This window comes from Prevotella sp. SGI.167 (genome assembly GCF_050313615.1).
Taxonomy (GTDB): Bacteria; Bacteroidota; Bacteroidia; order Bacteroidales; family Bacteroidaceae; genus Prevotella.
Window position 1 is genome coordinate 57,672 of the sequence record NZ_JBNPLT010000002.1, and the last position, 57,671, is coordinate 115,342.

The 57,671-nt window shown below is 45.7% G+C and carries 51 protein-coding genes and 2 tRNA genes (1 of these 53 only partly in view); 18 read left to right on the top strand and 35 right to left on the bottom strand.

Annotated elements, in window-relative coordinates; genetic code table 11:
- The first annotated feature begins 147 nt into the window (after positions 1-147).
- Both ACQRBJ_RS01715 and ACQRBJ_RS01720 read left to right on the top strand, forming a co-directional pair.
- Positions 148-396: a hypothetical protein gene (locus ACQRBJ_RS01715; RefSeq protein ID WP_445302706.1), complete on the top strand. Its 249-nt coding sequence runs from the start codon at positions 148-150 to the stop codon at positions 394-396.
- Between the two features lie 55 nt (positions 397-451).
- Positions 452-1,522: an AAA family ATPase gene (locus ACQRBJ_RS01720; RefSeq protein WP_153092071.1), complete on the top strand. Its 1,071-nt coding sequence runs from the start codon at positions 452-454 to the stop codon at positions 1,520-1,522.
- Between the two features lie 181 nt (positions 1,523-1,703).
- On the opposite strand, the gene ACQRBJ_RS01725 is transcribed toward ACQRBJ_RS01720, so the two are convergent.
- The 17 genes from ACQRBJ_RS01725 to ACQRBJ_RS01805 all read right to left on the bottom strand — a co-directional run bounded on the left by ACQRBJ_RS01725 (position 1,704) and on the right by ACQRBJ_RS01805 (position 21,924).
- Entirely contained in the window at positions 1,704-3,905 is a 2,202-nt protein-coding gene (locus tag ACQRBJ_RS01725) for a peptidase domain-containing ABC transporter (protein ID WP_445302707.1), read from the bottom strand.
- A 2-nt stretch (positions 3,906-3,907) separates the two neighbouring features.
- Entirely contained in the window at positions 3,908-6,544 is a 2,637-nt protein-coding gene (locus tag ACQRBJ_RS01730) for a carboxypeptidase-like regulatory domain-containing protein (RefSeq protein ID WP_445302708.1), read from the bottom strand.
- Positions 6,541-8,130 (bottom strand): thioredoxin domain-containing protein, encoded by a 1,590-nt coding sequence (locus ACQRBJ_RS01735; RefSeq protein WP_445302709.1) that lies wholly within the window; start codon positions 8,128-8,130, stop codon positions 6,541-6,543. The genes ACQRBJ_RS01730 and ACQRBJ_RS01735 overlap by 4 nt, the downstream gene beginning before the upstream one ends.
- Positions 8,131-8,140: 10 nt before the next feature.
- On the bottom strand, positions 8,141-8,983 hold the full coding sequence (locus ACQRBJ_RS01740) for a GLPGLI family protein (RefSeq protein ID WP_296972534.1): 843 nt from the start codon (positions 8,981-8,983) through the stop codon (positions 8,141-8,143).
- A 61-nt stretch (positions 8,984-9,044) separates the two neighbouring features.
- A complete protein-coding gene (locus ACQRBJ_RS01745) occupies positions 9,045-9,200 on the bottom strand; it encodes a hypothetical protein (protein WP_293460205.1) in 156 nt (51 codons plus the stop codon).
- A 41-nt stretch (positions 9,201-9,241) separates the two neighbouring features.
- Positions 9,242-10,108 (bottom strand): GLPGLI family protein, encoded by an 867-nt coding sequence (locus ACQRBJ_RS01750; RefSeq protein ID WP_296972530.1) that lies wholly within the window; start codon positions 10,106-10,108, stop codon positions 9,242-9,244.
- The gene (locus ACQRBJ_RS01755; protein ID WP_296972527.1) at positions 10,083-10,238 is read right to left on the bottom strand and encodes a hypothetical protein; all 156 of its coding nucleotides are present in this window, start codon (positions 10,236-10,238) and stop codon (positions 10,083-10,085) included. Before ACQRBJ_RS01755 ends, ACQRBJ_RS01750 begins: the two co-directional genes overlap by 26 nt.
- Positions 10,239-10,372: 134 nt before the next feature.
- Positions 10,373-10,744 carry a DUF3244 domain-containing protein gene (locus tag ACQRBJ_RS01760; RefSeq protein ID WP_445302710.1) on the bottom strand — a complete coding sequence of 124 codons (372 nt, stop codon included), beginning with the start codon at positions 10,742-10,744 and terminating at the stop codon, positions 10,373-10,375.
- Between the two features lie 182 nt (positions 10,745-10,926).
- Positions 10,927-12,540 (bottom strand): hypothetical protein, encoded by a 1,614-nt coding sequence (locus ACQRBJ_RS01765; protein ID WP_445302711.1) that lies wholly within the window; start codon positions 12,538-12,540, stop codon positions 10,927-10,929.
- Positions 12,541-13,023: 483 nt separating this feature from the next.
- Positions 13,024-13,977, bottom strand: coding sequence for a bifunctional hydroxymethylpyrimidine kinase/phosphomethylpyrimidine kinase (locus ACQRBJ_RS01770; protein ID WP_441932777.1), 954 nt, complete (start codon positions 13,975-13,977; stop codon positions 13,024-13,026).
- 68 nt (positions 13,978-14,045) lie between these two features.
- The gene (locus tag ACQRBJ_RS01775) at positions 14,046-16,907 is read right to left on the bottom strand and encodes a two-component regulator propeller domain-containing protein (protein ID WP_445302712.1); all 2,862 of its coding nucleotides are present in this window, start codon (positions 16,905-16,907) and stop codon (positions 14,046-14,048) included.
- A gap of 171 nt (positions 16,908-17,078) precedes the next feature.
- On the bottom strand, positions 17,079-19,538 hold the full coding sequence (locus tag ACQRBJ_RS01780) for a glycoside hydrolase family 2 TIM barrel-domain containing protein (protein ID WP_445302713.1): 2,460 nt from the start codon (positions 19,536-19,538) through the stop codon (positions 17,079-17,081).
- A 17-nt stretch (positions 19,539-19,555) separates the two neighbouring features.
- Complete coding sequence (locus tag ACQRBJ_RS01785) at positions 19,556-20,656, bottom strand: glycoside hydrolase family 53 protein (RefSeq protein WP_445302714.1); 1,101 nt, start codon at positions 20,654-20,656, stop codon at positions 19,556-19,558.
- Positions 20,657-20,735: 79 nt separating this feature from the next.
- Positions 20,736-20,963 carry a hypothetical protein gene (locus ACQRBJ_RS01790; protein ID WP_445302715.1) on the bottom strand — a complete coding sequence of 76 codons (228 nt, stop codon included), beginning with the start codon at positions 20,961-20,963 and terminating at the stop codon, positions 20,736-20,738.
- Positions 20,964-21,081: 118 nt separating this feature from the next.
- On the bottom strand, positions 21,082-21,339 hold the full coding sequence (locus tag ACQRBJ_RS01795; RefSeq protein ID WP_445302716.1) for a hypothetical protein: 258 nt from the start codon (positions 21,337-21,339) through the stop codon (positions 21,082-21,084).
- A gap of 42 nt (positions 21,340-21,381) precedes the next feature.
- Positions 21,382-21,651, bottom strand: a complete 270-nt coding sequence (locus tag ACQRBJ_RS01800) for a hypothetical protein (protein ID WP_445302717.1) — start codon at positions 21,649-21,651, stop codon at positions 21,382-21,384.
- A 200-nt stretch (positions 21,652-21,851) separates the two neighbouring features.
- Positions 21,852-21,924: transfer RNA gene (locus ACQRBJ_RS01805), tRNA-Phe, on the bottom strand.
- A 181-nt stretch (positions 21,925-22,105) separates the two neighbouring features.
- On the opposite strand from ACQRBJ_RS01805, the gene ACQRBJ_RS01810 reads away from it, so the two are divergent.
- Together ACQRBJ_RS01810 and ACQRBJ_RS01815 are read left to right on the top strand one after the other, a co-directional pair.
- Positions 22,106-22,178, top strand: a tRNA-Pro gene (locus ACQRBJ_RS01810).
- Positions 22,179-22,272: 94 nt separating this feature from the next.
- Entirely contained in the window at positions 22,273-23,148 is an 876-nt protein-coding gene (locus tag ACQRBJ_RS01815; RefSeq protein ID WP_295347500.1) for a helix-hairpin-helix domain-containing protein, read from the top strand.
- A 98-nt stretch (positions 23,149-23,246) separates the two neighbouring features.
- On the opposite strand, the gene ACQRBJ_RS01820 is transcribed toward ACQRBJ_RS01815, so the two are convergent.
- The 6 genes from ACQRBJ_RS01820 to ACQRBJ_RS01845 all read right to left on the bottom strand — a co-directional run bounded on the left by ACQRBJ_RS01820 (position 23,247) and on the right by ACQRBJ_RS01845 (position 29,962).
- Positions 23,247-24,602 (bottom strand): sodium-dependent transporter, encoded by a 1,356-nt coding sequence (locus ACQRBJ_RS01820; protein WP_294967458.1) that lies wholly within the window; start codon positions 24,600-24,602, stop codon positions 23,247-23,249.
- A 77-nt stretch (positions 24,603-24,679) separates the two neighbouring features.
- Entirely contained in the window at positions 24,680-26,044 is a 1,365-nt protein-coding gene (locus ACQRBJ_RS01825) for a sodium-dependent transporter (RefSeq protein WP_294967456.1), read from the bottom strand.
- A 166-nt stretch (positions 26,045-26,210) separates the two neighbouring features.
- Positions 26,211-26,711 carry a CYTH domain-containing protein gene (locus tag ACQRBJ_RS01830; protein WP_445302718.1) on the bottom strand — a complete coding sequence of 167 codons (501 nt, stop codon included), beginning with the start codon at positions 26,709-26,711 and terminating at the stop codon, positions 26,211-26,213.
- Positions 26,712-26,729: 18 nt separating this feature from the next.
- Positions 26,730-26,882 carry a hypothetical protein gene (locus tag ACQRBJ_RS01835; protein WP_287595224.1) on the bottom strand — a complete coding sequence of 51 codons (153 nt, stop codon included), beginning with the start codon at positions 26,880-26,882 and terminating at the stop codon, positions 26,730-26,732.
- Positions 26,883-26,902: 20 nt separating this feature from the next.
- On the bottom strand, positions 26,903-28,027 hold the full coding sequence (gene prfB, locus ACQRBJ_RS01840) for a peptide chain release factor 2 (RefSeq protein WP_264950925.1): 1,125 nt from the start codon (positions 28,025-28,027) through the stop codon (positions 26,903-26,905).
- Positions 28,028-28,153: 126 nt separating this feature from the next.
- On the bottom strand, positions 28,154-29,962 hold the full coding sequence (locus ACQRBJ_RS01845; RefSeq protein WP_294967449.1) for an AMP-dependent synthetase/ligase: 1,809 nt from the start codon (positions 29,960-29,962) through the stop codon (positions 28,154-28,156).
- Between the two features lie 129 nt (positions 29,963-30,091).
- Between ACQRBJ_RS01845 and ACQRBJ_RS01850 the strand changes: the two genes are divergently transcribed.
- The gene (locus tag ACQRBJ_RS01850) at positions 30,092-31,156 is read left to right on the top strand and encodes a M20 family metallo-hydrolase (RefSeq protein ID WP_294967447.1); all 1,065 of its coding nucleotides are present in this window, start codon (positions 30,092-30,094) and stop codon (positions 31,154-31,156) included.
- A 103-nt stretch (positions 31,157-31,259) separates the two neighbouring features.
- Here the strand turns inward: ACQRBJ_RS01850 and ACQRBJ_RS01855 are convergent, their stop codons facing one another.
- Positions 31,260-31,613 carry an RtcB family protein gene (locus tag ACQRBJ_RS01855; RefSeq protein WP_294967445.1) on the bottom strand — a complete coding sequence of 118 codons (354 nt, stop codon included), beginning with the start codon at positions 31,611-31,613 and terminating at the stop codon, positions 31,260-31,262.
- A gap of 17 nt (positions 31,614-31,630) precedes the next feature.
- Between ACQRBJ_RS01855 and ACQRBJ_RS01860 the strand changes: the two genes are divergently transcribed.
- Positions 31,631-32,062 (top strand): hypothetical protein, encoded by a 432-nt coding sequence (locus ACQRBJ_RS01860; protein ID WP_445302719.1) that lies wholly within the window; start codon positions 31,631-31,633, stop codon positions 32,060-32,062.
- On the opposite strand, the gene ACQRBJ_RS01865 is transcribed toward ACQRBJ_RS01860, so the two are convergent.
- Genes ACQRBJ_RS01865 through ACQRBJ_RS01880 form a run of 4 tightly spaced genes read right to left on the bottom strand, consistent with a single transcriptional unit; the run spans position 32,045 to position 33,479 of the window.
- Entirely contained in the window at positions 32,045-32,401 is a 357-nt protein-coding gene (locus ACQRBJ_RS01865) for an HAD family hydrolase (RefSeq protein WP_441932766.1), read from the bottom strand. The genes ACQRBJ_RS01860 and ACQRBJ_RS01865 overlap by 18 nt on opposite strands.
- A gap of 54 nt (positions 32,402-32,455) precedes the next feature.
- On the bottom strand, positions 32,456-32,653 hold the full coding sequence (locus ACQRBJ_RS01870; protein ID WP_294967439.1) for a hypothetical protein: 198 nt from the start codon (positions 32,651-32,653) through the stop codon (positions 32,456-32,458).
- A gap of 14 nt (positions 32,654-32,667) precedes the next feature.
- The gene (locus ACQRBJ_RS01875) at positions 32,668-33,147 is read right to left on the bottom strand and encodes a 4Fe-4S binding protein (protein ID WP_445302720.1); all 480 of its coding nucleotides are present in this window, start codon (positions 33,145-33,147) and stop codon (positions 32,668-32,670) included.
- A gap of 14 nt (positions 33,148-33,161) precedes the next feature.
- Positions 33,162-33,479 carry a hypothetical protein gene (locus tag ACQRBJ_RS01880; RefSeq protein ID WP_295347488.1) on the bottom strand — a complete coding sequence of 106 codons (318 nt, stop codon included), beginning with the start codon at positions 33,477-33,479 and terminating at the stop codon, positions 33,162-33,164.
- Between the two features lie 150 nt (positions 33,480-33,629).
- On the opposite strand from ACQRBJ_RS01880, the gene ACQRBJ_RS01885 reads away from it, so the two are divergent.
- Both ACQRBJ_RS01885 and ACQRBJ_RS01890 read left to right on the top strand, forming a co-directional pair.
- Positions 33,630-34,523, top strand: a complete 894-nt coding sequence (locus tag ACQRBJ_RS01885) for a LysR substrate-binding domain-containing protein (RefSeq protein ID WP_445302721.1) — start codon at positions 33,630-33,632, stop codon at positions 34,521-34,523.
- 84 nt (positions 34,524-34,607) lie between these two features.
- The gene (locus tag ACQRBJ_RS01890) at positions 34,608-35,651 is read left to right on the top strand and encodes a YeiH family protein (protein ID WP_295347484.1); all 1,044 of its coding nucleotides are present in this window, start codon (positions 34,608-34,610) and stop codon (positions 35,649-35,651) included.
- A gap of 143 nt (positions 35,652-35,794) precedes the next feature.
- Here ACQRBJ_RS01890 and ACQRBJ_RS01895 read toward each other — a convergent pair whose 3' ends face one another.
- Positions 35,795-36,361, bottom strand: a complete 567-nt coding sequence (locus ACQRBJ_RS01895) for a hypothetical protein (protein ID WP_441932765.1) — start codon at positions 36,359-36,361, stop codon at positions 35,795-35,797.
- Positions 36,362-36,522: 161 nt separating this feature from the next.
- On the opposite strand from ACQRBJ_RS01895, the gene ftsZ reads away from it, so the two are divergent.
- On the top strand, positions 36,523-37,914 hold the full coding sequence (ftsZ, locus tag ACQRBJ_RS01900) for a cell division protein FtsZ (RefSeq protein ID WP_295347482.1): 1,392 nt from the start codon (positions 36,523-36,525) through the stop codon (positions 37,912-37,914).
- A 671-nt stretch (positions 37,915-38,585) separates the two neighbouring features.
- On the opposite strand, the gene ACQRBJ_RS01905 is transcribed toward ftsZ, so the two are convergent.
- The 4 genes from ACQRBJ_RS01905 to dut are packed head-to-tail and all read right to left on the bottom strand — an operon-like array spanning position 38,586 to position 43,548.
- Positions 38,586-40,331 carry a murein hydrolase activator EnvC family protein gene (locus ACQRBJ_RS01905; protein WP_445302722.1) on the bottom strand — a complete coding sequence of 582 codons (1,746 nt, stop codon included), beginning with the start codon at positions 40,329-40,331 and terminating at the stop codon, positions 38,586-38,588.
- Positions 40,331-41,236 carry a DUF4292 domain-containing protein gene (locus ACQRBJ_RS01910; RefSeq protein ID WP_445302723.1) on the bottom strand — a complete coding sequence of 302 codons (906 nt, stop codon included), beginning with the start codon at positions 41,234-41,236 and terminating at the stop codon, positions 40,331-40,333. Before ACQRBJ_RS01910 ends, ACQRBJ_RS01905 begins: the two co-directional genes overlap by 1 nt.
- On the bottom strand, positions 41,233-43,092 hold the full coding sequence (locus ACQRBJ_RS01915; protein ID WP_445302724.1) for a tetratricopeptide repeat protein: 1,860 nt from the start codon (positions 43,090-43,092) through the stop codon (positions 41,233-41,235). The genes ACQRBJ_RS01910 and ACQRBJ_RS01915 overlap by 4 nt, the downstream gene beginning before the upstream one ends.
- A gap of 18 nt (positions 43,093-43,110) precedes the next feature.
- Positions 43,111-43,548, bottom strand: a complete 438-nt coding sequence (dut, locus tag ACQRBJ_RS01920) for a dUTP diphosphatase (RefSeq protein ID WP_089544075.1) — start codon at positions 43,546-43,548, stop codon at positions 43,111-43,113.
- A gap of 169 nt (positions 43,549-43,717) precedes the next feature.
- Here dut and ACQRBJ_RS01925 point away from each other — a divergent pair, with 169 nt between their 5' ends.
- Positions 43,718-45,055 (top strand): deoxyguanosinetriphosphate triphosphohydrolase, encoded by a 1,338-nt coding sequence (locus ACQRBJ_RS01925; RefSeq protein ID WP_445302725.1) that lies wholly within the window; start codon positions 43,718-43,720, stop codon positions 45,053-45,055.
- Positions 45,056-45,616: 561 nt separating this feature from the next.
- Here ACQRBJ_RS01925 and ACQRBJ_RS01930 read toward each other — a convergent pair.
- A complete protein-coding gene (locus ACQRBJ_RS01930; protein WP_294967418.1) occupies positions 45,617-46,609 on the bottom strand; it encodes a GNAT family N-acetyltransferase in 993 nt (330 codons plus the stop codon).
- Between the two features lie 71 nt (positions 46,610-46,680).
- Positions 46,681-47,508, bottom strand: a complete 828-nt coding sequence (locus ACQRBJ_RS01935) for a glycerol acyltransferase (RefSeq protein WP_295346311.1) — start codon at positions 47,506-47,508, stop codon at positions 46,681-46,683.
- 316 nt (positions 47,509-47,824) lie between these two features.
- Between ACQRBJ_RS01935 and rsmH the strand changes: the two genes are divergently transcribed.
- The 8 genes from rsmH to murG form a co-directional block, all read left to right on the top strand.
- Complete coding sequence (gene rsmH, locus ACQRBJ_RS01940) at positions 47,825-48,739, top strand: 16S rRNA (cytosine(1402)-N(4))-methyltransferase RsmH (protein WP_445302726.1); 915 nt, start codon at positions 47,825-47,827, stop codon at positions 48,737-48,739.
- A complete protein-coding gene (locus ACQRBJ_RS01945) occupies positions 48,736-49,182 on the top strand; it encodes an FtsL-like putative cell division protein (RefSeq protein ID WP_153124167.1) in 447 nt (148 codons plus the stop codon). The genes rsmH and ACQRBJ_RS01945 overlap by 4 nt, the downstream gene beginning before the upstream one ends.
- Positions 49,179-51,335, top strand: a complete 2,157-nt coding sequence (locus tag ACQRBJ_RS01950; protein ID WP_153124165.1) for a penicillin-binding protein — start codon at positions 49,179-49,181, stop codon at positions 51,333-51,335. The genes ACQRBJ_RS01945 and ACQRBJ_RS01950 overlap by 4 nt, the downstream gene beginning before the upstream one ends.
- 84 nt (positions 51,336-51,419) lie before the next feature.
- Positions 51,420-52,880: a UDP-N-acetylmuramoyl-L-alanyl-D-glutamate--2,6-diaminopimelate ligase gene (locus tag ACQRBJ_RS01955; protein ID WP_217760577.1), complete on the top strand. Its 1,461-nt coding sequence runs from the start codon at positions 51,420-51,422 to the stop codon at positions 52,878-52,880.
- A gap of 33 nt (positions 52,881-52,913) precedes the next feature.
- Positions 52,914-54,182, top strand: a complete 1,269-nt coding sequence (gene mraY / locus ACQRBJ_RS01960) for a phospho-N-acetylmuramoyl-pentapeptide-transferase (protein ID WP_294967410.1) — start codon at positions 52,914-52,916, stop codon at positions 54,180-54,182.
- Positions 54,183-54,224: 42 nt separating this feature from the next.
- Positions 54,225-55,562 carry a UDP-N-acetylmuramoyl-L-alanine--D-glutamate ligase gene (gene murD, locus ACQRBJ_RS01965; protein WP_153124160.1) on the top strand — a complete coding sequence of 446 codons (1,338 nt, stop codon included), beginning with the start codon at positions 54,225-54,227 and terminating at the stop codon, positions 55,560-55,562.
- A 41-nt stretch (positions 55,563-55,603) separates the two neighbouring features.
- A complete protein-coding gene (locus tag ACQRBJ_RS01970; RefSeq protein ID WP_295346318.1) occupies positions 55,604-56,881 on the top strand; it encodes an FtsW/RodA/SpoVE family cell cycle protein in 1,278 nt (425 codons plus the stop codon).
- Between the two features lie 101 nt (positions 56,882-56,982).
- Positions 56,983-57,671 carry the 5' portion of an undecaprenyldiphospho-muramoylpentapeptide beta-N-acetylglucosaminyltransferase gene (murG, locus tag ACQRBJ_RS01975; protein WP_441932759.1) on the top strand. 418 nt of this gene lie beyond the right edge of the window, so 689 of the gene's 1,107 nt are visible here — the first part of the coding sequence; its start codon is at positions 56,983-56,985; its stop codon lies beyond the right edge, outside the window.

The following is a 57,671-nucleotide window of genomic DNA, read 5'->3' on the forward strand; positions in this document are numbered from 1 at the left end:
TTAAAGAATCACCTTTGTCATTTACTGAGTCCACTTAAAAAAGTAAGGCTTGTTGAAAGTAGGCTCAGTATATTAAAATATCTAGGTGCAAAATTACGGCAAATTGCTCAAACTACCAAACTTTTTACATCATTTCTCACATAATATTTGCCCCCTAAATTATTATATAAGAAGTCTTTCGACAGCCGTGAGTTCCTGGGATGGGTAAACCGCTATGCCAAGCGCAAAGACTTCAGCAATTCTCGTATGATAAACATGGGTGCCTACACCGTAGATACAGATAGCCATGTGCTCGGCTTCCGTGGCTGCAGCGAGAAGACACTGGGCAATACCGAGTTGCTACACTCAAGCCGAAAGATGTTAAACAATAATAATTTAAAGGAGTTTATCTTCTAAGCATCTTTATTTTTTCGTATCTTTGCGAAAAGTTTCGTTACGAAAAAATTCGATTATGGAAAATCCGTTTAAATTTGGCTCATTGGTTGATGCCCCATACTTTACAGACAGAGTGAAAGAACTGGACTACATCGTACAGTTTCTCAAGAGCGAGAACCACCTTGTTCTTATGTCACCACGACGTTTTGGCAAATCAAGTCTCGTAAAAAAGGCTGTTGTCCAAACCCAACGACCATACCTATGGCTCAATATGCAAGCCGTGCTCAGCAAAGAAGATTTTGCGGCAAAGCTTCTGAAGGAACTGCTCAATCAATTCAAACTGGAAAAGATGAAGCACTATCTTCGTAACTTCCGCATCATTCCTTCTATCAACATGAACCCAATGACAGACGAGCTATCGGTTTCATTCCAACCATCAACCGACAATGGAACAACTGCAATAGAAGATGTTTTAAATACAATTCAGAAGGTTTCTACACCTCAAAACAAACTGATTGTTGTCTTTGACGAGTTTCAAAGCATCCTGGAAATCGATAAAAACATGGATAAGCAGCTCCGTTCCATCATGCAGGAACAGACAGGCATCAATTACATCTTTCTGGGCAGCCAGGAATCGATGATGACAGATATCTTTGAACGTGTGAAGTCTCCGTTCTATCATTTTGGAATGCTGATGAGACTCAACAAGATTCCATACGAAGATTTCAAGTCATATATTGCAGACAGATTGAAAGATGTATCAGAGCAGCCTACTCAAATTGCAGACGAGATACTGGCCTTTACAAGTTGCCATCCATACTACACGCAACAGCTTTCATTCGCAGTTTGGAACAACCTGGTAGCTGGCAAAAACGAGGATGTACTCCAACTCGCCATAGAAGACATCATAACAACTCATGATTTAGACTACGAACGTTTATGGTTGAATTTCAATAAGACAGACAAATATGTAATGGTCAGTATCTGCGAGGGCAACAATCCTGCACAAGACAGGAACCAACCTACCAGCACGATGACCAGTGCCTTATTGCGTTTAAGCAAGAAAGGCTATATCATCCGAAGTGACAGATATGAAATAGAAGACCCATTCTTCAGGAAATGGATACTCAAGAATATGATAGAGTAAGATTATATACTGAGAAATCGCCAGCGAAGCTGTAGAAAGGCTTCGCTGGCGATTTTGCAAGAGAGATTTATCTATGTGTTAACAAAACAAACTCGCTCCAAATTGGACTTTGATTGGATATCAAGAAGTTTCAACTCGATATTATCTTATTCTCTTTCTTCTGTTCCATATCAAACGCATTTTAGTTTCCCAATTCCAACTGATTCTTCACAAGATTATAATATGCCCCTCGCTTGGCGGTCAAAGATTCATGGTTGCCAACCTCAACCACCTTTCCCTGGTCAAGGACCACGATTTGGTCGGCATTCTTCACCGTGCTCAGGCGATGAGCAACAATCACAACCGTCTTGCCTTGGTAGAACTTATCCAGGTTCTCCACGATATTACGCTCATTGTTAGCATCGAGCGAGTTGGTTGCCTCGTCAAGGAAGATATAGTCAGGATTCTTATAAACAGCTCTCGCTATCAGGATGCGCTGCTTCTGTCCCTGGCTCAGTCCTACGCCATCACGCCCAATCTTGGTGTTGAACTTCAGCGGCAAGGCCATCACATAATCCTTGATGCAAGCTATCTCGGCAGCTCTCTTCAAACGGTCTTCATCTATCTCTGCATCATCCACGGCTATGTTGCGCCCGATGCTTTCCGAGAAGATGACGCCCTCCTGCATCACCACGCCACACTGTCGGCGCCACCATTTCCTGTTGAGCTGATTGATGTCGGTATCGCCGATGGTGATTTTTCCTTCCAGCACCGGGTAGTAACCTAGCATCAATCGGATGAGCGTGGTCTTTCCGCTGCCCGATGCTCCCACAATCGCCGTCACCTTGCCTTGAGGAATATGAATATCCACCCCGTCTATTGTCTTTCTGAGGGCATGAGGATCATACTTGAACATGATGTTGCTGATATGGATACCATTCTCAGGATGTTCAAGACCAGTCAGCAAGCCCTCCTTTCCGTTCTCATCATCCATCTGGTGAATCTCATTGATACGTTCCAGACTGATTTTCACATCCTGCACGGAATAGAAAAAGTTCATGAGTTGCTCCACCGGCGAGTTGAGCTGTCCGATGATATATTGCACGGCAAGCATCATACCCAAGGTCATGTGCCCTTGGATTACCGCCGTAGCGGCAACCACCGTCACTACGATATTCTTCACCTCATTGATAAAAATACTTCCTGCCTCCTGGGTCTGCTGTAGTTTTAGAGATTTCTGCTGCACCCTGAAAAGATTCACCTGAGTTTCCTCCCACTCCTTCCGCTTGCGCTGCTCGCAATCCTGCAACTTGATTTCCTGCATAGAAGTAATGAACTCGTATGTCCTGTTGTTATTGATGGCCTGCTGCTCGAAGAGTTCATAATCGAGCACCTTTCTTCGACGCAGGAAGAGTGCCATCCATCCTCCGTACAGGATGCTGCCCAATAAGAAGATAGCAAACACCACCTTATTATATATAAAGAGCACCACCGAAAACACCACGAAGGTAAGCATGGCAAAGGTGATGTTGAGCGTCTGCTGGGTGAGGAAGTTGTTCACACGGCTATGGTCGCTCATCCTTTGCATCAAGTCGCCCATCAGTTTGGTGTCGAAGAAAGACATCGGCAGTTTCAGAAGTTTGATGAAGAAATCGCTTACCAGGGAGATATTGATCCGCATGGAGATACGGAGCAGGAACCATCGGCGGGCAAAGTCTATTGCTGTTCGGCTGATAGTGAGCATCAACTGACCTAAGAGAATGAGCCAGATGAATCCAATGTCTTGGTTCTTGATACCGACATCCACGATGGATTGGGTAAGGAACGGCAATACCAGCTGCAGGGCACTGCCCGCAAGCAGTCCCAAGATAATCCAGGAGAATGCCTTGCGGTATTTCTTGAAATATCTGAAAAGGAACTTGAAGGAACGCTTCTCCTTCTGTCTATCTTCTCCTTCCATCTGATAGGTGAAGAAGGCAGGAGTGGTTTCGAAAAACATGGCGATACCCTTGTCCTCGTCATTAGAGCGAGTGCTTATCCAATGCCGTCTGAATTCTTCAAGATTATAAGTTGTCTTTCCCTTGCCAGGGTCAGCAATATAGAACTTCTTGCCCTTCTTCACCTTATATAATACCACGAAATGGTTCTGGTTCCAATGAAGGATGCAAGGGAGCGGAGTCTCGTTTAGTTCCTCTATTGTGGCCCTAGCCGAAACCGTTTGGAATCCCAATATTTTTGCAGCCTCATTGATGCCCAACATGGAGACACCTTCCGTTGTTGCAAAACAAATCTTCGACAGAGAGTCCAAGGAGTACTCCCTGCCGAAATATCTACATATCATCTGCAAGCAGGTGATACCGCATTGCATGCTGTCATGCTGATGTTCTATCTTTATATGTGCCATTACTAAAAATGAAAGAATATAGTCATTAATATTGTTCTACCTCGCAACTGATACTCTTTGCTCGTACGGGTCAACCCAGAATAAACTGTATAACCATAGGTGCGCTGATTGAAAAGATTGAGCGCAGTCAGGCTCAACTCCATACCATTCCTAAAGCCATAACTGGTGGATGCATCGGCAAGAGTAAGATTCTTGTGCTGATGATCTGCTATCTGATTGCGATAATGCTCTCCATGCAACTTGATGAACCATGACTTCAATGGCTGGAAGTTGAAAGTGAGATTCTGGGCAAGATTGGTAGAGGAAGAATCGAAACCCAAATTCTTCAATACCATCTTATCCTTATCCCAGTTCAGCTCATAGGTGAAATTGAACCAATCCACAGGACGACCACTCCATTTTGCCGACAACATATAGTTATCAGATGAATAGGCTGAAGGAGAATCGTTCTGACGCAGGAAGCCATCAAACCTCAGATAATCAAAACCTACGCTAACGAGTCCATGCATGAATCCCAATCCCTTACTTACCTTTCCACCAGCCATCAGGTTTTCAGAACTGCTGCTGTTGGAGAAATAGGAGTTGATGATATAATCACCCACAAAATCACGAGCCACCGTAAGATGACTGTCAGACCAGCTCTTGCGGATGTAGGCATTGGCAAAGATGGTAGCAAGAGGACGCTTATAGTTGATGTTGAAGGAAACCTGCTTGCTCTTGTCGGCGGTATAATCCACAAAACCCGTATAAAGATTACGGTAATTACGCATCAGCAGACCCTGATAGAAATTCTGTTCATCCACTTCCCGCTGAGCGATTCCACCGGAAAGCGTAGCCTGCAAACGGGCTGTAAGGAAATAGCTCACGCTGAGTTGAGGAGCGACCTGTGTCTTGCTGGCGTTCTCTTTCGCTCCCATCAACTTATCATTATAATAATAAGGTGTAAAGGTGATGGGCATCTGGAAACGGATATGCCAGCCACCCTGATTATACTCAGCCTCCGGCGATGCATAGGCACGGAAGAAGGTCATGCCCAGCTGATTGCGCATATTGCCCAGGGAGTCGGGTACTCCCTCCAGATGACTCTTCATCGTTCTGCTCAATACCTGCAAGCCTACCTTCATCATGACGGTAAAAGGCTTGAGGAAAAAGCCGAGCGAAGTATTGGTATGACTGAAGAATGCTGCCGAACGAACACTTTGATAAGCCGTTTGCTGCGAATTATCAACAGACAGAGAGTGCGGATTCACCATATAAGCATTATACGTGTTGAAGGTATAGGTTCGCTTACCACTCCGATGCAACAGTTCCAGCTTGTCTGATACTTTATATTTCGGCATCTTGACCTGCTGATGATTAGGATAAGAGCCGGCAATATCCATCATGACATCATTCCAAGCCAGGTCGGTGGAAAGCTGATTGGCAACATACGACTTTTCGCCATTCGAAGTCAGCGTAAAGTCGGCAACCAACCTGTTCTGCTTCTGCTTAGCCTGTTCATCCTCTACATCATAAACGGTTGAATCATTCAGGAAATACTGGGTATTACTGAATGAGGAAGAAAGAAGACGGTCATGGGTATAGACTATCTGAGAAGACAAATCCGTATTTTTGCCTAACACCCAGAGATTATTGGTTGTGAAAACATGGGTCTGGTTCTTACGCACACGGCTGTCTGAAATATCCGTCAGCTGGTCGGGCGTAACATTCACGTAATCTTTCAAATGATAAGAATTTCCCATCACTCCAGTTCCACCATCCGAAAAGAGGAGATTGCCTTCACCGGTTACATCCGTACCTATATTATTACTCTTGAAGGTATTGAGCGACTGGGCTTTCTTGGCAAAGCGCATCAACGACATCTCGCCTTCCCAGACATTCAGTTTACCATACTTCTCTCCTTTCTTCTGCTCCATACCACCACCTGCTTTCAGCGTTCCTACCAGACGGCTCTTGGCAGATTCCTTCAGTTTTATATTGATGGCAGGGTCTTGCGAGAACGACATATCTTCCAAAGCCTTGATAGGCTGATGGTTGGTCATCACCTCTACCGAACCGACATCCTTCTGATGGATATTGTTGGTAGCGATGGAATAGCGGCCGCCGAGCATATCATGTCCTTCGATATAAAACTTGTTGATAGCCTTGCCGTTATATTTGATTTCTCCCTTGTCCGACACCTCCATTCCCGGCATCTTCTTCAAGACATCAGCCAGACTCTTGTCGTTGGCATCGGCAAAGCTTGCCACATTGTAGGAGATGGTATCGCCCCGCTGTCGGATACTTGGAGCCTTCACCACAACATCCTTCAGCTTTGTTGCCTGCTCCGTCAGGAGTACATCATACTGGATAGTATCCTTTGATAAGGGGATAACTTTCGTAGCATATCCCATCATCGAGAAATGCAGCACGTTGTTTCCTTCAGGCATAGCGGTAAGATTTATCTTATAACTTCCATCCTCTTGTGTCTTGGAAAATTTCAAAATCCGATTACCTCCCTTTGGTCGGATAGTAACCATCACTCCCTGCAATCCCTTACCAGTATAGGCATCCTCAACTTTACCCGACAAAGTAACTTGCTGGGCATAAGTTAAGGTGTTTGCACAAATCAAACATATTAATACTATCAACTGTCTCATACTTTTTTTTCTTGAGAATAAATCATACATAAGTCGAGTAACACATAAGGCAAATTGGCTAGAGAATAGCAAGAAGGAAAAATTCTGTTGTTTATCCATACTATAGGCACCTGCCTTTCATCTGCCATGGCATCTAGCTGATTGTTAAATCTTTCCAAGATTGCCTCAATATCTTTTGATGACACTTCAATCTTTGTCTGCAAATCTTTTATTGATTTCTTCTTATACCAAGATTTTAGAACCGCAAGTTTTCTATTCGTGTTCTCACCGTTAGCCAAATACTGATATAGATAGAGTTGAGGTAAATTTACTTCATTAATAGAAGTGGCTTTCACCCCATCAAAGTAGATTCGCCAATTAATGTAATCTGGATATTTACGAAGCAACTCTATCATTTCAAAGGCAACCTTTTTACAGATCTTACACCAAGGACTCAGATAAGTCGTAATAGTTAATGGTGCTTCGGAGTCGCCAAGCGTTATTGAGTCTTCATGTGCCAGAAGCGTTGATTTTGCCATAAAGAAATATCCCAAAACACTCTGCATTCGTTTTATTCGCAGTTCATTCATTCTCGTTGAGAAAGCTCGTTGCTTTACACCTGCATATTTTTCACACATATAAAGAAGACCACTACTAGCCAGGACAACTATAAGGAAATACAATCCTATATCTAGAGAGAAAGAAAACGGAATACCTTTGACAGAAAAAGCCAATACACCATTAACAACAAGAATCCCCATTATCCCCAAACATAAGAGACAAAAACGTTTAGCAAATAGTTGATATGATATTGACACGACAGCTAACAGCAATAGTCCCTTCGAGGTTATTGCCAACCAGTCATATATTACTGATGGAATCGGACTAATAACTGCCAGCACAGTAGCCAAGGTACAAGAAAAGAAATAAATAAACCCCATTCGTCCCAAATTGACCTTACTTAATAACACACCCCAGTGACCCAAGTCCAACTTCTGACAGTCAAGCCTAGTATTAGCTATGCAAAAATGTTCAAAAATATTATAGTAAGGAGATGAGGACTGCAATATTACCCCAAAGCAGAGTATGCCTCCCATCACATCCAATAAGCAATTGGCACTTGCCAACGATGACAAATGTAAACTGATTAAAAACAATACCACTATACAAAGTAATAAAGAAGAGTGTATAAATGTTTTAAGTCGTTCCTTTTCTTGATTTCTTTCTTTGATATTTTCAATAGCGACAACTATTCCCGTCCATTCTTTCTTAAAATCACTTGCAGAGACTACTCTCTTAAGCCTTCCCTCATAATAAATAGCATCAGTTTCTGTTATTTCTTTCACAAAGACAAACGAATCTTTACCATCATGGCTCAATTGTCCCAAGAAAGGTTTCCCCCATTTTATAGTAGAGGCATAGTCTGCCCGAAAAACACTAGCCTTAGCCCCCAAACAAGTATAAGTCTGAACGATGGATAGTGCAGTAATATCCATTGGAGAAGACAACAAACATAATTGCAACTCCTCCATACGAAAATGTACAGAAGCAGTCTTAAGATGTTTAGAAAGAATTTCCACCAAATAGGTTAAATCCGTTTTTCTCATAATGCAACTCTTATTCTCTTTCTATTAAATCATATTTTAGAGCTTCATCCACGCTACCTAGAGAGATACCTGTAGAAGCCTCATTTATACTATTTTGATTCCTCAAATATCTATACTTTGATAACAAGAAGTCTTTTCTATCTGTTTTCTGAAAATGTTTAAAATCTTTATCTAATATACCAAAAGTGATTGGTGTTGCACTAACCTGTTGCATTCCATTAATACAAAAGTAGTATTGCTTTCCTCTATCATATACTTCCATGATTAATCCAGGGAGACCACAGAATTTCAAAGGTCCATCACTTACAGGAACATCCAAGGCAAACCAAGCTGTCCATTTTCTTCCCCTGAAACTACAAGTAGCCTTTTGACATTCATGTCCAAGAACAACCTTCATGCTGTCACTTTCTATATTCCACTCCTGTGAGTTTAAAGCATCTTCATAAAGGTAATATTGTCCCAGCAAGAAGTCGGTAACAGTTATCTTTCCTTGCGGATAATTCTTGTAGATGGTTGCAGACATTCTGCGATGTGGTATGGCATTGTATAATTGCATTCCTTTCAATCCTTTTCCAACAGCTTCAGTCAAGAAGCTATCCCATAGTTTATCGCCATTAGGAGAAGCCATCAGAGAATCACACTGATAAGTATAATAGCTATAGCATTTAGAACACTCCGCTCCAATCTGCAGATAGAGCAAATCTTCCTTGCGCTGTTGTTCTCCAGTCAGCGTATCCGTAAGATATTCATATACATAGCTACACAGCATATTAGCCGTATCTATCTTCTTATTTTGGGCAAAGCCAATAAGATAAAAAGTTAAAAATAGAAATATGAAACACTTTCTCTTCATGATTCCTTAATATAGGTTGCAGTCTATGCTCCCAATAAAGCACAGGCTGCAACATTTGACATTACATGCAATTTCTATGATAAGCCTCAACAGCATTATTAAAGTTCTTTTGATCCATGTTACACTCGCACATCATCTTCTTGAGCTGAGCGCAATACTCCTCACGTGAGATGCCACCAGCAATAGCCTGCATCTCAAACAAATTCATTTTCTCCATAACTTTTAATATTTAAAAATAAATAATTTTTTATTTATATCTTACCAACATTCTAAAGGTTTATATTTCCACTTTTTAGACCCAACATTTTCTATTTTGGGAATATCAATGCCCTGTAGTTGCGTTTGTGACTGGAAATCTCCAAAAAGAAATATATATTGTTCCTTTAAGAATTTTTCAAATGTAGTTTTCTCAAATTTGTTGTTTCCAACGTAAGTCTTGCTAAAGACAATCGGCTTCTTTGACACCTTTTCCATGCCAAGAAGTTTAAAGGCATGGCTATTATCTTCCGTAGTAGCCTCCATTATCAGTCCCGGCAATCCACATAATTTCCAAGGTCCGTCAGTTATTGGAATATCCATAGCAAACCATACTGTCCAACAATGGCCACGATATTGACAGACTGCCTTTTGGCACTCATGTCCCAAGATTAATTTAGAAGAATCTTGTATTACCCATTTTTGAGCATACAAAGTATCTTCATAAATATAATCTTGTAACAGTAAGCCATCAGTTACCGTCATCTTTCCCTGTGGATAGTTTTTATACACATAGGCTTTCATCCTTTTATGAGGCCATTCCGTCTTACTATTTATAGCCGCATTTATTTGCTGATGAATTATTCTATCACTGTTAGGAGAAGCAAATATCGAATCTACCTGCATACTATAATAACTATAGCATTTGGACACATTCGTACCTATCAGTAGCACGAGCCAATCCTTAGCAGTTCTTCCAGACAAAGAATCCTCTACATAAGTATAGTCATATTGACATTTCAGATAGGCCTCATCTATTTTCTTTTGAGCATAACAATGCCCAATCCCTGCTATGGCGATAACAGTCAACGCCGCCAAATAAAATATCTGGCGGCGTAACAACTTATGCACAATACTTATTCCATGCATACTTGGCACCTTCTTTTGCACCATCATCCAAATCACAATTAGCCATTATTGTACCTAATTGCTTGCAATACTCTTTCTGTGAGATGCCACCAGCAATAGCCTGCATCTCGAATAAATTCATTTTCTCCATAACTTTTACATTTTAGAGTTTTTACTATATTATTTATCTTGGAAGACTATCGTGCTTCTTAGAAGGTACGCTTTGACCAGTTGTGTCTGGATATATTTAGTCGACAAAAATATTATCAATTATAAGAATCTACCCTATATGTCAAACATGCCCCAATAAATCATGTCTCCTAGTTCTACAGTTACATTATAAGAACCATTCTCGAATGCGGACAAATCTAATGTGCACAATCCATTACCTTCTATAGCGGCAGAAGAACTAGCCATGAGGCTTCCATTGTCTCCATAGACATAGACTTTTACAATGCCCATATAACAACCAACATTAACTGTAAGCTGATTTTGCTCTAAACTTGCTGTTACGCTAGGTTCTGCTGTTCGTGTCCCCAAATGTGGCACTTTTTTATACATAGGAATATCTTGCGCTTTAGGAGCATCCCCTGCTTTCACTTGAATAGAAGCAAAAAGCAGAAACAACAGAAACGAAATGTACATTTTCAAATTCATATTCTTACCTTTTAGATGTTATTGAATCTCGGCTGCAAAATTACATAGTTTTTTGACTTCATCCAAACAAAACAGGTCTATTTCTATGCCATTACACAAATTACATATAATTCTAAGAAACAAGCACTTATAATTGCCCCCCAGATTTAAAAGGTCTAAAAAGCACTATATAGCCCCTATTTCTAGAAGTTTTCTATGTAGTTACGAAGCGAAAAATGCTCATTTTTTATGCCTACCTTATCCTTATACAAGAACAACTTTTGCTTGATAGCTTTCTCGCTCACACAATAGATAGATGCTAAAGTCTTTTGCGATAACTTTAAACGCAACAGCATCATTAATCGCAAATCTGCTTTAGACAAATTAGGATGCTTCTGTTTTAGTCTAGACACAAACAAATCCTCCACACTATCTAAGAAGACTTCTAACTCTGTCCAATCATTATCGGAAAGCACAATATGCTTACTCTCATTCGGAACACTCGAATTTAATTTTTCCACAACCTCTATCTTCTTTTGTAAATAGGTACGCATGACAGACAATTGTACATCCCTATGCGAGAGTTCTTCTTGGTGTAATTTCTCCATCATTTGCTGCTTTTGGCTGAATATTTCCTGTTCATGAGCTATGCGAGCTAATGACAGTTTACGATACGACCAATAAGCATACAAGACAAACAAAATAATTATCAAGCATAAAAGTACGGTCAATCCAAATACCCATCGCTGCACTTCTGCCTTTCCTTGCATTTTTGCCCTTTCACTTTCTTTCTTCAAAAAAGAAGAATAATAGGAAACCTTGGCTTTCGATGCTGTCCTGTACATTTCTTGCAAGTAACAACATGCAGAATCACTAAAGGTTTTAGCCATCTTATAATCTTGAGCTTTCGTAGCAGCTTGGCTTCGAGTATAAAACACAGAATAATAATCTTCTGCTGTTTTTGGCGTTGTTTGCTTCAATATTGCAAAAGCTTGCTTTATGGAATCTACAGTAATATAAGCAGAAGCCAACATTAACTGACAAGAAAATCTATCTGTTCCATTTAACTCATAAGCATGGCGTGCATAAATTAGGCAGCTATCTTCTTCTCCATTTTTTTCAAACACATTAGCTAACCCTTGGCTAACATAAGATAACAAACTATTATCGCCAGCATGCATTGCTAACTTATATGCTTTCTTCTCTTCTTCTAAAGCTTGTTTTAAACTATCAACAAAACCAAAGTTCTCCCCTAACCTCAAATGCGCTGCCACCTTATTATATATACTAACATTTGGCATGGACTCATACATCTTCACCAAAGCTTTAGCATAGTTCAAAGCTTTGTAAGGTGCCAGCTGTTCTTCTACCTCAATCAACTTATCCAATGCCAAGCATTTTAAGTTCAGATTATGAAGACTGTCTGAAATAGAATAAGATTTCTCCAAACATGCCTTAGCCTGCTCCATACTATCATTCAGCAGAAAGCATTTTCCCATATAATACAAGGATGAAGCATAAAGAGAATCGTCCTGATGTTCTCCATACCAATCATACGCTATGCGAATCAAAGAATCGTTATCCACATCTACGCCAGACTTGTCTTGTGCCATATAATAAGTGAGGGCATACTTCGCCATATCTTTATCTGAGAGTTTACCTTGATTGATACGGTTCAAAAAGACCAAGGCACTATCTGGCTTAGACTCTGCCAAAGTATAAGCCAAGTCCAACTCTCTCTTATGACTTTGATAACATGATACCAATACCGAAAGCATCACAAAAAACAATACCGTAAACGAAATACTTCTTCTCATATTTAGTATAATTACATTCTGGGCGCAAAAATACAAAATATTTTTCAATAATAGAACTAAATAGGGTCTAAAATACAAAGTCTGCAGAAAAGCACAATATAACTGATTATCAGGTATATATATTATATTTATAACAAAAGGGGGTCTAAATAATAGTCGTATTTTCGCATTACCAACCTTTCTGCATCAGATAACAGAATCTCACGCTTTGGTTGCCAGAATGCATTATGTTAACGAAACCAACTCATAGTTTTATGGCTCCTAAGTCTATGAGTTCCGAGAAGGAAAACATAGAGTTAAAAAGCAAAGAAAAAAATAACACGGACAAATTGAATTTGTCCGGACAAATTGTCCGGCAGCTTATAAGTTATTAATATTTAACCATTTACAAGCACCCAGACAAAAGAGCCGGACAAATTCAATTTGTCCGTGTTTCTAATTTAACTTAATTATTTTAACTTTTTGGTCAAAAACCACCTGTTTTCAGCCTTTCTGCCTGAAAGCTGAAGGCGTTACCCCTCTCATCTTCTTGAAGAACTTGGTGAGATGAGCCTGGGATGAGAAGCCGAAAGTGTTGGCTATCTCCTGCACCGTATGCGTGGTGGTAGAAAGCTCGCGCTCTATCTCCTTCACGATGTATTCATCGATGATTGCCTTCGGCGTCTTGCCAGAGATGCGGCGGGTAACCTGCGCCAGATAGCGGCCACTCACATTCAGCTGGTCAGCATAGAAATGCACATCGCTATAGGTGCGGCAGAAGTTGTTCACCTGCGAGATAAACTGATTGTAAAGTTCGGAACTCCTGCCCTGCAGATTACTCTCTCTTGCCAGTTCTATATTGATGAAATCCTGCGCCATCGCCAACGCCTCCTCCATCTTCTTGCCCTGATTCAGATAGATGGCAAGGGCAGAAGAGAAACGGTTGATGAGACCATGCGAATTGGCATTATCAAGGCGATAGATCCGGAGTCCCTGCTTCTCGGCAAGTTCCAGGAGTCGGGAGTTCTGAAGAATGATGTCGCTCTCCTTCTTTCTCGCCACAACTACCGAGCAGAGGGGCAGCAGACGGTATTTGATCTGGCTCACCACATCCTCCGTCATCAGCGCATCGCCCTGACTAGACCAGATTGCTGGAGCATAGATGATATGAGCAGGACGATACCGGGTCAGGGCATCAATGACCACATTCAGCGTCTCCACTCTGCGTATCATACCTATCTTCACTATATCGGGCTGCATATCGTTCATGACAGCCTCTATCTGCCCCGAAACAATCTCGGCAGGAATATCGAAGAACTCCTGGATGCCGAGCGTATTCTGCACGGTAATGCTGGTTATCGCCGAAACGGCATAACCTCCCAATTCGAATATCGTCTTGATATCCGCCTGCACACCAGAGCCACCGGTGCTGTCGGAACCTGTAATCGTTAATATCATATACTTTGAACATTGAACATTGAACTTTAAGCTTTGAACTTGTAAGCCAATGCTGTTTCCGATAGACTTTACTTCTGTTTCATATATTCCGTAGGTGTCATTCCGAAGACCTTAGAGAAGCATTTCGAGAAATAACTGCTATTGGAGAAGCCAACAGTATACATCACCTCAGAAACACTAAACTTTCCGGCGCTCAGGAGTTTGGCAGCCTTTTGCATTCTCAGGTTTCGAATATATTCTACCGGAGTCATGCCTGTCAAGGCCTTCACCTTACGATAAAGCTGCTTATTGCCAATGCCCATTACTTCCTGGAGCATCGTGACATTGAAATCGGAATCTATCATGTGCTCCTCGATGGCATGGTTGATTTCATCCAGCAAATGCTGGTCAGCCTCACTCAATTCTGGTTCTGCAGCTGCTACCTCTGACTTTTTCTCATCAGCATCTTCATCTACTGTCGATGAAGAAGTTTTCTCCATTTGAACTTCTGCCGTTGAAGAAGCATGATTCTGAGGCAGTTTGACATCCAGAAAGCGATGCATTAATTCGTTCACTTCATCAAACGACTGATGAGCCACAGCCATCTTCAATCCTTCGGTCAAACGGGCAAAGAAGGTCATACGCATCTGCACCTGATCAAGGATTTCTGCTTTCTGCTTCTGTTCCTCTGCCAATTTCTTATGAAGGAAATAGTAGCTTACCACCCAGGAGATAAGAACTATCAAAGCCGTGATGTAGAACAGTTTTGCCCAGATGGTAAGATACCAAGGTGGCAACACCGAGATGTCCTGCGAATAGACTTCAGCACCTATCTTTCCTTCACCATTTACGACACAAACCGTGAGATGATAGTTGCCATACGACAAACCATTGTAGACAATATCAATATTTCCCGACTTCAGATAATTCCAGTCATGATCACTGCCCTCCAGCTTGTATGCATAGACAGCAGAAGGATGATCAGCAAACGGAAGGTCTGTAAGCTGCAGGCTAAAACTGTTCTCATCGCTCTTGAGCACCAGTTTCTCACTACGCTCATCCCATGGTTTGCCATTCACGACAATGCCCGCCAAAATCAACCGGTTGAGTTTCTTCGGAGAAAGAACTGCATCAGAGCGAATCTCAACAAAGCCATCATTACCACCCATCACCACTTCATGGGTAGACTTGCTGTAGCAAATGGTAAATGGAGTAATGGAAGGGATGACAAAGCGCATGCTCTCTCCTTCACGGCTGATGACGCAACACTCATTACCGGTTACAGCCCATATCTTGCCATCCACATCACACATGGTACTTACCTTGCCCCCTATCTTCCACTCCTTTGAGCCGAAATTGGAACCCAGAATCTCGCCTGCAGCATAGTAACACTTCACCGAGCTATTATCACCAACCCATATATTGCCCTGGCTGTCGGTCATCATATAGTTAACCACATCAGAATTAGCCACATGAGCCACCTTCATATCATACGGATTGATACAATCGAGGCGATTGAAAGTGGAAACCCATATTCTTCCCTTTCCGTCCATGACCATCTGACCGACATGCAATCCGGAAAGGGCATTCTTGCCCTGGTCAGAGAAATGATAGTCGGCTACGGTCTTACCTGCAAGCAATGAAGCCTTATCCATCACAAAGACACCCCCCTGATAGGATGCCATCCACAATCTGCCCTTTCTATCCTGAAGAATATCATAAGCCCAGGCAGTAGAATACTTGCCCGTTCTGTCATAGACGATGAAATTACGCATCTGTCTGGAGCTGCGATCATAAAGGTTGATACCATGGTCGGTACAAATCCAGACATCCCCATCATTGTCTTCATAAATCTTACGCACACGGTTGTGGCTAAGCGGATAAGCCTGATTGTTCTGCTTATACCAAGCCACATCCTGATAAGCAGCATCGCCTGTAGAAGATTTCGCCTGAGAATAATGAATCAAACCATTGGTTCCCCCCATCCACCATTCACCATTACGGGTCTGGAGCATGGCATGAAGACAGTTACCTTCGCCCGAAAAGGTTATCTTGTCGAGCGACACATAATTATAATAGGTATGGGTGGTGAGACGAGAAAGTCCGTTATCGGTTCCAATCCAGACATTCTGCCATTTATCCACGAAGCAGGCCCATACGATGTTGTTCGGAATGGTTGCTTCATTGCGAGAGTCGTGCGAATAATGGGAGATGGCATTGTTCATCGCCATCACATAGAGTCCGTTATCGGTTCCGATGTAAAGATTGCCATTTGCTTCTTCTGCCAGACATTTTACCGAGTTGCCATCCAAAGCTGCAATCCGGGAGAATGTCTGAAGATTGAGATCTGCACAATAGAGCGCGCCTTCTGTACCAATCCAGTAGCAATGGCGCTTGGCATCGTATGCCAGGGCATTTACCAATGGCTGGGCGCCTGCCGTAAGAGGCAACAGGCGGTTATTCAAATACAGACCATTTATCTTACCCTGCAACAGACCTTTTGAGGTATGCAGCAAGGCATAGACATCCCCTCCATAGTTGGCATTCTTGTCTTTCAGGTCCAGCACACGCAGCTCCATGACAGCTTTTCGCTTAGCTTCATCCTGAAAGTCTGCAACAGCTGGAGTCTGCACATAAGCATTGGCATGGGTGTCGAATTTCAAGATGCCATTGCCAGTAGCCAAATACAACAGGTTATTATCGAAAGCGAGAGCATTGACGCGCGTATTGCTATAGGCATGATCCTGATAGTGGAGATAGCCATGATAACCATCATAACTATAAAGTCCGTTATCAGTACCAATCCACATCATCCCCTGTGCATCCTGGGTAATGGCACACACGGTATGCGCACCCTCGAACGACACGTTAATGAATCGTTGCGCCGCAACCGGAAGAACCAGTAACGCCAACAAAAATACGACATATACTCTATGAATAAACTGCTTCATCTTGAAGTTATTTGTTAAATTAGTTGTTGTTGGCTGCAAAATTAATCAATTATTGGCACTTTACCAAATAAAAAGGAAAAAAAAATCCCAAGGAATAAAGAACAGTCTCTATTCCTTGGGATTTGTGAAAAGAAAAGGAATCCTACGATAAAAACGAAGGACATATATTTTCTAGATTGCCTCTAACTGAATGGTCTTTTCGATATTTCTCTTGCCATCCTTCACCTTCAGGGTGATATTGCCCTTCTGCGTACTACTCTGCACGATGACAACGAGTTTGCCTGAGAAGAGTTTCATATGTGGATGGGTGAAAGGTTCGAGCGATGTGGCATCGCCATTGCAGGCTGCCTTGAAGGTTCCGGCACCCGTTACTTCGAAGGTCAGCTCATCATCTGCGAGCGGACACTCATTGCCATCCTTGTCCAGGAGACTAACGGTAACGAAAGCAAGGTCCTTGCCATCAGCATTCAGCAGCACATTGTGCTCATCGGTGCAGCCTTCTACCATGCAGGCGATAGGCTCATGGTCTGGAGTCTCCACACTGAACTTCATCTGCGCAGGTTCTCCGGCTGTACGCTTCACGTCTTCGCCTACCTTGTCGCCATACTGATTGTAGGTAACCACGCGAATCTCGCCCGGTTCATACTTCACGTTGTTCCAGCGGAGGCGATAGCGGTCCAGACGGCTTGACTTGTCCTTGCGAACTCTGCCCTGGCTCTTGCCGTTTACAAAAAGCTCGCCTTCCACACCATCGGTGTAGCAATATACAGGGGTAATCTGTCCTTCCCTGCCCTTCCAGTTCCAGTGAGGGAGAAGATGGGTGGTATGCTGATGCTCATTCCAGCGGGCACGATACATATAATACCTATCCTTTGGAAGTCCGGCAAGGTCGCAGATACCGAAGTAGCTGCTGCGGCTTGGCCAGTAGGTATCGTATGGAGTCGGCTCGCCCAGATAGTCATAGCCCGTCCACACGAACTCTCCGATTACCCAACTGTGGTCATCCTGCATCTTCCAGTCATCATCCGGAAGATTACTCCAGGAGCAATACTCCGTGTCATAGCTAGAGCACTGACCATCGGCGTATGGATTGTTGTTGCTGGCACGCACCTCAACCGGGAACTTATACACGCCACGGGAGCTGACGGTAGATGCTGTCTCTGAACCCAGGAGGAATCCCTGAGGCAACTGCTCGATATTCTTATAATATTTATGTACGCGATAGTTGAAGCCCGGAACGTCCATCACCTGGGCAAATCCACTCTTCAGGGCAGCCTCAGCCTTGTCCATACCCTGGGTTACAGGGCGGGAAGGATCATACTGATGACAGATATCCTGCAGATGCTTGGCTATCTCCATACCCTCCTTGCTCCATTGCTCAGGAATCTCGTTACCGATACTCCACATAATGATGCTAGGATGGTTGCGATGGTGCTTCACCAGATTGGTCATATCCCTGTCGCTCCACTCCTTGAAGAACTTGGCGTAGCCATTCTTGCACTTAGGATAAATCCACATATCGAAGCTCTCAGCCATTACCATCATACCGAGAGAGTCGCAGATTTCCATCTGCATGGTAGAAGGCATATTGTGGGCTGTACGGATGGCGTCGCAACCCATCTCCTTCATCGTCTTGATCTGACGGATGAGTGCCGCCTTGTTCTCTGCAGCTCCCAACGGACCGAGGTCGTGGTGCAGGCAGACACCCTTGATCTTGCGGGTAATGCCATTGAGCTGGAAACCATTATTCTTGGATACCGAGATGGTACGGATACCGGTCTTAAGCGTCTGGACATCAGCAACCTTCTTTCCTTCATATCGGGTTAACTTCACCTGATAGAGGTAAGGATATTCCGGAGACCAGAGCTGAGGATTTGCTACCTTCAGGGTAGTCTTGATGGCTGGGGTTGCGCCAGAGATAGTCTGCTCGGCAACCTTTGTACCAGCCTCATCGAGCAAGGCGATGACCGTCTTGCCCGACTTACCGATTTTTCCTTCCAGCAGGGCGTTCACTTCCACTTCGGCTTCCTGCTTATCAGCTTTCAGGGTACGCACGAAGGTATCCCAGGTAGAGAAGTTCTCGTTACCGTAAAGTTCCACGGAAACCGGACGGTAAAGACCGCCACCTGGATACCATCGGCTGCTTTCCTCTACATTGTTGAGATGAACCTCTACGAGATTCTTCTTTCCGCCAAACTGCACGTAAGGAGTAATGTCGATGCGGAAGGCATTGTAGCCGTAAACCCATCTGCCAGCCTCCTTGCCATTCACCTTAACGATAGGCTGACTCATCGCACCATCAAAAACGAGGACAGCACGCTTGTAGCCCTTCGGCAACTGAAGATTCATCTTATACATACCCTCTCCAATCCAAGGGAGAGCTCCAGAGCGTCCCGACTTCTCGGTCTTCTCCTTTTCGCCATTCTGCTCGATAGCCACCATCTGCAGATCCCATTTCTTATCGAAAGGACCCGCGATAGCCCAGTCGTGCGGAACAGCTACCTGCTGCCACGCCTTGCCATCACGGGAGAAGTCCCATGAAGGCAGGTTGATAACCTTTCTGCTCTGCGCCTGGCACAGCGTAGTGAGTACCAGGGCAAGAGTCATGAAAGTAATGCTTCTCTTGATCATATTGCTATTTAATATTCTTATTTATATGAATCGAATACGGCAGTTGGTTTGCCGCTGTTGTCGAACGCTCCCTTGGTATATGCAGACCAACCCAGAGTGGTATAGTTGGCTGGCTTCCAGTTGTTGTAAACTTCTGGTTCCCAATAGAAGATACCCTCGCAGATAGAGATTGCCTTGCAGCCATCCACCATCTTCTTCATCATTGGCGCAGCCTGGTCAGAGCCCCACCACATACCGATTTCAGAGATGATGACATTGCAGTTGTACTGTTCTGATAAAGTCTTAATATTATTCAGACAATTGGTAGTTAAATCCTGCCAATTGTTATCTTCTGGATAAAGTGACATACCGATGACATCCCATTTTCCACCATTCTTCTTCAATTCACCAAAGAGCCAGGTATAACGGCCGAGGTTATTACCCTCATCCACGTGCACGATTACTTTAGCTTGTGGATAAACCGCCTTTACGGCATCATATCCGGCGTTAACATAAGCAGCAAAGTTGGCTGCATTCTCAGAAACACGACCAGTAACAGCCTTGGCATCTTCGCCTTCAGCGTCATTCCAGAGCATACCGTCACGGGTTTCATTACCCACCTGTACCCACTCTACGTTGGTTACACCTTTATCCTTCAGGGCTGTCAATACATCCTTGGTATGAACAGCCACAGCCTGTTTCATTTGTTCGGCAGTATAGCCCTGCCATGCAGCAGGAACTGTCTGGTGAGCCGGGTCAGCCCAGGTATCAGAATAGTGGAAGTCAATCATCAGACGGAAGCCGAGCTGCTGAGCTCGCCAAGCCTTGGCGATGACATCATCCTTGCCACACCAGCCACCTTCCGGATTTACCCAGACACGCAGACGGATGGAATTGGTTCCCTCTTCGCGAAGGAGCTTCATGCATTCTGTAGCCTTGCCATTCTGATTATAGAATTTCACACCATCCTTCTCCATCTCTGTGAGCCAGGAAACATCGGCTCCCTTGGCGAAGCCACTCATATCGTATGTCTTCTCCTTTTCGGGAGTGGCATTATCATCATTGCTGCAACTCGTGCCCGTGATAGAAAACAAGAGTGCTGAAGCCAGCAATATGGCTTTTCCTAAAATATTCTTCATTGTTCTTTTGGTTTATAACTATCTTTGCTGTATCGAAAGAACGTATTTACGCATCAGATATTGCAAAGATAGCTGATTTTTATTCATACTTCCAGGTCATGGTATTGAGGTCGGCAGTAACCGTAAACTCAGTTTCGCCATTTTCATCACCAAACCAGATATCCCAGGCACCATCGCTCACCTTGTCCATCACAGCAAGAAGGGTATTGAGATCAACACCGGTGAAAGCCTTGGAGAGATCGGTTACAGATTTGCCTAGTTGTTTAATCAGGTTATTCTTTGATCTAACATTTGGTTGTGGTTGCAAAAGTATCAAATACAATCAAAAGTACAAGACAGAAAATTGCCAAAAGACAACAAAAAACGGACAAGAAACCAGAATATGTCTGGTTTTGTCCGTTTTGTAATATATATCAGTCCATAATTCATTCCACACCCATTACTTTCACAACACCCGACTCGTATGAATCCAGTATATTTGCTAAAGCAGGTAATGGCTGCTGATGTCCACTGGTAACAACCGTTTCATTAGGAATGTCGAAATGAATGTCGCCATGATTCAAGCGACCAGCCCCATAAAAGGCTTCTATAATGGAAGGAACGTCAACTGCATTATCTGCTGTATGAGAATACATCACGTCTGGGTTGGTATCAAAGTTATTATAACAGGTTCCTCCCACCAAAGTCTTAACGCTTGCAGGAAGCTGATCAGAAAGCTTGGCTACCTAATAAGCATCGAAGCTTGCAGGATTGTCAGCGTAAGTAATATAACTGAAGCCACTTGGCTTATCAACAAAGACATTGCCGTATGACTTGATCATACCTCCATTTTCACCAGAGAAAGTCCCCTTCGAGCCTTTGATATCTGTTCCCTGCAGAGAACTCATGATTGGGCGCTTCACTGCCTCGAAGTAGTTAGACTCCATGAAAATATTTGAACCCGACGTAGCACAGATGCCATAGACATCACAATGCTGATAATAATTGTTGTACATGTGATAACAAGTAAGCTTTTTCCATTTCAATAAAATAATTATAGTATTTACTTTGTTTTATAGATTTAATGCAAAGATAAAGGATTATCGCTGACATACAAAACAATCATGACAACTTTTATACGAAAACGTTATCATAGATTAGGAAATTAACAAAAAAAAAGCTGAATCTTGTTACGAAGATTCAGCTTCAATAGAAGTGGTACCACCAGGAATCGAACCGGGGACACAAGGATTTTCAGTCCTTTGCTCTACCAACTGAGCTATGGCACCAACTATGAATAACAAACGATTTCTCATTTGCGGGTGCAAAGGTACACATTTTTTTTGGTTCCAACAAATTTTTTCAAGAAAATCTTTCCCAAAAGTGAAAAAAAATGCATTTTTATTTTGTTTTGTCCCAATTTTCATGTACCTTTGCATCGTCATTCTGTAAAAAACAGTAAATCGGCATCGGGATTTAGCGCAGTTGGTAGCGCACGTCGTTCGGGACGATGAGGTCGCTGGTTCGAGTCCAGTAATCCCGACCTATATAAACCAACAGAATGGTGTATGATATTAAGAGACATATTTTACCTGCAACGGAATGATCGCGATGCCTTACTGGCGATCATAATAGCTATGACTGTTTTAATGGGACTCATTTTTCTTTTCAATAGGGAACCATCAGAAACAGCCCAGAAAGACAACGACTCTATTCAAACTTACCGGACAGAACATGCCACTAGTCAGAATCCTGTATATTATAAAGAAGGATATCAAATCAAAGAGGCTTTTCCATTCGATCCGAACACGGCAGATTCTGTCCAATTCAAACGTCTTGGTCTGCAAGCTTGGCAAATAAGAAGCATTCTTCATTACCGTGCCAAAGGAGGTGTATATAGTAGACCTTCCGATTTTGCACGTGTCTATGGTATGACGAAAAGACAATACGAGGCCTTGGCACCATTCATAAGAATAGCAGATGACTACAAGCCTGCTTCCGATTTTTACAGAAACGAGCCATACCGTCAGCAGAAACGATACAACAGACCTGATATAACTGCAACCACCCGTTCTACAACACCGGAAAACGAAAAAGTATACAGTTATCCACACAAGCTGAACCCAGGACAACACATTAATATAAATACAGCCGATACTACCGAACTGCAGAAGATACCGGGAATTGGCAGTTATTATGCCAAAATGATTATAAGATACAGAGACCGTCTAGGTGGATTCGCTGCTGCCGAACAGTTGAACGAAATAGAAGGCATTCCAGAATCTGCCTTGGCGTTTATCCACATAGATGCCAACCATATCCATAAGCTTGACATCAACAAGCTCAACCTCAACCAGCTCCGCCAACATCCATATCTCAACTTCTATCAAGCCAAGGAAATCTGTGACTACCGCCGACAGAGAGGTCCGATAAAAAGTCTGGAAGAGCTGAAACTATTAAAGGATTTTCCACCAGCCGAAATAGAAAGACTTACGCCTTATATCTCTTTTTAACGGAACATCTCACCTTAAAACTATATGTCTCTTTCTAAAGAAGAAAAAGCCAAATGCACTATGCCTGATAGCGCATTTGGCTTTATATATAATAGGTATCAGATAACACCAAACTGATGCAAGAAGATGAGCAGAATGCAGATTGGACTGACGAAACGAATCATGAAGAGGAAGACGGGGAACAACTTACCGCTCACCGTGCCCCAATTCGTAAACTCATCACGCACTATCTTCTTCGGTACATACCAACCCAGGAACAGACAGGTGACAATCGAAGCAAGCGGCATCAACAGCTGCGCCGTGAAATTGTCACAATTCGTAAGGAAATCCTTACCAAAGAATCCCAATCCAGGAACTGCTCCCTGAGAAAGAGAACAGAATACGGCAATGATGCTGCAGGTAATGGTCTCTATCCACGCACCCTTGGCACGGGTAATCTTGCGTTCCTCATAAATCATCGCCGTACCAATCTCGTGCATGGAAATCGTAGAGGTCAAAGCTGCCAATACCAACAATGCATAGAACAATACTGAAATGATGTAGCTCACCACTGGCATATCGCCAAATGCCTGCTGGAACACATTAGGCAAGGTGATAAAGATGAGTGACGGACCACTATCAGGCTGCACACCTACCGAAAAGGCTGCCGGGAATATCATCAAGCCTGCCAATACTGCAATAAGTGTGTCGATAACAACTATCTGACTTGCCGATTTCAAGAGATTGGTCTGGCGGCTGAAGTAAGATGCGTATGTACACAGACAAGCCGTACCCAAACTCAAAGAGAAGAAAGCCTGCCCCAAGGCTTCGAGCAATACGTTCTCATCAACCTTTGAGAAATCAGGATGAAACAGGAACTGCACGCCCTTCATTGCTCCTGGCAAAGAACAGGAAGCTATTACGATGACAACCAGCAGCACGAAAAGCAGCGGCATCAATATCTTGGAAGCTTTCTCGATACCATTGCGAACACCTCTTACCACCACTGCATGAGTAAGCAGGATGAAACCTACAGCCCATAAGGTAGGACGAATAGGATCGGAAGCAAACGTCTGGAAGTAGGTCTTCACATACTCCGGATCGCCATGCACACCACCCATGATGCTGGCATAGAGATATTGCAGACACCAGCCTGCCACCACGGCATAGAAGCCAAGGATAATCATGGAGGTGATGACGCCCATCAAGCCTACGGTTCCCCAAGCCTTGTTCTTACCCAAATTACTATAAGCCCGCGCTGCATTGGAAGCCGAATGGCGACCAATAATAAACTCGCTCATCATGCCAGGCAAACCCAACAGGATGATACAAACCAGATAGATAAGGATGAAGGCGGCACCTCCATTCTGACCTGCCATATAAGGAAAACGCCAAACATTACCCAAACCGACAGCTGAGCCGGCTGTAGCAAGAATGACGCCCAATTTACTTCCGAAATTTCCTCTAGTCTCCATTGTTTTTAATGTTTAATGGTGAGTATTCAATGCTTACTGATAAAACACGACATACTACACCTTATTATATATATAGCTTATCCCAATACTCCGAACTGATTCAGGAATACCAGGAAGATAAGGATTGGACACACAAACTTGATCAGGAAAAGGTAGACATTGAAAACCTTTCCCTTCAGGGTTCCCCAGTTGGTGAATTCATCCTGCACCACCTTCTTCGGCACATACCATCCCAAGAACAGACAGGTAAGGAGACCTGCTGTAGGCAGGAACAGCTGACCCGTTACGAAGTCGAACCATTCGAATAAGGTCTTGCCACAGAACGACAACTTATCTGTAGCCCCCAAAGAAAGCGAACAGAATGCACCAATGATGGCACAAGATACCGTAACAATCATAGCACCCTTCTTTCTGTCAATCTTCAACTCCTCATAGAAGAAAGAAGTATTCACCTCGTGAAGCGACATCAGGGATGTCAATGCTGCCACAGAAAGAAGTACATAGAACATCAAGGAGATAATCCATCCCAATACCGGCATTGATGCAAACGCCTCGTTAAAGACATTTGGCAGGGTGATGAAGATAAGCGAAGGACCACTATCCGGTGATATTCCTACAGAGAATGCTGCAGGGAAAATCATCAATCCTGCAAGAACAGCCACCATCAAGTCGATGGCAGAAATCTGAATTGCAGATTTCAGGAGATTGGTCTGACGACTGAAATAAGATGCATAGGTACAGATGCAACCCATACCGATGCTCATGGAATAGAATGACTGTCCCAAGGCATTGAGGAATACATTCCTATCCACTTTTCCGAAATCAGGCTTCAACAGGAATTCTATTCCCTTTCCGGCATCCGGCAACAGACAGGATGCCACCACGATAATAAGAAGCAGGATAAACAGAAGCGGCATCATTACCTTGGATGCCTTCTCGATACCTCCACGGACACCATGGATAATCACAAAGTGACAAATCAGGAAGATTGCCACCGTCCACATCACCGGACGAATTGGATCGGCAGAAAACTCCTTGAAGTAATTTGCCACAAAAGTAGGGTCGCCATGCAGTTCGCCCATGATGCTGGCATAAACATACTGCAAGCACCATCCCGAAACCACCGCATAGTAACCGGTAATCAGGAACCCCGTGAGCACTTCCAGATAGCCCACCCACTTCCAAGCCGTACCATTGGCAAGCTTGGTATAGGCACGTGCCGTATTGGAGGCACCATGACGACCGATAATAAACTCTGAAATCATACATGGTATGCCCAACAGAAGAACACTTCCTATGTAAACCAGGATAAAGGCTGCGCCACCTTCCTGACCAGCCATATAAGGGAAGCGCCATACGTTACCTAAACCTACGGCGCCACCAGCTGTAGCAAGTATCATTCCTATCTTGCTACCAAAACTTCCTCTATTTGATTCTGCCATTTTCTTGTCTTTCTCTTACTAATTTCTTAACGTTTCATATTATTGACTGCAAAATTATAAAATAATTCCGAGATATATGCAACATTTGAAAGCAAAAGTATAAAATTAGTAATATTTATGCAACTTTTCGTACATTTTCAAGAGAAAAAGGCTTTAAAATGCTTTTCTAACGATATTCTTCCGGCAAAGTATCACGCCATTTCGAGAAAGGATTTCCAAGAAGATGAGAATTGTAGAAGCGTTTATCGCCTGTTACCTCCAAACCGATGAAGGCAGGCTTCTCATATTCTTCCGTCTCACTTCCCAGTTCCACTTCTGCCATCACCAAACCATCATTATCACCGTAGAATTCATCTACTTCGAAGGTATGGTCTCCACTCCTGACAAGATAGCGGCGCTTATCGATGACTCCCCCCTGACAGAGTTGCAGAAGATGCTGCGCCTCGTCCATGGTTATTTCCTTTTCAAATTCATAACGGGTCATACCACCGTTTACCGACTTACCTTTAATCGTGAGATAAGCCTTCTCGTCTCTCGTGCGAACTCGCACCGTAGCCCCTTCAGCCGGAATATACCCCTGCTGAATATGACTAGAAGAAAAGGCGGCGCTTTTATAAGCGTCGCCCTTCTTAACGAGGAATTTTCTTTCTATTTCCAATCCACTCATTTTCTTATACCTTTAACTTTAAGCTGAAAGCCACATTGTATAAATCATGCAGAGGATACCCAAGATGATCAATCCTCCAAAAATCCATTTCACTACTTTGTCTGCTTTTGCAGCCTGTTTCTTCTGGTAAGCTTCATGCTTAGCTCTTCTTAAATCTTTATTTCCACCCATAGTTATATATTTTTAGGTTATTATTGTTCTTCATCATTCGTAGGGAACTCCATCAGATATGCCTTGATGAAATCATCTATCTTACCATCCATCACGCCATCAACATCCGATGTCTGATAGTTGGTACGATGATCTTTCACACGACGGTCGTCGAAGACATAACTTCTAATCTGGCTTCCCCACTCTATCTTCTTCTTGCCGGCCTCAATCTTTGCCTTAGCTTCCAGACGCTTCTTCATGGCGCGGTCGTAGAGTTGACTCTTCAAGAGCAACAGGGCTTTGGCGCGGTTCTTTGGCTGGTCACGGGTTTCGGTGTTCTCGATGAGGATTTCCTCTTCCTCGCCTGTATCTGGATCTGTATACCAATAACGCAGACGGACACCGGATTCAACCTTATTCACATTCTGACCACCGGCACCACTCGAACGGAAGGTATCCCAGGAGAGCTTGGCTGGGTCGACATATACCTCGATGGTATCATCTACCAACGGAGTTACGAAGACACTGGCGAAACTGGTCATTCGCTTGCCCTGGGCATTGAAAGGAGAAACACGCACCAGTCGGTGCACACCATTCTCGCTCTTCAGATAGCCATAAGCGTACTCGCCGCCCTCGATGGTCATGGTAACGCTCTTGATACCAGCCTCATCGCCTTCCTGCATATCGGTGATGGTTACCTTATAGCCATGAGCCTCAGCCCAGCGCATATACATACGCATCAGCATCTGCGCCCAGTCCTGGCTCTCGGTACCACCGGCACCGGAATTGATCTTGAGTACGCAGTCCATCGGATCTTCCTTCTGGCGAAGCATGTTCTTCAACTCCAGGTCTTCGATGGCTTTGATCGCCTTGGCATAATCGGCATCCACCTCTTCCTCGGTTACCATTTCATCTTTATAGAAGTCGAACGCCAGCTTCAACTCGTCGGCATAAAGACGTACAGTCTTATAACCGTCGAGCCACTTCTGGATACCTTTCACCTTCTTCATCTGCTCCTGAGCATACTTCGGGTCTTCCCAAAAGTCAGGAGCCTGAGTGCGGAGCTGCTCCTCTTCAAATTCTACTTTCTTCTGGTCTATATTGAGATAGCGATGCAGAGCGTCAGCTCTGTCCATCACATCTTTCAACTGGTCAGCTGTAATCATTAACTTTGAACTTTGAATTTTGAACTTTGAATTTTATGTTTACTTTGAACTTCATCTTTATCCCCTCCAACTATATGATAAGAGTCATCATCATAAAGAGTTATCATAAAGTTCAAAGTAAAACCATTACTCCTCATACATCTTGTCAATCTCCGCCTTGTAGTTTTTATTGATGATAGGGCGGCGAATCTTCAAGGTGTTGGTCAGCTCGCCCGACTCCATAGAGAAGTGGTGAGCCAGGAGGGTGATACGCTTAATCTGCTCATAATAAGCCAGGTGCTGCTGAAGAATCTTGATGCGGTCCATCAGCATCTTCTGCACCTTCTCGTTGGCACACAGGTCCTCACGGCAAGTGAAGGCGATGTGATGCTCACGCGCCCAGTCCTCCACGAGGCGGAACTCAGGCACAACGAGGGCTGATACGAACTTGCGCTGGTCGGCGATAACGGCAACCTGGTCGATGAACTTATCTACCAGGAGCAACGATTCTACCTGCTGAGGAGCGATATACTTACCATTCGATGTCTTGAACAGGTCCTTGATACGCTCGGTGAGAAAAAGCTCGCCATCCTTCAAGTAGCCGGCATCACCGGTATGGAAGAATCCATCCTTGTCGAATGCCTTCGCATTGGTGGTATCACGATGATAATATCCCGGAGTGATGGTAGGGCCCTTGAGAAGCACCTCATTATCCTCACCTATCTTTACCTGAATGCAGGAGATTGGACGACCCACCGAACCCAGACTGCGTTTCTTGTCAGAATGATCACAAGATACGGTGGCAAGGCTCTCGGTCAAACCATATCCCACCACCATATTGATACCGATGGCATGTACAAACTCCTCTACTTCCGGACTCACGTAAGCACCCGCTGTAGGGAAGATATTCGGTTTTTCCAGGCCCAACTGCTTGCGAACCATGCTCAGGACAGTCTTGTTGATAATTCTATATTCCAACTCCAGAGCCAAAGGAGGACGCATGCAGTTGGCAATATACTCGATGTTACGTTTCTTACCTACCGCCAAGGCATGATAGAAGAGCTTCTTCTGGACAGAACCGGCATCATCCATCTTAGCCTTTACAGCGATATAAACCTTCTCCCAGAAACGTGGCACACTACACATACAGGTAGGATGCATCTCTCGCATACTCTCCTGAATTTCATGAGGATAAGTATTGATGATGAGTTCGGCACCTTCGCTCAAGCAGAGATATGCCCATCCACGTTCAAAGATATGGGTGAATGGAAGGAAATCGATGACACGGTCCTTGTCGGTAACAGGAATGCACTCATCGTTTGCCTTCAAAGCAGCATAATACTGGCTATAGGTCAGCATCACGCCCTTGCTATCTCCAGTTGTTCCACTGGTATAGAGAATATTAGCCAAGTCATCCATACTTGCCTGCTTGTAGAGTTCCTCTACCTCCGTCTGACGAGGGAGATTCTCTCCCAGCTTCAGGAAGTCCTTGAAATAGAGAGCAGCAGGATCGTGGGTACTGATGCGCACGCTTGAATCGAAGATGATGATACGTTCCAGAGATGGACAGAGGGCAAAGATACGATGAGCCTTGTCATACTGCTCCTGTTCGCCTACAAAGAGGAAGCGAATCTGCGCATCATTAATCATATATTGAATCTGCTGCTCGCTGCTGTTGGCATAGAAAGGCACAGAGGTAACTCTGATACCGTACGCACCGAAGTCGGTGTACAGATAATGCACACAGTTCTGCGAGAAGACAGCGATTTTGTCAAGAGGTTTAGCCCCAAGATTCAGGAGGGCATTGCTCACTTGTTTCACTCTTAGCGAGAAGAGATTAAATGAAACCGTTTGCCACTGGTCACTACCAAACTTTCTGAAGGTAAGCGCTGGCTTATCTCCCCATTTCTTAGCTAGGTCGTGAATCAGTACCGAAAGATGACTATTAATTTGCATAAGCTTATATTTATATTCTGATGCAAAGATAATAGAATTTGTTAAGAACACAAAATAAAAAGATATTTTTTCCACTTTATCTGCTCTTTTTTTCGTATCTTTGCCCCAAAATCAAAAAATAGAGAGATTATGATGCTACAAGAAGAATATGTAAGCGATGCCGTGGATTTGCTGAAAAAGCTCATCGCCACCCCATCGGTAAGCAGAAACGAGAAGGATGCTGCCGACATCATGGAGCAGACCATCCGCAAATATGGTTTCGAACCTCATCGTGAGGCGAACAACATCTGGATTATCGACCCTCATTACGATGAGAGCCGACCTACCCTACTGCTCAACGCTCACATCGATACCGTGAAGCCTGTGGCTTCATGGACACACAACCCGTTTTCACCGGATGTAGAAGAGGGTGTACTTTACGGCTTGGGCAGCAACGATTGCGGCGGCGGACTCTGTTCGCTCCTCCAGATATTCAGAATGCTGACCGCAAAGCCTCAGCAGTATAATCTTATCTATCTGGCATCCGCCGAAGAAGAGGTGTCGGGAAAGGATGGCATTACCCGTGCCCTGCCTTTGCTTCCGCATATCGACCTTGCCATCGTAGGTGAACCTACCGGCATGAACCCGGCTGTTGCCGAAAAGGGACTGATGGTGCTGGATGTGATTGCTCACGGAAAGAGCGGTCATGCTGCCCGCAACGAGGGAGTAAACGCTATCTACGAGGCATTGGATGATATGCGATGGATTCGTGACTATAAGTTTGAGAAGGTAAGCGAGTTCCTGGGACCTACCAAGATGACGCTTACAGTAGTGAATGCCGGAACCCAGCACAATGTGATTCCGGATAAGTGTACGATGCTTGTGGATATCCGCACCAACGAGTTTTACGACAACGAGGAGGTTTACAAGTTTATCTGCCAGCACCTGAAGAGCGAGGTAAAGGCTCACAGTTTCCGTTTGAAGTCATCCCGCATCGACCCGGCACATCCTCTTATCAGGAAATGTGTAGCCATGGGCATGAAGCCATTCGGCAGTCCTACCTTGAGCGACCAGGCTCTGATGCACTTCCCTTCGTTCAAACTGGGTCCTGGCGAGTCCTCCCGTTCCCATTCAGCCGATGAATTTATCAAAATAAGCGAGATTTCGGATGCTGTAGCTAAATACCGGGAACTCTTGGATGGAGCCAGCATCTGAAAGAGACATTCGTTCTGACTACAATACTGAGTACACTACAAAAAGTCCGTAAACTTTTGAGTATTAATAACTTATTTAATAATCGTCTCGTTTTAACGGGATACTAGTGGTCCAGCTTATGGATTTCCTCCGCTAAATTGAGTGTCTTTACAGCTTCAGTTCGGCTCATGATACGGCCAGCTCCATGGGAGCAGCTCATGAAACTAAGAGGATTGCCAAGGTCTTCCACGATATATGAACTCGTTCTTTGTGAACCAGGTATGATACCAACTTCACCTTCTCGGGCACTTGTTGCTCCCTTTCGGTGTATGATACAATTCTCACCAAAATGGGATTCCCAATTGGCTAGGCAACTGGATTGCAGCAGCAAGATTTCTTCATCCTCTTTCGGGCACTTGCTTTCACTCCCACTTTTATTATAAGGCGTCTTATGGTAAACAGAATGTTTGCAGTACACCCTATTGAGAAGAATCCATGCTGAGATTTGGTTACGCCCAGACTTTGGAAACTTTTGAGGAGGTAGTGGATCAATTACCTATGAGACTTCTGGTTTCCCTAGGCAATGCAGCAGAGATTTACTTTGATGAGGACGCTATACGCTCCATACAGACAATTACCGGGCTTAGAAAGACCATCAATCACAACAAGCAGCTTGCCCTGTATTCATGTGAGGAACGGCAGCAGATGGTGGATGCTGTATATGCCGTGTACAAGCATGCCAAGCTCAAACGCTTCCAGACAACAGAGACAGAAAGCAAGAGCATCTACATTGCACCCGAACTATTTGACATACAAATCAATGTGGGTGACCGTTCTTCTACCATACAGGATACCAGCTGTGCCTTGATAGGTATTACTCTCCTGCTAGCCATTATCATAGTTATCAAATCAAAGGCAAGCACCTAATTGCAGCTTCAAGTCCAAGCTTCCCTTGAAAAGGATGCCATGAATACCCACATGATTGGCTCCTTCTACATTCGCTGGCCTATCATCAATGAAAATGCTCTCCGAAGCCTGGAGGTGATAGCGATTTAATAATAGCTGATAAATCTCCGGATTCGGTTTCACCATCTTCTTTTCCCCACTTACTACAATCCCATCAAACATGTCGAAAAGGCGGGCATGTACCTTCTTGACAATTGGAAAAGTCTCATGAGACCAGTTGGTAAGACAGTATAGACGATATCTTCTTTGCTTCAGTTCACACATGATCTCAGAGATGCCAGGGATTTCACCACCATCCATATCTTTGTAACAGTACCAGTAGGCAACGATGTAAGGAGCATACTTGGGATAAGCCTATTTTAAATCAAAGAGACATTCATCTATAGGCTTACCCAAGTCTGTCTGATCATTCCATTCATTGGTGACCACATGATCGATTATCCATTTAGCCTTCTCCCTGTCACCATGGAACAGAGTGGTATAAAGGTTCATGCGCATCCAGTTCACCAATACACTTCCTACATCGAAGACGATAGTCTTGTATCTACTCATAGCTGTCTTATTCTTTAAACATTCACATAGAAAAATTCAGGCTGCTTAGGTTCCGAATACGCTTTCTCGAATTTCCAGCTGACAGTCTTATACAACAGGCCACCGAAAAGTCGGGCATGCTCAGGACAGACCACGACACAGCGTCCGCAAGAGATGCATTTCTTTTCGTTGGTCTTGTAGGGTTCCCCCATAGTGATGGCTCCGACAGGGCACATTTTCACACAAGCATGGCAGGATGTACATTTTCCCCTACTCCCTTCTGGATGCAGAGGAATAGGCTTGGTATCACGATAAGGGCGATTTCCCTTTACCATCAGTCGGCTGACTGCTGACATCTTTGGTATCTGGAGTAGAAGTTCCCTACTCTTTGAAGCAAAATCATGGAGTTGCTCCATATCATCCGCATTAGGTCTTCCTTCTGCTATCTTGGGAAATATGGAATGCTGGGCTATGACAGCAGCCGCAGAAAGTAACTTGAAGCCATGGGATTCCACCAGGTCCTTCAGCTCTATGAGCGTATCATCTCTATGAGCGTATCATCGTAGGCTCTGTTACCATAGACTGATACGATGAAGGCTGGGGTATTGTTTCCCAGAAAACGTCTCAATGAACGAACTGCCATTTCCGGGACTCTACCAGCATAGGAAGGTACGCCCACTATCAGCAGATCGCCATCACTTCCCAGCGAGACATCATCCTTCAGCACGTCTGAGGTAATGTCATACTCAATGACAGGCTTCTGAAACTGGGATGCTATCTCACGAACGATACGTTTGGTGGAGAAAGTAGCACTAAAATAGGCCAAATGGATATTCTTAATGTACATAATGTCTTTGGTTTCTTTTTGTTGGATGCAAAGTTACTATTTTTAGGCGAAACCAGCGAGTGATTTCTAGAATTTTGTTATCTTTGCAGAAGATTTGCTGCACTCGGCATCATATTGACGAGGATTTTTGAAATAACAAAGGAACATACAATGATAGATACAAGACTGAAAGTTTTCAGAAGTGTGGCTACACTCCTGAGTTTCACTAAGGCTGCCAACGAACTGTTCATCAGTCAGCCTGCCATCAGCAAGCACATACAAGAGCTTGAAAAGGAATATGGGGTGCAACTGTTCGACAGAATCGGCAATCGCATCCAGCTCACCCGTGCCGGACAACTTATGCTTGACCATGCCTGCAAGATTATCGATGCCTATCAGAATCTCGATTTCGACATGAAGAAGTTCACAGAGAAATCTGGTGGAGAACTGCGCATCGGAGCCAGTACCACCATCTCACAATATGTTCTCCCCGAACTGATTGCTGAATTCAGGAAACTATATCCCGACATTCGTCTTACCCTGCTCAGCGGAAATTCTCATGAGATAGAGGATGCGCTTGCTGCAGGAAGGATAGATCTGGGTATGGTGGAAGGCATCAAGCGGCAGCCCACCTTTAAATACACTCCTTTCATGAAAGATGAGCTGGTGGCGTTCGTACATTGTTCCAATCCCCTAGCCCAGCAAGAGGAGATTTCTCTGGACCTTCTCAGGCAGACACCGATTGTACTGCGTGAATTAGGTTCCGGAACCTTGGATGTCATCCAAAAAGCCCTGCAGGAAAACGGCATTGCTCTTTCTGATCTGAACATTGAGATGAATCTGGGAACCACAGAGGGCATCAAGCATTTCGTGGAACATTCCTTAAGCATGGGTATCATCAGCATAAGAGCCATCTACAGGAATATCTATGAACAAGTATTCAAGGTTCTGGAAATTGAGAATCTGAAGATGGAACGAGAATTTCTATTTGTTGAGAAGAGAGGCGAGACCGCTAAACTCCAGCAGACATTCAAGAAATTCATAACTAAAGGTTATAACGTATAGCTATTATGTATATACAACATCTCATGATTTTTCGTACCTTTGCACCCGCTTTTCAAAAGCGAATAACCGACAAAAAAGAAAAATATGAGATTATCAGAACAAAGGAGCAGTATGCTGCATGGCGTATTGCTTATCGCACTCTTCGCATGCGCAGCTTTCTACATCGGTGGCATGGACTGGGTGAAAGCTCTTTCGTTTAGCCCCATGGTGGTGGGCATCATCATTGGTATGCTCTATGCCAATAGTTTACGTAACAACCTGCCCGACACCTGGGTACCGGGCATCAAGTTTTGCAGCAAGCGAATCCTCCGCACAGGCATCATCCTTTATGGTTTCAAGCTCACCTTCCAGGATGTGATGGCTGTGGGCTTCTCTGCCATCGTAATGGACGCCATCATCGTATGCGGCACCATCGGCTTGGGAATCCTGGTGGGAAGACTTCTGAAAATTGACCGCAGCATCGCACTGCTCACCGCTTGCGGAAGTGCCATCTGTGGAGCTGCAGCAGTATTGGGTGTGGATGGGGCCATTCGTCCGAAGCCTTACAAGACGGCAGTAGCCGTAGCCACCGTAGTCATCTTTGGAACATTATCCATGTTCCTCTACCCTATTCTCTACAGGGCTGGCATCTTTGACCTATCACCAGATATGATGGGACTCTTTACGGGTTCCACCGTTCATGAAGTAGCCCATGTGGTAGGTGCAGCCAATGCCATGGGAGCCGAGGTGAGCAACAATGCCATCATTGTGAAGATGATAAGGGTGATGATGCTGGTACCGGTATTACTGGTGATTGCATGGACCGTTGCAAGGGATGTTGCCAAAAGAGATAATCTGGAAAATACTGATACCAACAAGCCTAAAATCAGCATTCCATGGTTTGCCATTCTCTTCCTGGTAGTGATTGGATTCAATTCTCTTGGTTTGCTTTCGGAAAGCATAGTAGATTGGATTAACCAACTGGACACCTTCCTCCTGACCATGGCCATGGCAGCATTGGGAGCAGAAACAAGCTTTGACAAATTCAAGAAAGCTGGCATTAAGCCTTTCCTCTTGGCTGCCATTCTTTATTGCTGGCTCATTGGAGGTGGATATTGTCTGGTGAAGTTTGCCATACCTTATTTATAGGAATAACTATATAGAAGGTATATTATACCGACAGATGAAAACATCCATGTGAAAAGTAGAACGATTCACAAATGGGGAAAGAAAAGCCGGAGAGAGATATATACATGATAGTATTTACATCGTCATAAACGGAAAGAGAAGCATTATTGATAGACTACAAGTTCTCTTGGGAGATTGATTATCTTCAACCTCTCGAACCAGAGCTTCATGGAAGAGCCTTGGTGGCGCTTGACATGGCTATTGATGATATAATAGTCGGCCTGGTATTCGTCCATCAGGTCAGAGAAAGCTGCCTTGATGCGCGAACACTTCTCGTTGATGGCATTATCAAGAGGGTTCGTCAGGCGATTCACTGTTTCTGTGATTTTATCGGAATCGATTCTGTTGCCGATTTTTCGGTAGAGGGCAAACAGTTCCTCACGATGATCCACCAGGTTCTTGAACTCTATTCCTTCCGGGTGATTCAGAAAGAGCAGATAGAGGGCCTTGTGGATGGGACTGAGCTGCACTTCCCTGTTTCCATAATCAGGGAGCAAGAAACGGTAATCTTCCGTGATGACCAGAGGACTGAGGGTTGCCCTTGCTGCCTCGATACGGAGCTGTTCCAATACGGGCACACTGATGGCTTTTAACAAAAGATCGGTTCTACCTTCTGCTAAAAGCTGGGTGGAAAGCGTCTTTACCTGAGCGGCTTTCTCCTCTGGGGTCATATTTCTTGTTTCTTCTTGCATACAGATTGCAAAAGTACAAAAAGAATGGGAAAAATCGTTTCTCATCTAGAAAAAATCTTCTTCTGCAAGGCTTGCGTTTGATTTTTCATAGGGAATCTGATTCTTTGTATGTATCTTTGCATCTAAATTGAAATATAGAAATGATGAAAGAAGATTGGACTCCTATAGATTTCGGACAGACAGAAGATACTACCAAGAACATCATCAAGGTGATTGGTGTGGGTGGTGGCGGATGCAATGCCGTTAAGAATATGTATGCAGAGGGTATAGTAAACGTGAGTTTCGCCGTCTGCAATACGGATAGTCAATCACTATCCAAGTCGCCTGTGCCGGTAAAGATCATGCTCGGAAAGAGTGGTTTGGGTGCAGGGGCAAATCCCGAAGTGGGAAGAAGTGAGGCTCAGAATACCCAGGAAGACATCAAGAAACTGCTGGACGACGGAACCAAGATGGTTTTTGTTACTGCCGGAATGGGTGGTGGAACGGGTACGGGTGCCGCACCTGTCATTGCCGGTATTGCAAAAGGGATGGGCATCCTTACCGTTGGCATCATCACCATACCTTTCTACTTCGAGAAGAGAAAGAAAATTGTCAAGGCTCTGCAGGGTGTAGAAGAAATGCGCAAGAACGTGGATGCCTTGCTTATCGTCAACAACGAGCGTCTCTGCGATGTTTATGCCGACTCCGAGATTACCGTAAAGGATGCCTTCAAACTGGCAGACAAGGTACTGAGTGATGCCACCAAAAGTATCTCGGAACTCATCACTGTGGAGGGAACCATCAATCTTGACTTCCGAGACATCGAGACTACCATCAAGAGCGGTGGCGGTGCTATCATGGCCATGGGTAGAGCCAGTGGTGAGGGAAGGGTTCAAAGTGCCATAAAGAATGCGTTAGACTCTCCTCTGCTCTATGGCAGCGATATCAGTAATGCCCAGCGCATCCTTTTCAATATCTACACTTCCAGCAAGCACCCTATCTTTGTGAGGGAGATGAGAGAAATTGATGCCTTCTTTGATGAACTGAACCCTGACATCAAGGTGATTTGGGGTCTTTCTGATGATGACAGTCTGGATGAGGATGCCAAAGTCACCATTCTGGCAACTGGTCTGAACAATGAGTTGGCCGAGGATATTCCTGAAAGTTCTTCTGTATTGAAGGATGAGGAAGACTATCAGAGAATCATCGACAAGCTCTATCATCCTATCAGAGACAACTTCCAGACGCTAGCAAATAAAACCGAGCAAAAGCAAGAAGCAGAATCTATAGATAACATCAATCCAGATGCTACAGAGAAGGAAGCTACTATTGTCCATCAAGAAGAAATGCCAGGAAATGAGTCTGGAGAAGAGCCAGCTAAGGTTTTAGTGGAAGACAATCCTTCTACAACCGAAGATTCAAGAGAAGTTCCTGTTGAAACGCCTATCGCCAAGCCAAAGTCATGGACTTTAGGTGGAAGAATCAAAAATGGGCTGAAGAAAATAGCAGAAGATCTGGACATCATCACTTACAATGATGAAAACTACAAGTAGTTGATGATGATTAATACTAGGAAAGAGATTTTGGTTGGAAATAGAGGGTGCGTCATAAGACCATGACGCACCCTCATATAACAATCATTTAGTGCTCGGAATCGCTGCGATTTGCAGGAGGCAAGCCATCAAAGGTCTACGCCAGATTGTTGGATAGGACCACTAGGGGAAAGCTTACTGCATGACTATCACCTCGAAGATGGGGCTATTACTCATTAAATTCTTCTAAGAATTGTTTTCTTTTTCCTCTAATTCGTAAGTCTTCTAACTCATAAATTGACTGGGAAAATCATACATCGAAATAACAACACGATATTCGTCTGTCTTTTCAAACTTCAACTGAACAGAATAATAGCGAATCAGCTCTTCATAAGAAGTCAAATCGGCTGCAAATAAGAATACCTATTCACAACCTACAATTTTCAACAATTCCTGTATTTTTGGCACTTGCTTGTTGAACTCGCGATTGATTTAGCTCTCAAATAATGCCTAAAAGATATAAAAAAATACATGAGAAAATGCTTTTGATACGTCATCAGGTAAATTGCAAGTAACCATCTCTCTTGCAAGCAATAAAAAACCTCCAATCAAACCAAGCGATTGGAGGTTTCATTTCTATCATCTACAGCAACCAGGCAGTAAAAACACTACCGGCTGCACCATTTCATACATTATCGGCTCAGCCAAGCCTCCGGATTGAGCTTGGCAGTCTCCTTGCGAAGCTGGAACTGGAGGAGGTTGTCAGAACCCACGGCACCCAATGCCTGGCGGGTACTTACCTTCTGTCCCTTATGAACGCTGACCGATTTCAGGTTACAATATACCGAGATGTAGGCACCATGACGAACCAGTACATTCCACATGCCACCATAACCGAAGACGGCACTCACCTCACCATCGTAGATGCTACGAGCCACACAACCCGGTTTGCCCTGAATGTTGATACCCTTGTTGTCGAGGGTAACACCCTTCAAGCCCTGTACATTATACTGTCCGAAATGGCTGACGATGCGATAACCGCCGCTGATAGGCATTGGGAGACGACCACGGTTTGCCTCGAATCCGCCACTCAGCATACGGTCTACCGAACTCAAGGTAGCCTCCTCCTGCGCCTCCTTCTTGGCAGCAGCAATCTCACGAGCCTGGCGCTCCTCGTCCGCCTTAGCCTTCAACTCAGCAGCCCTTCGTTCAGCTTCAGCCTTTCTTGCCGCCTGTTCAGCAGCAGCCTGACGTGCAGCCTGTTCTGCTGCAGCACGCTGGGCAGCCTCGGCAGCAGCACGCGCCTTAGCCTGCGCCTTGGCCTTAGCCTTCGCTTCAGCCTGAGCAGCCGCTTCTTCCTGAGCCTTTCTTGCAGCCTCAGCAGCCAGCCTTGCCTCTTCGGCAGCCTTTCTTCTTGCCGCCTCGGCAGCAGCTTCACGAGCCTTCGCCTCAGCAATACGACGTGCATTCTCCCTGGCAGCAGCCTCGGCAGCAGCCTTCTTACGCGCCAATTCCTCAGCACGTTTCTTGGCGGCAGCAGCTGCAGCAGCCTTCTTCTTAGCCTCGGCAGCAGCACGGGCACGAGCCTTGGCTACTTCCTGGGCAATCAAACGGTCAATCTGGGCATTGATTGCCGCATCCTTCTGACGCTGGTCGGCAATCACAGCCTGAATGGTCTTCTGCTGCTTCTGCAGTCCGTGTACCATTTCCTGCTGTTGGATCTGCTTGCCTTCGAGTGCAGTCTTCTCCTGCTTGCCCTTATATAATAAGGTGTTCTTGTGTCCCTTTACGTTTTGCAGCTGCACATGCTTCTCGTTCACCTGCTTCTGCTTTGCCTTTACAGCCTCGCCCTGCACCTTCTGATAGGAAGAATACTGGCGGATGAAGGAAAGTCGGCGATACATCTGGGTAAGATTCTTGGCACTGAAGATGAACATCAGCTTGTCCTGTACAGTATGATGACGGCTCATATAGCGCATGGAACGGATATACTTGTTCTTTCTGTCCTGCAACTGCTGCTGAAGGGTTTTCAGCTGCGCCTGCAGGATACCGATATTTCCGTCGATATGATGAATATCCTTCTGGATGCCATCAATCTTCTTCTGACTCTGGTCTATCTCACCGTTCAATATCATCAGGTCTTCCAGTCGCTTCTTCACATCCGCCTGATTCCTGCGGAGCGCCTGTTCCTGCTCCTTGATTTTCTTCTGGATAGACGCACGCTGTCCCTGCAATCCTCGGATAGAAGCATTGCTGTAGGTAGCCACCTTGCGTTCTGCCCTGGTAGGGGCAGCCTGCCTTACCGGTCTTTTTTTTCTGTTCTGAGGCTTGGCAGCCACTGCGGTCTTTCTCACTGGTCGCTTCTTCTGCACCTGTTTCTGGGCATAGGGAGCCAGCGAGAATACCAGAGCCATCATTAATAATAGGATACGTTTCATCAGATACTCATAATTTTGCGAAGTGCTTCTTCAGGCGAAACCTGCTTGTATTTCTTTGAAATTTCGGTCTGAGTACTCCAGTTACTATCTGTCTTCACCTCGTTGAGATTGAGAATAAGTTTCATTTCCTGCTTCTTCTGGGTTGCAGTAGTCATAAACGACATCACCTGGGTTGCCGGAAACATCTTCACGCCCACACTCTTGAACTTGCTGTAGTCTACATGCAGACGGGATGTGCCATGCTGCGAGCTCTGATAGTTGACATCAGCCGATGTGATGCGCCCGTTCTCGCGGCTGGTATTCCAGGCATAGGTCATATAGCCATTCTTGACGGTTACCGGAACCTCGTTGCCGGCAGCATTCAGGTTGACGTCAAACTTCTTGAGGTTTGACTTGGTCACCTCCTTTTCGCCCGGCAGAATCAGCTGATTCCAGAACAACGCCTGCAAGGTATAGAACGAGATGCCCTGCTTCTTCAGGAAATCCACCTGCGTATAGTCTGCCTTGACATACTGCTTGTGATAACGGTCCAGAATCAACACATAATCAGGAGCAAACTCGAGACGCCCCAACTCACTACCCAGGAAAGGCATGAAGATCTGGATACGCACCAGCTGGTCCTTGCGCATGCTCAACTTGGCAGGAACGCTCACTTCCTTGTCTCCCATCAGGATGGTGAAATCCATCTTGCCCACAATATCCTTGGCGTAGACCTGATTGTCCGAAACCATCTGCAGGAAAGCACGCTGGCTGGAGCTTTCACCCTGCTCGTCTGCCTTGACAGATGTCTGCTGCTTGCCGGCATCAACCTTGCCGGTTCCCTGTACCTGTCTGCTGGTTCCGCAAGCAGCCATCAGCATCATGGCAGCTCCGGCACCCATCAACATCCATTTATTCTTTTTCATCTCTTTCTACCTTTCTTAATGATTTTCTTCGTTACCGATTCCTTCTTTGCCGGTCTGTTACGACGCAGCAGTTCATCCTCGGCAATATATTGTCTATTGTTTATTTTCCATTTCAGAACAGCATTCTGTCCATCGCCGTCCAGCGCCTGCTTCCAGTATTTCATGGCGTCATCTATCATTCCGTTCATGGCATAGATGTCGCCGGCATGTTCCAATATCGTACTGTTATTCTCGGTAGAATCGCTGTTCTTGAGAGCAGCATCGATATAAGTCTTGGCATCGGCATAACGCTCTTCCTTGAACAGGATCCATGCATAGGTATCCAGATAAGTGCCGTTGTTAGGTTCCGCCTTCACGGTCTTATAGCTCATTGATTCTGCCTTATGCAGGTCGATGCCTTCCTCACTCATGTAATAAGCATAGTTGTTCAGCGCCATCACATTGTCATCCTTCCATTGCAGACAGGAGTCGTAAGCCGCATAAGCCGCCTGCTTGTCCTTCTTCTTGTAAAGGATGTCGCCCATGACGGCATAGAGATCAGAAACCAGGTCAGGAGAAGCATCGGCTCTTACCTGTGCCACGCCCTGACGGAATTCATGGAGCGCCGCATCCTCATCATTTTTCTGATAATGCGCCATTCCACCGAAGTAATAGAACACCATTTCTTCCGGATTATACGCATGAGCCGCCTTGCTCTGGGCGATTACCGATGTATAATCTTTCTGATTCCAGAGCAGCTGCACCAGCTGCAGTCTGGCATTGACATTATCCGGTGCGATGGCAAGCACCTTCTCGTAAGCCTTGCCGATGATGCTGTCCGGCATCTTCTTCAGACTCATATAGGCAGCACGCATTTCTGCCACATCAGCCGATGGCTGCGGCACATCGAGCACCTTGTCGAAGAGCGCCACTACCTGGGTAGAATCGCCACCATGGGTCTCATTGTCCTGGATAAACGAACGGAACATCATCACCTTGGTTTCCAGATCCGTCTTCGGACTGAGCAGTATTTTATCCAGCATCTGATGAGCCTGGTCTTCCTGCTGGGTTGCCTTGTAATAGTCGTAGAGCGACATCTGGGCATAGGAATTCTCCGGCTCCTCCTTCAGCACATCCGTAAACATCTTGAAGGCTTCCTTCTGGCGGTGATGCTGCATGAGCCAGTTGCCCAGCATCGTCTTGTAAACCATGTCGAGCGGATGGGCATCTACCAGCGACTTCAATTCCTTATAGGCAGCCTTCTTGTCGTCCATCATTTCGTAGATGCGCATCTTGGAAAGCGTATACTGCTCGCTCTCACCCTCCTCGGTTTCCAGACGCGAAATGGTCTTCAGCATCATCGGGAAGTTCTTCTTCTGCTGATACAGCTGCACCAGGATATGCAGGGCATCTGTATTGCCATGATTGCGGGCATAGAGGTCTTCGTAGGCATCTATCGCCTTGTCATACTGCTGCTTGCCGATATAATGCTGGGCAAGATTCTCGGCATAGGTCTGGTTTTCCGGAGCCAGCTGTATTGCCTTCTCCATATAGTGAAGGGCGAGAGAATCTTGCTTCAGTTGAGAATGATACATCGAGAGATAGAAGTATGTCTCTGCGGCATTCGGATCTATCTGTCGGGCATGCTCAAAGAGGTCCATCGCAGCAGAATAGTTGTTGGCTGCATGTTGCCTTCCTGCCTCCAGGAAGAAGTATTCAAAACGCTTGCGGTCGTTAGGACTGAGCGAGTCCTTCACCGCTACCGCCTGCTGCGCCACGTGTTTCACTTTTACCTTACGGGCCATAGACGGCAAAGCCGCAGAGCCTATCAGCCCCACGACCATCCAGATAGCAGTATTTCTCAAACTGAATTTCACGATTCGATTCCTTTCTTTTTATTTTACTCCCGTATGACCATAGCCACCAGCGCCTCTCTCTGTCTCGTCGAGTTCTTCTACCTCGATGAAGTCGCATTGTTCATGCTTGGCAAGCACCATTTGTGCAATGCGCTCGCCGTCATTGATGACGAAGTCCTGCTGTGAGAAGTTGATGAGCAGCACCATGATTTCGCCTCTATAGTCGGCATCGATGGTACCCGGCGTATTGAGCACGGTAATGCCATGCTTCAGTGCCAGTCCGCTGCGAGGTCTTATCTGCGCTTCATAACCAGCCGGCAATGCCATGAAAAGCCCCGTAGGAACGAGTCTACGCTCCATAGGATGAAGCACGATAGCCTCATCGATATTAGCACGCAAATCCATGCCCGCACTCTGAGGTGTGGCAAACGCAGGGAGAGGCTGATGCCCCTTATTGATAATCTGTACTTTCAGCATATTTTTCTATTTTTCTGCAAAAATACTGCTTTTTAGGCGAATAATCGCATTTTATAAGTAAAAATGATATAATTTATCTATTTTTATTTTGAATTATGCGCAGATTCCTGTATTTTTGCGCTGCAGAACGATAAATGTGCAATATTTAAAATATAAGGATCAACGGATTATGGAATGGAAACAACTCATATCAAACAAGCGTTTCGGACAGGAACACAAGCATGCAGAGCGCCACGATGACCGCTCTGAATTCAAGCGCGATTACGACCGTCTCATCTTCTCTTCGGCATTCCGCCGGTTGCAGAACAAGACTCAGGTCTTCCCTCTTCCGGGCAGCATCTTCGTCCACAACCGTCTCACCCACAGTCTGGAGGTGGCAAGTGTGGGCATGTCGCTGGGCAACGATATCTCCCGTCACATCATCCAGAAGCGCCCGGAGCTGAAGGATACGCTCTTCGAGGAAATCGGAACCATCGTGAGTGCCGCCTGCCTGGCGCACGATCTGGGCAATCCTCCCTTCGGTCATTCTGGCGAGAAAGCCATCCAGACTTTCTTCAGCGAGGGTGCCGGACAGGGATTGAAAGATGAAGTTTCTGCCGAGTTCTGGGACGACATCACCCATTTCGAGGGTAATGCCAACGGCTTCAGAATCCTGACGCATCAGTTTAAAGGTCGCCGCCAAGGTGGTTTCGTGATGACCTATTCTATGCTTGCTGCCATCGTGAAATATCCGTTTGCCAGCAGTCTTGCCGGGAATCACGGAAAATTCGGCTTCTTTGCTTCCGAAGCGGAATCTTACAAGAAAATAGCCGATGAATTGGGCATTTCCTGCAAGTCGGCACCAGGTGAACCCCTCAAATACGCCCGACATCCACTTGTTTATATGGTAGAAGCTGCCGATGACATCTGCTACGAAATCATGGACATCGAAGACTCCCACAAGCTCAAGATTCTTTCCTATGCTGAGACGGAGCACCTGCTGCTGAGTTTCTTCGATGAAGATATCCAGCAGAAGATACGCCAGCGAATCATCGACGAAGAACTGACTGACGAAAACGAAAAAGTAGTTTACATGAGAGCCAGCGTTATCGGAAAACTGGAAAACGAATGTGTGGCAGCCTTCCTGGCTCACGAGGAGGAAATCTTAGCCGGAACATTCGAAGGTAGTCTCATCGACCACATTTCCGAGCGCCAGAAAATGGCATACCAGGAATGCGAGAAGATCTCCTACTCTAAGATTTACCAAAGCAAGCCGGTGCTCGACATCGAACTTTCGGGTTATCAAATCATGGCTACCCTGATGAAGGTTTTCATCGAAGCAGCCGTCAACCCGTCCCGTTTCTATTCCAAGCAGCTCCTGCGCCGGGTTAGCAGCCAATACGACATCGAGAACGAGAATCTGGAAGAGAGAATCATGGCTGTATTGGATTACATCAGCGGCATGACCGACATCTATGCGCTCGACATCTATCAGAAAATCAACGGCATCAGCCTGCCTATTGTATAAGGAGCTAGCACAGGTAGGCGTGCACAGAGAAAAGTTTATCTTACTATGGCAAATTATTGCCCCTTGGCGGGCAACTTTTTGCCGTAACCAGACACAAAAAGATATGTCGGGAGAAAGTTTTTGACAGGTCTGCCACAACCGTTTGCAGGCTGTATTCCTGCTGCTGTAAGAGTTGTTTCTGCTGGTATAAAACCTACTCTCGTTTTTACTCTTCACTCTTCACCAAATCGGCTGAAACCCCTATAAACACTGGGGGTGTGGGCGGTGAAGAGTGGTGGTTCACTCTTCACCACTCTTCACCACTCTTCACTTATCGCGAGATTCAGCTATCATTTATTCCAAGATCTGGTCTTCATTGATGACTGGGCCTGGTCTTCATTGATGACAAAGCCTGGTCTTCATTGATGACGGAACCATTGCCTCGCTGATATTCTTTCCTCTAAAATAATATGGGTGAAGAGTGGTGAAGAGTTGTGAAGAGTGAGTCTCCACTCTTCACCGCTATAACTATCTAGCTAATAGACCGTTAAACCACATCTGTGAAGAGTGAAGAGTAAAATACTATTCTTTTTCCTTGTAGAAAATCTTGTTGGCACCGCTTGTAATCTTCAGCGCCTCAGGATGTTCCTCAATAAAGCTGTTGATGTGGCGGATACGCTTCTCCTCCAGAATTTCATCCACGGCAATGAGAATGCCCGTCTCCTCTACATCGCCGAAGCCATAATTGATGGCTGTACCAAAGAGCTTCATGGTAGGACTGAGGTTCATGTAGGCATTTACCAGAGGAGGAATATTGAAACCGAGCTGGCGAATCTCATGATTCAGAATGCGATAGTCAGCACGGAAATCATCTTCCGTGAAGATAGCTGCCATCTCGCTCTCAGGAGTTTCCAACTTCAATGGCTTCATCGGAATCACCAGGTTCTCCTTGTCATCAAAATGCTTCTTGAGGAAGTAGAGAATCATATCGCGGCCACGACGGATGTAAGAAGGATACATCGTCATCTTGCCGAAGAAATACTTTACATCCGGATAGAGCACGGTGAGGGCACCCAATCCGTCCCAGAGATTGTCGAGAGCAAAGATACTCTTGGTATTCTTGCGCACATTCTGATACTCGAGAGAGACGAACGAACGGCCCAGCTCTACGGTATATGGCATGTATTCCTTCAGGAACTTGTCTGAAAAGTGGAACATGTGACTGGTTGCAAGCTTAGGCTGCCCCTTTTCATCAAGTTCCCAATCCTTGCCAAGGAGATAACGGTAACCACCGATAATCTCATCAGCCTCCGGATTCCAAACGATGAGCTGCTTGTAGCAGTTGTCACCAAAATCGAATTCATCAAGGTCCATCGACTTACCAGTACCACCTCCCGCTTCACGGAAAGCGATTTCACGCAAACGTCCAATCTCTTTCAAGACATTAGGCGAATCATTGGCTGTCACAATGTAAATCTCATTGTGGCTCTTGTTTGTCATTCGAAGTTGCTTTTCTGGAGTCAGTTCGCTCTTAAGCAGCTCCTTATCAATCGGTTGGATGATTTCTTCTTCCATACTACTCTTCTCTATATATTCTATATAATTACGATATGATTTCTACAATTTTCTACTTGATGCTACTAACTTTACAGTTTATAAACACTATCCTTCACATACTGCGCCCACTCGGTAGCCGACTTGCTGTGGTCGAAAGTCTGCCAGGGAATCGGCTTGCCAATCGCAATACGGAAATGCTTGCCCACGTTCTTATACATCTCGTCTACCAGAAAGAGCATGGCGAGATTGAACGGCAGATGCTTGTCGCTGAAACGGGCTATGCGATAGAACCGCTCAGAGTTGCGCCCGCCAAAGTGGATAGGCACAACATCACGATGATACTCCACACTCTTGGAGATGAACGTCTTTTTCCAAGGCAGGTCACGGATGGTTCCGTCTTCCTGCTTGCGGCTGTTCAAGCCGGCAGGGAACATCAGCATGTGGCAATCGCTCTGGAAACCAGCCTCTACCATGCGAGGGAAGTCGCGGCTCTGTCGGCCGGTCTTGTTGATTCCAATGCTGACAGGCTTCAAGCCAGGGAGATTGAGCAGGAGGTCGTTGACCAGATAACGGAATTTGCCGTCATAATGCTGTCCGATGATGGAACCGAGACACACTCCGTCCTGTCCTCCCAACGGATGATTGGAAACGAAGGTATAGAGCTTGCCGTCATTCTTGTCGGGCAAGTTTTCCAGTCCCACGATTTCCACATCCATTTTCAGATAACGTACGCATTCGGTGAGCCATTCCGTTCCCGAAAGGTTACGACTTTCCCACAAGAACTTGTTGACCTCGTCCTCGTGAACAATCTTCTTGAGCCAGGAAACGAGGAATCGCGGAACGTATTTTGCCTTGCTTCCCATCTTGCTCTTCAGTATCTTATCTATGTCTATCGTTTTCTCTATAGAAATGCTCATGTCAAGTAAACTTATATAAGTAGGTGCAAAAATAACTCAACTTTCTCAAATACGTGCCATTTTTTGCGAAAATTTATCAAAAACAAGCAAATTTGCTACTTTTTCGGTTCCTAAGGAGAGAAATTCGGGCATTTTCAGCCGTTTTCATGCATCCAACCAGGGTTCATCCCGAGAAGGCGAAATTTGACTAAAAGCAAGTTTTTTATCCCCTTTAATAAAATTTGTAGGTTAAAATAGAGTGAATGTGGGGAATTTTGTGTACCTTTGAACCCGATTTTACATTAAATATGTACATGTGCGTAATAAATAAGAAAATATGATAAAGACAGCAGAAACATACCACGTACCAGTGCTCCTCAAGGAGAGCGTTGACGGGTTGAATATTCAACCTGGCGGAATCTATGTAGACGTAACCTTCGGCGGAGGCGGACACTCCCGTGAAATCCTATCGCGACTCAGCGAGGGAGCCCATCTCTACAGCTTCGACCAAGATGCCGATGCGGAGCGCAACGTGGTAGCCAGCCCCAACTTCACCTTCGTATGTTCCAACTTCAGATATCTGAAGAACTGGATGCGCTATTATGGAGTAGACGGGCTGGACGGACTCCTGGCAGACCTCGGCGTGTCAAGCCACCACTTCGATGACGAGAGCCGTGGTTTCTCTTTCCGCTTCGATTCCCCTTTAGACATGCGCATGAACAAGCGTGCCGGCAAAACCGCTGCCGACATCGTCAACGAATATGACGAAGCAGCCCTTGCCGACCTCTTCTATCTCTACGGAGAGCTGAAGAATGCACGCCGCATCGCAGCTGTCCTGGTCAAGGCAAGAGCAGCACAGAAGATAGAAACCACGAAAGACTTCATGGCTGCCGTGGAACCGCTCTTCAAGAGAGAGCGTGAAAAGAAAGACATGGCTAAGCTCTTCCAGGCACTACGCATCGAGGTGAACCACGAGATGGACGCCCTGAAGGAAATGCTACGTTCTGCTACCGAACTGCTGAAACCAGGCGGAAGACTCTCTGTCATCACCTATCACTCGCTGGAAGACCGCATCGTGAAGAACATGATGAAGGCAGGAAACCCGGAGGGCAAGGTTGTACAGGACTTCTACGGAAAAATAGAAAGTCCTTTCAAGCTTATCAACAATAAGGTAATCATACCTGACGATGAAGAGCAGGAAAGAAACCCAAGAAGCAGAAGTGCCAAACTAAGAATTGCAGAAAAGAAATGAATAACGAAGTAAACAAGGATATAGAACAGAAAGCAGACAATGCCAAGGTAGAAGAACCGCAGGAGTCACTCAAGGAGGCGATAGCAAAGCAGGCCATCGAAGAGGAGGTTTCCGGCTCTTCCAACTTCACGCTGCGCAAGATTCTGGGTGGCGACATCCTGACCACTCAGATTATCCGCCGGCAGATTTGGCTCGTCATACTCGTCGTGTTCTTCATCATCATCTATATCTCTAACCGATATAGCATCCAGAATGATATCATCGAGTTAGACAAACTACAGACAGAGTTGCAGGAGACCAAGTATAAAGCCTTGTCGGCCAGCAGCCAGATAACAGAGAAAAGCCGCGAGAGCAACGTACTCGACATGTTGAAGACCAACAAGGACAGCACCTTGCACATTGCGACCCAACCTCCATACATTATTAACGTTCCAGAAGAATGAGTAAATTCGACCATAAGAAAGTAATGCCCCGCTTCAGCGCCATCGCCATCGTGATGTCACTCCTGGCGCTGGCTGTCATCGCCAAGTCATTCTACATCATGACTGCCAAGCGCGACTACTGGCTGAAGGTGGCTGAGCGACAGAAGAAAGACTCAGTGACCGTGAAGCCAAACCGAGGCAACATATTAAGCTGCACCGGGCAGCTGATGGCAAGTTCACTGCCTGAATTCAAGGTATTCATGGACTTCAAGGCCCTGAAGATTGCCAACAACGACTCTCTTTGGGATGCCAAGCAGGACTCCATCTGCCTCTGTCTCCACAAAATCTTTCCGGAGAGAAGCATCGAGGAGTTCAAGCGTAACCTCACGGAAGGACGTGCCAAGGAAAGCCGACACTGGGCGGTATACGACAAGCGTGTAGACTACAATACATTCACAGAGATTAAAGCCATTCCTGTTTTTCGCCTGAAATCCAACAAGGGAGGCTTCCACTGGGAAGAATTCAATGCCCGAACACGTACCTACGGCTCTTTAGCCGGACGTACCATCGGTGCCATGTTTGGCGCCAAGGATACGGCGAGATTCGGACTGGAGTTGTCGTATGACTCCATCCTCCGCGGAACCAACGGCATCGTACACCGCCGAAAGGTGCGCGACAAGTTCCTGAACATCACCGACACGCCTCCTATCGACGGAGCTGATATCGTAACAACCATCGACGTGAGCATGCAGGACCTGGCAGAACGCTCGCTGATAGAAGAATTGAAAGAAATCAATGCCAACGTGGGTGTAGCCATCGTGATGGATGTGCCTACGGGCGACATCAAGGCTATCGTAAACATGGAGAAATGTTTCGACGGCGAATATCGAGAGATACACAACCATGCCGTGAGCGACCTGCTGGAACCGGGTTCGGTGTTCAAGCCTGCCTCTATCCTCGTGGCACTTGACGACGGAGTGGTTGACACAACATACCGTGTAGAGACGGCAGGAGGTGTCTGGCCGATGTACGGCAGAGACATGAAGGACCACAACTGGCGCAAGGGCGGATATGGAATGCTGACCCTGGCACAGACCCTGTGGTACAGTTCCAACATCGGTGTGAGCCGCATCATAGACGATCATTACAGGAACAACCCGGAGAAATTCGTGAAGGGAATCTATCGCACGGGGCTGCATGACGACCTGAAGATACCACTGGTGGGAGCAACTTCGGCGAGAATCAGAATGCCGCACAAGAACAGTCACGGACAATACGACAACTGGGCGAAGACCTCTTTGCCTTGGATGAGTATCGGATATGAGACACAGGTGCCACCTATCTCTACCCTCACCTTCTACAACACCATCGCCAACAATGGTAAGATGATGCGTCCACGATTTGTGAGCAAGGTAGTAAAGAACGGAGAAACCATCATGGAATTTCCACCGGAGGTGATGCGCCCGCAGATAGCCAAGGAGAAAAGCATCAAGGAACTGCAGACTATCCTGGAGCAGGTAGTAAGCGTGGGTCTCGGAAGAAAGGCAGGATCGCCAAACTTCAAGGTAGCCGGCAAGACGGGTACGGCACAGGTTTCAAAGGGAGCCGGAGGTTACAAGGCTGGAGGAACCAACTATCTGGTAAGTTTCGCAGGCTATTTCCCTGCCGACAATCCTCGCTACAGCTGCATCGTCTGCATCCAGAAATCAGGTCTTCCAGCATCAGGAGGCAGCATGAGCGGTAAGGTGTTCCACGACATCGCTGAAGGTATCATGGCACAGAGCCTGAAACTCGACGTGAAAGATGCCAAAGACTCAGCATCCGTATTCGTACCAGACGTAAAGGACGGCAACATCCTGGCAGCCGACTATGTCCTGACCCATCTGGGCATCAAGACCAACGTAAACTGGTCGGGCAGTTATGCCAACGGCAATCCTATATGGGGAAGAACCGAACACGCAGGCAGCCGGAGCATACGAATGATCAAAGAAAAGCAATATAGCAAAAGAGCGGTACCAGACGTAAGCGACATGGGAGCCAGAGATGCCATCTTCATGATGGAAAGCCGAGGCATCAAAACCAAGATATATGGTAGAGGCAAGGTTGTCAAACAAACTCTTGCGCCAGGATTGCCAGTGAAGAAAGGCATGGTTTGCGCCATTTATCTGGAATAAAGAAACATGGGAACATGGCTGCACAATCAGGGTGCGGCTCTGCTCTATTATATATAAAAGGTGTAATAAAACAAAAAACATTATATGAAGTTACAAGAATTGCTCAAAAACATCCAACCGGTTCAGATTATCGGCGATGCAGAAGTAGAGGTGTCGGGCATTAACATCGACTCTCGAAAGATTAAGGAAGGTCACCTGTTTGTTGCCATGAAGGGTACACAGGTAGATGGACACAAGTTTATTCCTAAGGCGATAGAGCTCGGTGCCAAGTCGGTATTGTGCGAGGATATGCCTGAGGACAAGACAGAGGGCGTAACTTACATTCAGGTAGAATCTACCGAAGACGCTGTAGGAAAAGTAGCCACTCTCTTCTATGGCGACCCATCGAGAAAGCTGAAATTGGTTGGCGTTACTGGTACCAATGGAAAAACCACCATCGCCACCTTATTATATAATATGTTCCGCAAATTCGGTCATAAATGTGGCTTGCTCTCTACCGTATGCAACTACATCGAAGACGAAGCTATCCCTGCTGACCATACTACTCCAGACCCTATCGAACTGAACATGCTCCTGGGCAAGATGGTAGAGGCAGGCTGCGAATATGCGTTCATGGAATGCTCATCCCACGCCATCGCTCAGAAGCGTATCGGCGGTCTGCAGTTTGCCGGTGGTCTGTTCACCAACCTGACCCGTGACCATCTGGACTATCACAAGACATTCGAGAACTACCGCAATGCCAAGAAGGCATTCTTCGACGGTCTGCCTAAGACTGCCTTCGCCATCACCAATGCGGACGACAAGAACGGCATGATCATGGTGCAGAACACCAAGGCTACCGTGAAGACCTACTCTACCCGCTCCATGGCAGACTTCAAGGCAAGAATCCTGGAGTGCCACTTCGGCGGCATGTATCTGGAGATAGACGGCAGAGAAGTTGGCGTACAGTTTATCGGTAAGTTCAACGTGAGCAACCTGCTCGCCGTTTACGGTGCAGCCATCATGCTCGGCAAGAAGCCAGAGGATGTACTCGTAGTGATGAGCACCCTCCACAGCGTGAACGGACGTCTGGAGCCTATCCAGTCACCAGAAGGCTATACAGCCATCGTTGACTATGCCCATACACCAGATGCACTGGAGAACGTATTGAACGCCATCCACGAGGTACTCGACGGCAAGGGCGGCGAAGTAATCACCGTATGCGGTGCTGGCGGCAACCGTGACAAGGGCAAGCGCCCATTGATGGCACAGGAGGCTGTAAAGCAGAGCGATAAGGTAATCATCACCAGCGACAACCCACGTTTCGAAGAGCCACAGGACATCATCAACGACATGCTTGCCGGACTCAATGCCCAGCAGATGAAGAAGGTAATCAGCATCGTAGACCGCAAGGAAGCCATCCGCACAGCCTGCATGATGGCAAAGAAGGGCGACGTAATCCTCGTTGCCGGCAAGGGACATGAAGACTATCAGGAGATTAAGGGCGTGAAGCACCACTTTGATGACAAGGAAGTGATTCGCGAAATCTTCGGTATCAACAAGTAGTAACATCATCAATTAGAAAAAAAGAAAAGAACAATGTTATACTATCTTTTTAGATTTCTGGAACAGTGGGGCATCTCAGGTTCTCACATGTGGGGTTACATCTCGTTCCGTGCCCTGCTCGCACTGATATTGTCACTGGTTATTTCTGCCTGGTTCGGAGAGAAATTCATCAAGTATCTCAAAAGCAAGCAAATCACAGAGACTCAACGCGACGCCAGCATCGACCCGTTCGGCGTAAAGAAAATCGGCGTACCTTCCATGGGTGGTGTCATCATCATCCTGGCCATTCTCGTACCGGTATTGCTGCTCGGAAGATTACGCAACATCTATCTTATCCTGATGATTATCACCACCGTATGGCTCGGTTTCCTAGGTGGTATGGACGACTTCATCAAGATTTTCAAACGCGACAAGGAGGGCTTGAAGGGCAAATATAAGATTATAGGACAGATTAGCATCGGCCTGATTGTGGGACTGGTAATCTGGTCTTCACCTGATATAAAGATGAACGAGAACCTCGCCATCGAACGACAGGGACAGGAGACGGTGGTGAAGCATCGTACGGAAGCAAGAAAATCGCTGAAGACCACCATCCCATTCGTCAAGGGACACAACCTCGACTATTCCAGCATCACCAGTTTCTGCGGTAAGTACAAGGTAGCAGCAGGCTGGATTCTCTTCGTCATCATGACCATCTTCGTAGTGACCGCAGTTTCAAACGGTGCCAACCTCAACGATGGTATGGACGGAATGTGTGCCGGAAACTCCGCCATCATAGGTGTGGCACTAGGCATACTTGCGTATGTGTCTTCGCACATCGAGTTTGCCGCCTACCTCAATATCATGTATATTCCTGGTTCTGAGGAACTGGTAGTATTCTTCTGTGCCTTCATCGGAGCCCTCATCGGTTTCCTCTGGTACAACGCCTACCCTGCCCAGGTATTCATGGGCGATACGGGTTCGCTGACCATCGGCGGTATCATCGCAGTAGGTGCCATCATCATCCACAAGGAGCTGATGCTGCCTATCCTCTGCGGTATTTTCTTCGTAGAAAGCCTCAGCGTGATGATGCAGGTTTACTATTACAAGATAGGAAAGCGGAGAGGTGTGAAGCAGCGTATCTTCAAGCGCACACCTATCCACGACAACTTCCGAACACAGGACAATCAGCTGGATCCTGACTGCAAGTATCTGTGGAAGAAGCCTCGCAACTGCTACCACGAGTCGAAAATTACCATCCGTTTCTGGATTGTAACCATCATCCTGGCGGCATTGACCATCATCACATTGAAGATTAGATAATACACGGGCTCTTATCAGCCTGAACAGATAAAAACAAAAACAATGAGTAAAATTGTAATTTTAGGAGCTGGCGAGAGCGGAGCAGGTGCTGCCGTGCTGGCCAAGAAAGAGGGATTTGAAGTCTTTGTATCTGATATGTCGAAGATCAAGGACAACTACAAGAAGTTGATGGACGACCACAATATCGAGTGGGAAGAGGGTCATCACACTGAAGAGAAAATCTTAGATGCCGATGAGGTCATCAAGAGTCCGGGTATTCCTAAGGAAGCACCTATGATTCAGAAACTGATGGCAAAGGGCACTCCTATCATCAGCGAAATAGAGTTTGCCGGTCGTTATACCGACGCCAAGATGATCTGCATCACTGGCAGCAACGGTAAGACTACCACGACTTCTCTGATATATCACATCATCAAGTCGGCTGGCTATGATGTAGGCTTGGCTGGCAACATCGGAAAGAGTCTGGCACTTCAGGTGGCAGAGACTCCTCACAAGTATTATGTCATCGAGCTGAGCAGTTTCCAGCTCGACAACATGTATGAGTTCCGTGCCAACGTGGCTATCCTGCTCAACATCACTCCAGACCATCTGGACCGCTATGAGTTCAAGATGCAGAACTATACCGATGCCAAGATGCGCATCACACAGAACCAGACAGAGGAAGACAGCTTCATCTTCTGGAACGACGACCCTATCGTTACTAAGGAGTTGGCTAAGTACAACCTCAAGTCACACCTCTGCCCATTCTCAGAGTTCAAGGAGGAGGGTTGCGTGGGCTACATCGAAGACGGCAAGTACAAGCTCAACTTCCCATCAACCTTCGAAATGCCACAGGCTGACATGAGCCTCCGCGGCAAGCACAACATCTACAACAGTCTGGCTGCTGGTCTGGCTTGCAACATCGTAGGCATCGACCATGAAACCCTGCACAAGGGGCTCAGTGACTTCCCTGGCGTAGAGCATCGTCTGGAGAAGGTGGGCAAGTTCCAGGGCGTCTACTATGTGAACGACTCAAAGGCAACCAACGTGGATGCCTGCTGGTATGCGCTGGAGAGCATGACCACCCCTACCATCCTCATCATCGGTGGTAAGGACAAGGGAAATGATTACAACCAGATCAAGGACCTGGTGAAGGAGAAATGCACAGGTATCGTATACCTGGGAGCTGACAACCAGAAGTTGCACGACAACTTCGACGCACTCGGCATCCCAGTCCGCGACACCCACAGCATGAAAGACTGCGTGGCAGCCTGCCAGGAACTGGCAAAGCCAGGCGATACCGTATTGCTCAGCCCATGCTGCGCCAGCTTCGACCTGTTCAAGAACATGGAAGACCGTGGCGAGCAGTTCAAGGCATTGGCAAGAGCCATCGGAGAATAACTTTTTATTTTGCAGGAATTTAGAGATAGGACAATTAGGAAATGAACAATAAAACCATAGGCAACATATTCAAGGGAGACAAAGTTATCTGGATGATATTCTTCTTCCTTTGCATGATAAGTATCATAGAGGTATATTCTGCCTCCAGCTCTTTGACATATAAGACCGGCAACTATATGGCACCTGTCATCAGACATATAGGTCTGCTGGGACTCGGCTTGCTTACCATGATATGTATGCTCAAGGTGAAGTGTAAGTTCTTCAAGATTGTGACGCCGTTCATGCTAGGCCTATCCTTCATCTTACTCCTCTGGGTGCTCGTGGCAGGTCAGTCTACCAACGGTGCTTCCAGATGGATAAGCCTGGCAGGTATCAATTTCCAGCCATCAGAGATAGCCAAAGGAGCCGTCGTCCTAGCCGTAGCACAGATTCTGAGTGCAATGCAGACAGAACATGGAGCCGAAAAAAGAGCGTTCAAATACATTCTGATTGTCTCCAGTATTTTCGTCGCTCTCATCGGATTGGAAAACCTTTCTACCGCCATGCTGCTATGTTTCACCATCTTATGTATGATGATCATAGGCAGAGTACCAATGCGGCAGATAGGCAAGCTGGTGGGAACTGCACTTATAGCCATCTGTATTATCTTTGCCAGCATCATGATAGTAGGTAAAGACAAGGGCGATACGGCTAAGCCGGAAAACTCTCTGACAGAGAAGGTTGCGCAAGACGAAAAGGAAGAAACGGGCGTAGTAGACAAGCTGTTCCATAGAGCCGACACCTGGAAGGCGCGCATCGATAAATGGACAAGTTCCAAAGCGATTGCACCGGAGGATGTAGACCTGGACAAGGATGCTCAGGTGGCACATGCCAACATCGCCATCGCCTCTTCCAACATCGCAGGAAACGGACCGGGCAACTCTGTAGAACGAGATTTTCTATCGCAAGCCTACTCTGACTTCATCTATGCCATCATCATCGAAGAAATGGGTATAGAAGGAGCCATCTTCGTGGCTCTGCTCTATATCTTCCTACTGTTCAGAGCAGGAAGAATTGCAAACAGATGCGAGAATAATTTCCCGGCATTCCTATGCATGGGACTGGCGATATTGCTGGTAATACAGGCTTTGTTCAACATGCTTGTAGCAGTGGGGCTTGCACCGGTAACCGGACAGCCTCTGCCACTTATCAGCCGAGGTGGAACATCCACCGTTATCAACTGTCTATATCTTGGCATCATTCTGAGCATCAGCCGCACTGCTAAAAAGAAAGAAGGGGCTCAAAACATGCCAAATTCTGACAAAATAGCTGTTGCATAAAAAAAAGTATAATTAATTAAGCAAAAAATGCCATTAAATGGATTTTTTTGCTTACCTTTGCGTTGGATTTATGACCTTCGGGTCAGCAAACTAGAATGGATATGAATAATGAACTAAGAATTATCATAAGCGGAGGCGGTACAGGTGGTCATATATTCCCTGCTGTATCCATCGCAAATGCCATCAAGGCGAAACGCCCTGATGCTAAAATTTTGTTCGTAGGAGCACTCGGCAGAATGGAAATGCAGCGTGTTCCTGCTGCAGGTTATGAAATCAAAGGATTGCCAATCTGCGGCTTCGACAGAAAACATCTGCTCAAAAATGTCGCTGTACTCTTCAAGATATGGAAAAGTCAGCACATGGCTAAGAACATCATCAAGAACTTCAAGCCAATGGCGGCTGTAGGAGTGGGCGGCTACGCCAGTGGACCAACTCTCAATGTTTGCGCCAGCAAAGGTATTCCTTGTCTCATTCAGGAACAGAACTCATACGCAGGTGTCACCAATAAGCTCTTGGCTAAGAAGGCTGAAAAGATATGCGTGGCTTACGAAGGAATGGAGCGTTTCTTCCCTGCCGACAAGATTATCATGACGGGTAACCCAGTCCGACAGAATGTACTTGATTCTACTATCAGCAAGGAAGAGGCTAGAAAGCAATTCGGACTCGATCCGGAAAAGAAGACCATCCTGCTCGTAGGTGGTAGCCTCGGAGCCAGAACCATTAACGAGAGCATACTTCAGCACCTCGACCTGGTGAAGGAAAGCGGTGTACAGTTCATCTGGCAGACTGG

What these genes read in the sequence shown, in the direction of transcription:
- ACQRBJ_RS01755 (WP_296972527.1), bottom strand. Translation starts at nt 10,238, where the DNA reads ATGGAGAAAATGAATTTATTCGAGATGCAGGCTATTGCTGGTGGCATC.
- rsmH (WP_445302726.1), top strand. Translation starts at nt 47,825, where the DNA reads ATGATAAAGACAGCAGAAACATACCACGTACCAGTGCTCCTCAAGGAG.
- ACQRBJ_RS01725 (WP_445302707.1), bottom strand. Translation starts at nt 3,905, where the DNA reads ATGGCACATATAAAGATAGAACATCAGCATGACAGCATGCAATGCGGT.
- ACQRBJ_RS01825 (WP_294967456.1), bottom strand. Translation starts at nt 26,044, where the DNA reads ATGGCAGAATCAAATAGAGGAAGTTTTGGTAGCAAGATAGGAATGATA.
- dut (WP_089544075.1), bottom strand. Translation starts at nt 43,548, where the DNA reads ATGCTGAAAGTACAGATTATCAATAAGGGGCATCAGCCTCTCCCTGCG.
- ACQRBJ_RS01830 (WP_445302718.1), bottom strand. Translation starts at nt 26,711, where the DNA reads ATGAGTGGATTGGAAATAGAAAGAAAATTCCTCGTTAAGAAGGGCGAC.
- ACQRBJ_RS01730 (WP_445302708.1), bottom strand. Translation starts at nt 6,544, where the DNA reads ATGAGACAGTTGATAGTATTAATATGTTTGATTTGTGCAAACACCTTA.
- ftsZ (WP_295347482.1), top strand. Translation starts at nt 36,523, where the DNA reads ATGATGAAAGAAGATTGGACTCCTATAGATTTCGGACAGACAGAAGAT.
- ACQRBJ_RS01775 (WP_445302712.1), bottom strand. Translation starts at nt 16,907, where the DNA reads ATGAAGCAGTTTATTCATAGAGTATATGTCGTATTTTTGTTGGCGTTA.
- ACQRBJ_RS01750 (WP_296972530.1), bottom strand. Translation starts at nt 10,108, where the DNA reads ATGCATGGAATAAGTATTGTGCATAAGTTGTTACGCCGCCAGATATTT.
- ACQRBJ_RS01925 (WP_445302725.1), top strand. Translation starts at nt 43,718, where the DNA reads ATGGAATGGAAACAACTCATATCAAACAAGCGTTTCGGACAGGAACAC.
- ACQRBJ_RS01735 (WP_445302709.1), bottom strand. Translation starts at nt 8,130, where the DNA reads ATGAGAAAAACGGATTTAACCTATTTGGTGGAAATTCTTTCTAAACAT.
- ACQRBJ_RS01870 (WP_294967439.1), bottom strand. Translation starts at nt 32,653, where the DNA reads ATGAGTAGATACAAGACTATCGTCTTCGATGTAGGAAGTGTATTGGTG.
- ACQRBJ_RS01860 (WP_445302719.1), top strand. Translation starts at nt 31,631, where the DNA reads ATGCTGAGATTTGGTTACGCCCAGACTTTGGAAACTTTTGAGGAGGTA.
- ACQRBJ_RS01845 (WP_294967449.1), bottom strand. Translation starts at nt 29,962, where the DNA reads ATGCAAATTAATAGTCATCTTTCGGTACTGATTCACGACCTAGCTAAG.
- ACQRBJ_RS01895 (WP_441932765.1), bottom strand. Translation starts at nt 36,361, where the DNA reads ATGACCCCAGAGGAGAAAGCCGCTCAGGTAAAGACGCTTTCCACCCAG.
- ACQRBJ_RS01820 (WP_294967458.1), bottom strand. Translation starts at nt 24,602, where the DNA reads ATGGAGACTAGAGGAAATTTCGGAAGTAAATTGGGCGTCATTCTTGCT.
- ACQRBJ_RS01740 (WP_296972534.1), bottom strand. Translation starts at nt 8,983, where the DNA reads ATGAAGAGAAAGTGTTTCATATTTCTATTTTTAACTTTTTATCTTATT.
- ACQRBJ_RS01760 (WP_445302710.1), bottom strand. Translation starts at nt 10,744, where the DNA reads ATGAATTTGAAAATGTACATTTCGTTTCTGTTGTTTCTGCTTTTTGCT.
- prfB (WP_264950925.1), bottom strand. Translation starts at nt 28,027, where the DNA reads ATGATTACAGCTGACCAGTTGAAAGATGTGATGGACAGAGCTGACGCT.
- ACQRBJ_RS01950 (WP_153124165.1), top strand. Translation starts at nt 49,179, where the DNA reads ATGAGTAAATTCGACCATAAGAAAGTAATGCCCCGCTTCAGCGCCATC.
- ACQRBJ_RS01890 (WP_295347484.1), top strand. Translation starts at nt 34,608, where the DNA reads ATGAGATTATCAGAACAAAGGAGCAGTATGCTGCATGGCGTATTGCTT.
- ACQRBJ_RS01765 (WP_445302711.1), bottom strand. Translation starts at nt 12,540, where the DNA reads ATGAGAAGAAGTATTTCGTTTACGGTATTGTTTTTTGTGATGCTTTCG.
- ACQRBJ_RS01930 (WP_294967418.1), bottom strand. Translation starts at nt 46,609, where the DNA reads ATGGAAGAAGAAATCATCCAACCGATTGATAAGGAGCTGCTTAAGAGC.
- ACQRBJ_RS01815 (WP_295347500.1), top strand. Translation starts at nt 22,273, where the DNA reads ATGACTGTTTTAATGGGACTCATTTTTCTTTTCAATAGGGAACCATCA.
- ACQRBJ_RS01785 (WP_445302714.1), bottom strand. Translation starts at nt 20,656, where the DNA reads ATGAAGAATATTTTAGGAAAAGCCATATTGCTGGCTTCAGCACTCTTG.
- ACQRBJ_RS01780 (WP_445302713.1), bottom strand. Translation starts at nt 19,538, where the DNA reads ATGATCAAGAGAAGCATTACTTTCATGACTCTTGCCCTGGTACTCACT.
- murD (WP_153124160.1), top strand. Translation starts at nt 54,225, where the DNA reads ATGAGTAAAATTGTAATTTTAGGAGCTGGCGAGAGCGGAGCAGGTGCT.
- ACQRBJ_RS01745 (WP_293460205.1), bottom strand. Translation starts at nt 9,200, where the DNA reads ATGGAGAAAATGAATTTGTTTGAGATGCAGGCTATTGCTGGTGGCATC.
- ACQRBJ_RS01800 (WP_445302717.1), bottom strand. Translation starts at nt 21,651, where the DNA reads ATGTACAACAATTATTATCAGCATTGTGATGTCTATGGCATCTGTGCT.
- ACQRBJ_RS01970 (WP_295346318.1), top strand. Translation starts at nt 55,604, where the DNA reads ATGAACAATAAAACCATAGGCAACATATTCAAGGGAGACAAAGTTATC.
- ACQRBJ_RS01865 (WP_441932766.1), bottom strand. Translation starts at nt 32,401, where the DNA reads ATGGATGGTGGTGAAATCCCTGGCATCTCTGAGATCATGTGTGAACTG.
- ACQRBJ_RS01770 (WP_441932777.1), bottom strand. Translation starts at nt 13,977, where the DNA reads ATGATATTAACGATTACAGGTTCCGACAGCACCGGTGGCTCTGGTGTG.
- ACQRBJ_RS01885 (WP_445302721.1), top strand. Translation starts at nt 33,630, where the DNA reads ATGATAGATACAAGACTGAAAGTTTTCAGAAGTGTGGCTACACTCCTG.
- ACQRBJ_RS01945 (WP_153124167.1), top strand. Translation starts at nt 48,736, where the DNA reads ATGAATAACGAAGTAAACAAGGATATAGAACAGAAAGCAGACAATGCC.
- ACQRBJ_RS01835 (WP_287595224.1), bottom strand. Translation starts at nt 26,882, where the DNA reads ATGGGTGGAAATAAAGATTTAAGAAGAGCTAAGCATGAAGCTTACCAG.
- ACQRBJ_RS01910 (WP_445302723.1), bottom strand. Translation starts at nt 41,236, where the DNA reads ATGAAAAAGAATAAATGGATGTTGATGGGTGCCGGAGCTGCCATGATG.
- mraY (WP_294967410.1), top strand. Translation starts at nt 52,914, where the DNA reads ATGTTATACTATCTTTTTAGATTTCTGGAACAGTGGGGCATCTCAGGT.
- ACQRBJ_RS01880 (WP_295347488.1), bottom strand. Translation starts at nt 33,479, where the DNA reads ATGTACATTAAGAATATCCATTTGGCCTATTTTAGTGCTACTTTCTCC.
- ACQRBJ_RS01935 (WP_295346311.1), bottom strand. Translation starts at nt 47,508, where the DNA reads ATGAGCATTTCTATAGAGAAAACGATAGACATAGATAAGATACTGAAG.
- ACQRBJ_RS01720 (WP_153092071.1), top strand. Translation starts at nt 452, where the DNA reads ATGGAAAATCCGTTTAAATTTGGCTCATTGGTTGATGCCCCATACTTT.
- ACQRBJ_RS01850 (WP_294967447.1), top strand. Translation starts at nt 30,092, where the DNA reads ATGATGCTACAAGAAGAATATGTAAGCGATGCCGTGGATTTGCTGAAA.
- ACQRBJ_RS01955 (WP_217760577.1), top strand. Translation starts at nt 51,420, where the DNA reads ATGAAGTTACAAGAATTGCTCAAAAACATCCAACCGGTTCAGATTATC.
- ACQRBJ_RS01905 (WP_445302722.1), bottom strand. Translation starts at nt 40,331, where the DNA reads ATGAAACGTATCCTATTATTAATGATGGCTCTGGTATTCTCGCTGGCT.